Genomic DNA, 47341 nt, shown 5'->3' on the forward strand with positions numbered 1-47341 from the left:
AGACGGAATCGGAGGTCAAAAAATGCTCGCTGACGGCGATAGGGAAAGTGTCGACGCCGGCATCACGGATTCAGGTCCATGTTTAAGCCAGCTGCACGTTCAGCAACGAGTGCCGTTGTCGCTTGTGCCAGTGAACAGGCGCGAACTCGATACCCCACCTCCTGGATAATGCCATCTTCGATCACTGCATCAATGGTGACGCTATCCTTGCTTTCTGACTGGATTGTGAGAGTGATCGTACGGACATTGCCACCCTGGAGGCGTCGGTCACGACGTGCCCGAGAAGAATATTTTCTCAGTTGAAGGATAAAGTCAGGGTTCTCGATGCCATCATTCATGCTATTCAATTTAACCCTCATTAAACATTGAGCACGGCTTTTAATAAGCGCTGGAAAATAAGCCCTACTGCCTCAGCACAGTGAGTACCGGGTGGGGTCTGGGGTTCTCGCAGATGGTCCCGGTCTCGGTCATCGCGTACCGAGAATCCGGGGGCTGGTTTTGTCTGTGGCATCGATGTTTGAACGTTACTGGCACTCGGGTTTTTTCGAGACGGTTGTTGATGCTTTGCAGCCGTCGCAGGTTCTTATCTGACATGGCCTAATGCCTGCCGCTGTCATCAGGCTTCGATACATCACCTGAATATTCTTGACTGAGGGCGCGATTGCCGGGACTGCTGATTAGACAGAGCATCGCGATGAAGTTGTCCTCTCCCTATATTCTAGGTATGTCTGGCTGACCTGATGGTCGATGAGAGCTTTGCACTCCTGGCCCGTAGGTGGTGCGGATCCTTTCAAGCATGCTGCCAGAGGGCGTGCCGTTACTTTTTCATGGAGGTCTAGCGTTAAGCTGGTGTAGTCAGGCTCACTGTCTCCGCTTCGTGTCGCTTGCGCTTTTTCCGGGCATCGATCAACACATCCCGCAGCAATTCTTCGGCACTGGGGTGGTAGATGGGCATCGCCAGTACCTGTTCCGCCGTCATGCCATGCGTGATGGCCAGGGCCAGCAGATGTGCCAGGTGCTCGGCCTGGTATCCCAGCAACTCGGCACCCAGGATGACGTCGGTTCGTGCGTCCAGGTAGACCTGAATACGCCCTTGCACCTTGTTCCAGACCACATGGCGGGCGCTGGTGAACGGCAGTTCACCGATGACGATCTCCCGGCCTTGAAGCTGCTGGAAGCTCTGGCCGATGATGGCGATCTGGGGATCGGTGAAGAAGACCATCAATGGCGGTCGACGTCCTGCCGGGGCGGGGGCCGGGGAGTTCAGTGCATTGTCGGCGGCGATTCGTCCCTCGTCATAGGCTTCGTGCCAGACTGGCAGGTGATCGGTGGCATCCCCGGCAATGAAGAGGGGCAGGTTGCCGCAGCGCATCGTGTGCGGATCGAAACTCACCGTGCCCCGGTCCGTGATCTCCACACCCGCTTGCTCCAGCCCCAGCCGGTCCAGGTTGGACACCCGCCCCATGGCGACCAGGATCCTGTCGAATACCTTGGTGATGCGTTGGCCGTCCGGCTGCTCATACTCGATCCAGGCGCCTTCCGCGTCTTCCCAGGTGCTCAGTACCTGGCCACATGGCTGGATGTCCAGTTCGGCGGAAAGCACCTCGAGCGCCTGGCGCTGCATGATCGGGTGGGTGAGGGCGTTGATCCTGCCGGAGCGCCCGTAAAGGGTCGTGTCGACGCCCAGTCGATGGAGCGCCTGGCCCAGTTCCAGGGCGATGACGCCCATGCCGATCACGGCAATCGAACGGGGCAGGTCTTCCAGCTCGAATATCGTGTCGCTGGTGAGGACGCGGGACATCACGGGATTGAAGACCTCGCTGATCGCGGGACGCGAGCCGCAGGCGAGGATGAACTTTTCCGCCCTGACCTCGACCGACTCACCCACCATCAGGCGCCCCGGCCCGATAAACCGGGCGCGCCCCTCGAGCTTGTGATGGTTCGGAATCTTGTCGATGTAGCGGAGGTTGCGGGCGACGAACCGATGATCGCGCTCTCGCCGCAACCGCTCCAGTACCTTGCGTCCTTCCACGCGGCCCGAGGAGGGCACCCCGAAGAAATCGCCAGTGTGCAAATGGTGGGCATGGTCGGCGGCAGTGATCAACAGTTTGCTGGGCATGCAGCCAACCCGCGCACAGGTGGTACCGTAGGGGCCGTCCTGGATCATCACCAGGCTGTCGGTCTGGCGACTGATCCTTGAATAGGCACCCAGTCCACTGGTGCCGGCACCGATGATCGCGTATTCAACCTCAATGGTCTTCATGCTCAATCGCCCTGTCCCGCGTGATCTCATGACGCATGCAGGCTAGCCGGACCCATGCAAGGGGGTAAAGTGACCCTTTCTAAGTATTTGGCTTACTTTTTGTCATTCATCTATTTTCGCTCCATTGCCTGGTCCTCGTTATCTCCCGCCATGATAACGCCGCGTGGCCGGCGGCGATCTTTCCGGTGAGCTTTGCATTAGATAAGCTAATCTTACGGGTTAGCAATCGTCGTTTTACGGCTACCCTCGGATGGCATAGCCTGCGGGCATGCTCAGGAGGTATTTCTATGTCAGTCCATCAGTCCGTCATCCGTTGGCAGCGTGCTCCCCACGAAAGCGATGCAAGTACCTATTCGCGTAATCACCGGGTTACATTGAACGGTGGCCAGCAGATCGATGTTTCCGCGTCGACCGAATTCAAGGGCGATCCAGGCTGTGCCGACCCGGAGCAAATGCTGATCAGTGCGGTGTCCAGCTGCCATATGCTGTTTTTTCTGGCTATCGCCGAGTTTCAGGGTTATCAGGTCGAAGTCTATGAAGATGATCCGGTAGGCTATCTGGAGAGCAATGATAAAAAGGGGCGGGAAGTGACGCGTATCGAGCTGTCACCGCGCATCACTTTCAGTGGTGATACCATGCCGGACCAGAAGGCAATATCCCGGATGCATGCCGGGGCTCACCGGAACTGTTTTATCCGAAACTCGATCACCGCCGAGGTGACGATAAATCACCTTTAAAAATCTACTTTTGTCGCGAGGCATGTATGAGTCTCAGTCACACCATGGACGATATTCTTCTCAGGGAAGAGAGCGATGGAGCCGTCTATCTCACGCTGAATCGTCCGGACAAGTTCAACACCCTTTCCCAAGCGATGCTGATCGCGTTGCAGCGGGAGCTGGATACGCTAGCGGGCGATCCTGCTGTCCGCTGTGTGGTTATCGCCGGCAAGGGTCGTGGTTTTTGTGCCGGACACGACCTGCGGGAGATGCGTGCCAATCCCGACAAGGCCTATTACCAGGAATTGTTTCGCAGCTGCAGCCGGGTGATGCAGAGTATCGTGGCCCTGCCGGTCCCGGTCATCGCCAGGGTCCAGGGCATGGCCACGGCGGCGGGGTGCCAGTTGGTGGCCAGCTGTGACCTGGCCATCGCGGGCCGTTCTGCCAGCTTCGCGGTATCGGGCATCAATGTAGGACTGTTCTGCTCGACTCCGGCCGTCGCGCTGTCACGCAGCATCTCTCCCAAACGGGCGTTCGACATGCTGGTGTCGGGCAATTTCATCGATGCGGACACGGCTTTTGACTGGGGCCTGTTGAGCGCTGTTACCGATGACGACAACCTGGATGCTGCCGTGGCTGACAAGGTCGATCAAATACTCGGCAAGAGTCCGGCGGCGGTTCGTTTCGGAAAGTCCATGTTCCATTCCCAGCGTCAGATGGCACTGGCCGATGCCTACGATTATGCCGGCGATGTGATGGCGGAAAACATGATGAGCCCCGACGCCGCCGAGGGGATCCATGCCTTTCTCGGCAAGCGTCGACCCATCTGGGAGCAGCCTGGCCAGTAGCCAATACCTGAAACGTGCCTGCAATCGTTGATTCTTTTTGGCCACTGGCGAGCAGCACGTCATGCATTTGAAAATCGAAGTAAATCCTGAAACGGCCTTGCCGTCGACATGTGTGGTGACGGCTGAAAGGCTATTGGCCCGTACCGTGGTTATGGCGGTTGAAAGCCCGGGTTATGAACCCTTCCCTAAAATAACAGGGGTTGATCCATGAACGATATTTGCCATTTCAATGAGGCTCTCGAGAAAACGGCGGCGAATCATGTGGCGCTGTCTCCCTTGAGCTTCATCAAGCGGGCTGCCGCCGTTTATCCGGACAGGACGGCGCTGATCTACAACGACACACGGTACACCTGGCGGCAGACCTATGGCCGCTGCTGCCGACTGGCCTCCCTGTTGAGACGCTTCGGCATTGGCCGCGGCGATACGGTCGCGGTCATGCTGCCGAATGTCCCGGCCATGTACGAGACACACTTCGGGGTGCCGATGGCGGGGGCGGTATTGAATGCAATCAACATTCGCCTGGATGCGGAAGCGGTAGCCTTCATCCTGGATCACAGCCGCTCACGGTTGTTGTTGGTCGATCCCGAGTATGCGGACGTGGTCGACAAGGCCCTGGACCGGCTGAAAAGTCCGGCGCCCCGAGTGATCAACGTCTCCGATCCAAGCCAGGGCGCGGAGCGTTTCGTGGGCGACCTGGAGTACGAGGCGCTTTTGGCCGAGCAGCCGGAGCAGGACGACTGGCAGCTGCCGGTCGATGAGTGGGATGCGATTGCGCTTGGGTACACCTCCGGCACCACCGGCAATCCGAAAGGGGTGGTCACCCACCATCGAGGCGCTTACCTGAATGCGGTCAGCAACGTGCTGTCCTGGACGCTGCCCGCCGAGGTGGTCTATCTCTGGACGCTACCGATGTTTCACTGCAACGGCTGGTGTTTCCCGTGGACACTGGCGGCGCTCGGCGGAACCAGCGTCTGTCTGCGTCGAGTCGATCCGGAGGTAATCCTGGACTTGATCCGGCGGCATGGGGTCACTCACTACTGTGGTGCGCCCGTCGTCCACTCGATGATCGCCGATGCCGCCGTGGCGGCGCAGCGACCGATCGACCACCCCGTGTCCGGCCTGATCGCCGGGGCGGCGCCCCCGGCGTCGGTGCTGGAGCGGATGGAGACCATCGGCATCGAGCTCACCCATGTCTATGGACTGACCGAGACTTACGGCCCGGCATCTGTGTGCGCCAAACAGGATAGCTGGGATCAATACCCCCTGGAGGAGCGGGTCCGGCTCAACGGACGTCAGGGAGTGGCCTACCCCTTGCAGGAAAGCATGGCGGTGCTGGACCCTGTCACGCTGGAACCCGTCCCCGCCGATGGCGAGACGGTGGGCGAGATCATGTTTCGTGGCAACATCGTCATGAAGGGATACCTGCGGAACGAGGCCGCGACCCGGGAAGCCTTTGCCGGTGGCTGGTTTCACTCCGGTGATCTTGCCGTGGTGGAAGCGGATGGTTACGTCAAGATCCGCGATCGGCTCAAGGACGTGATCATCTCGGGTGGGGAGAACATCTCCTCCCTGGAAGTCGAGGAAGTCATCCAGCGGCACGATGACGTCGAACTGGCAGCGGTGGTGGCGATGGCGGACGAGAAATGGGGCGAGGTGCCCGCCGCCTTCGTCCAGCTGCGCCCCGGCAGCGAGTTGAACGAGGCGGCGTTGATTCATTTCTGCAGAGAGAACATCAGTCGCTTCAAGGTCCCCAAGAAGGTGATATTCACCCGGCTCCCGACCACCTCGACCGGCAAGATCCAGAAGTTCCAGTTGCGTCGGCAACTCGAGAGCCGTCTGCCGGCCTGAGAAGTCGCGACAGGAGGTGAGGGCCTTGAAGTGGACGGTATGGTGTGTAGCCCGGCAACAATTATAGTGGCCCTTCACCGGGTCGCTCGATCGGGCCGGTGGCCCCCGTCACTCAAGTGAGCACTGGTCATGTCACGACTTCCTCCCCTGATTGCGCTCTCCTACTTCGAGGTCGCCGCGCGAACCAGGAGCTTCGCCGCGGCGGCCAAGGAGCTCAATGTCACGCCGGCGGCGATCAGCCATCAAATCAAGGCGCTCGAGGAGTATCTCGGTGTTGATCTATTTGTCCGCCACCATCGGCGGGTCAGCCTGACGCCGGCCGCGCGTGGTGCCTTGCCGGAGTTGCATGAGGGATTCCAGACCCTGGGGCGTGCAGTCGAGAAGATCCGCTCCTACGGCGAGGAACGTCTGATCGTCACCGTGTGCGCCGAACCGCTGTTCGCCACCAAGTGGATTGTGCCGCGCCTGCACCGGTTCTATGCCCGTTGCCCCGACGCCGAAGTGAGACTGCAGGCAAGCCTGCATACGGTGGACCGGGACCGAGGAAGCGTCCTGGGCGTAGCCGATCTCAAGCGTGCCGGCATCGATGTCTCCGTGCGTCTTGGCTATGGCAACTATCCCGGCCTGGCGCCCCGGCGGTTGCTGAGCCTGGACCTGGTACCGATCTGCGCGCCGGAACTGGCCTCCACCAGGGCGGGTATCGAGTCACTGAAGGGGTTGCCGTTGCTGTGTGACGGCACCCTGTCCCGCTTGAAGGAGCCCTATGGCTGGAAGGAATGGTTCCAGCAGCAGGGGGACGATACTGGCGCCTTACGCGAACTGCGGTTCGGCAACGGGTTGCTGGCGCTGGAGGCGGCCATCGCCGGCCAGGGCGTCCTGCTCGGCAGCCGGGACCTCCACCAGGCGGAGCTGTCCGCCGGAAAGCTGGTCGTGCTGGCCGATCGCCCGCTGAACTGTGACCAGGCCTACTACGTGGTGAGCGCGGGCGAGAGCCTGGAGCGCCCCATCGCCTGTCAGTTCCGAGACTGGTTGCTGGAAGAGGCCGGCATGCTGGCCGAAAATGAAGAGAGCCGCTGACCGGCTGACCTGAGCCGACTATCCAGTGGTAGGCCCCGAGGCCCTCCTCCGGCTGACCGGGGCCGGTATCGGTGACATGGCCGCATCATCCCCTGGCGGCCAGCGCCACACCCACCTTCGATCGATTGGGTCGCCCGATGGTCCGGGTGATCCAGGTGCCGGTGTCGGCCAGGGTCTCCAGGTCGATGCCGGTTTCGATGCCGAGCCCGTGGAGCAGGTAGACCACGTCCTCGCTCGCGACGTTGCCGGAGGCGCCCCTGGCGTAGGGGCAGCCGCCGAGGCCGGCGACGGAGCTGTCGATGACGGCGATGCCTTCCTCGAGCACGGCGTAGAGGTTGGCGAGTGCCTGGCCGTAGGTGTCATGGAAGTGAGCGGCGAGCCTGTCCATCGGCATGTCGCGGGCTACGGACTCCAGCATGCGTCTGGCCTTGAGCGGGGTGCCGGTGCCGATGGTGTCGCCGAGCGAGACCTCGTAGCAGCCCATCTCATGCAGCGCCTTCGAGACTTCCGCCACCTTGCTTGGCGCGATCTCGCCTTCATAGGGGCAGCCGAGCACGCAGGAGACGTAGCCGCGCACGCGCACATCGGCCTGTCTGGCGCGTTCCAGCACCGGCTCGAAACGTGCCAGCGATTCGGCAATCGAGCAGTTGATGTTCTTCTGCGAAAAGCTCTCGCTGGCGGCGGCGAACACGGCGACCTCTTCGACGCCGCCTTCCAGTGCGGCTTCCAGCCCCTTGAGGTTGGGGGTGAGGGCGGAGTACACCACCCCCGGGCGACGGGCTAGGCCGGTCATCACCTCGCGATGATCGGCCATCTGCGGCACCCATTTGGGCGAAACGAAGCTCGCTGCTTCGATGTGCCGCAGGCCCGCCACGCCCAGCCGGTCGATCAGTTCCAGCTTGGTGGCGGTGCTGATCGGTTCGGGTTCGTTCTGCAGGCCGTCGCGGGGTCCGACCTCGACCAGCCTGACGGATTGGGGAAAGGGCATTGGGACCTCCTGGTGGCAAGATGCGGGTGATGACTCCACGCAACGCGTTGCAACGCGACTGAAGTCGCTCCCGCAGTTCGGCCCGGCACCCCAGGCTTATCGTGGGAGGGCATTCACCCCCGACGGCAAGGGCCCAAAGGCCGGTTCATCGCGACTGAAGTCGCTCCCACAATTTGCTCCTGCGAACCCGGGGATTCCTCGGGCTACTCTTCGGCGGTGAAATTCAGCAGCACATCGCCCTGACCGACAGTATCGCCGCCCTGGAAGTGGAAACTCTCGACGTGGCCGTCGGCGGGGGCGCTCAGGGTGTGCTCCATCTTCATCGCTTCCATCACCATCAGCGGGGTGCCCTTGTCGACGCGCTGGCCCGGCTCGACCAGCAGCGCCACCACGGTGCCGTGCATGGGCGCGGCGAGGGTGGCGTCGGCCTCGTGGTGGCCGTGGTCGACGGCATCGAGCCGCCGCCAGGCGAGGCGCACTTCGCCGTGGGCATCGCCGAGGATCAGACGGTCGCCGTCGGCGGCGCGCTCGTGGCGCGCCAGGTAGCGGCGACGGTGGCCGTCGAGGGTGATCGCCACGGCGTCGCCTTCGAGCCGCTGCAATTGGCCCTGAAAATGCTCGCCGTTGACGTTCAGGTGCCAGTCGCCGTCGGCGTTCGGTCGTTCGGCGCGCACGGTGACGACGGCGGCGCTGTCGCCGGCGTCCGCGGCGTGGGCCGGGTCGGTCAGGGCGATGCGCACCTGCCGGGGCGCGTTGAGCCGCCAGCCATCGCGACGCGCCCAGGGAGCGTCGCTGGCTTTACCCTGCAGGTGATCGAGCGCCTGCAACGCGACCTGTGCGTAGGTGGCGGCGTCGGGCGAGCGAACTGCAAAGAGATCGTCGTGGTGATGCTCGATGAAGCGGGTGTCGAGCTCGGCGCGCTGGAAGGCGGGGTGGCCGGCCAGGCGCTGCAGGAAGGCGCGGTTGGTGGTCACGCCGACCACGTCGAGCGCCGCCAGGGCGCGGTTGAGAGTCGCCAGCGCCTGATCGCGGTCGTCGCCGTGGACGATCAGCTTGGCGAGCATCGGGTCGTAGTGCATCGAGACCGCATCACCGGCATCGACGCCACTGTCCAGCCGCACCCGGTCGGCATCCAGCGCGGCGCCGGTCAGGTCGAGGCCGAAGCGTTCCAGCGTGCCGGTCGCCGGCAGGAAGTCCTGCGCCGGGTCCTCGGCGTAGAGGCGGGCCTCGAACGCATGGCCGCTGATGGCGAGTTCATCCTGCGCCCTGGGCAGCGGCAGGCCGGCGGCGACGGCGAGCTGCCATTCGACCAGGTCCTCGCCGGTGATCATCTCGGTGACCGGGTGCTCGACCTGCAGGCGGGTGTTCATCTCCATGAAGTAGAAACGGCCGTCGGCATCCAGCAGGAACTCGACGGTGCCGGCGCCGACGTAGCCGATCTCGCGGGCGGCGCGCACGGCGGCCTCGCCCATCTCGCGGCGCAGTGCCTCGGTCATGCCCGGGGCGGGGGCTTCCTCCAGTACCTTCTGGTGGCGGCGCTGTACCGAGCAGTCGCGCTCGAACAGGTAGACGCCGTCGCCCTGGCTGTCGCAGAACACCTGAACCTCGACGTGGCGCGGCTGGGTCAGGTATTTCTCGATCAGCATGCGGTCGTCGCCGAACGCGGCCTTCGACTCGCGGCGGCAGCCGTCCAGCGCGGTCTGGAAGGCGTCGCTGGACTCGACCACGCGCATGCCCTTGCCGCCGCCGCCGGCGCTGGCCTTGAGCAGCACCGGGTAGCCGATGCGTTCGGCCTCGGCCCTGAGGTGGTCGTCGTCCTGGTCGTCGCCGTGATAGCCGGGCACCAGCGGCACGCCGGCGGTCTCCATGCGCGCCTTGGCGGCGGACTTGTCGCCCATGGCGGCGATCGCCGAGGCCGGGGGGCCGACGAAGGCGATGCCGGCGTGTTCGCAGGCGGCGACGAACTCGGCGTTCTCGGAGAGGAAGCCGTAGCCCGGGTGGATGGCGTCGGCGCCGGTGCGCCGGGCGGCGTCGATCACGGCGTCGATGTCGAGGTAACTCTCACGGGCCGGCGCGGGGCCCAGCCGTACCGCTTCATCGGCCTCGCGGACATGGCGGGCGTTGGCGTCGGCATCGGAATAGACGGCGATGCTTCTCAGCCCCAGGCGGCGGGCGGTGCGGATCACCCGGCAGGCGATCTCGCCGCGATTGGCGATGAGGACCGAGCCCAGCGGGCGGGGTGCATTGGCGAGACTCATGAGCGGGATTCCTTGTCGTCGTCGCCGGCCGGTCGCCAGGCGGGGGTGCGTTTGTCGAAGAAGGCGGCCAGACCCTCCTGCCCTTCATCGCCGACGCGCAGTTCGCTGATCACCCGACAGGTGGTCTCGCGGGTGGCGTCGCTGTCGGGCGCGCGGGCCACCTCGGCGAGCAGGGCCTTGGTGGCGCGCTGTGCCCGGGGCGAAGCCTCGAGGAGGCGGGCGACGCAGTGCTCGACACGCTCGTCGAGTTCGTGGCTGCCGGCGACCTCGTGGACCAGGCCCAGCGTATGCGCGGTGGTGGCGTCCATGACCTCGGCGGTCAGCGCGAAGCGGCGCATCTGGCGGCTGCCGATGGCGCGCTGCACATAGGGACTGATCACCGCCGGCGAGAGGCCGATCCTGACCTCGGAGAGACAGAAGCGTGCGGCCTCCGAGGCGACGACGATGTCGCAGCAGGCCGCCAGTCCCACCGCGCCGCCATAGGCGGCACCCTGCACGCGGCACAGCGTGGGGCAGGGCAGGCTGTCGATGCGTTGCATCAGGCGCGCCAGCTCCCGGGAATCGGCCAGGTTGTCGTCGACACTGTAGTCGACCATGCGCTTCATCCAGTTCAGATCGGCGCCGGCGGAGAAGTGCTTGCCCTCGGAACCGAGTACCATCACCCGCACCTCGCCATGCTCGGCGGCGTCATGCAGGCGGTCGAGATGAGCGTTGAGCTCGCCGATCAGGGCATCGTCGAAGGCGTTGTGGACGTCGGGCCTGGCGAGCCTCAGCCAGGCGACGCCGCGGATATCGATGTCGAGACGGGAATAGCGGATTGCGTCTGTCATGGCGTCCTCACATGCGGAACACGCCGAAGCGTGTCTCTTCGACTTCGGCATTCATCGCCGCCGCCAGCGCCAGGCCGATCACGTCGCGGGTCTGCAGCGGATCGATCACGCCGTCGTCCCACAGCCGCGCACTGGCATAGAACGGGTGGCCCTGGCGTTCGTACTGGTCGCGGATCGGCGCCTTGAAGGTGCTCTCGTCGTCCTCGCTCCAGGTCTCGCCGCTGCGATCGAACTGATCGCGCTTGACCTGGGCCAGCACGTTGGCCGCCTGCTCGCCGCCCATCACCGAGATACGCGCGTTGGGCCACATGAACAGCAGGTTGGGGTCGTAGGCGCGTCCGCACATGCCGTAGTTGCCGGCGCCGAAGCTGCCGCCGATCAGCACCGTGAACTTGGGCACCTTGGCGCAGGCCACGGCGGTGACCAGCTTGGCGCCGTGCTTGGCGATGCCTTCCTGCTCATACTTGGAGCCGACCATGAAGCCGGTGATGTTCTGCAGGAAGATCAGCGGAATCTTGCGCTGGGCGCAGAGTTCGATGAAGTGCGCGCCCTTGACGGCGGATTCCGAGAACAGCACGCCGTTGTTGGCGATGATGCCCACCGGATGGCCGCACCAGTGGGCGAAGCCGGTGACCAGGGTGTCGCCGTAGTAGCGCTTGAACTCGTCGAAGTCGGAGTCGTCGACCAGCCGCGCGATGACTTCACGCACGTCATAGGGCTTCTTGAGGTCGGTGCCGACGATGCCGTAGAGCTCGTCCGGGTCGAGCCGCGGCGGGCGCGATTCGCGCATCGCCAGCGCGCCGCGCTTCTGCCAGTTCAGCCGCGATACCGCGCGGCGGGCGAGCCGCAGGGCGTGGGCGTCGTTGTCGGCGTAATGGTCGGCCACGCCGCTGACCTTGGCGTGGACGTCGGCGCCGCCCAGGTCCTCGGCGCTGATCGTCTCGCCGGTGGCGGCCTTCACCAGCGGCGGACCGCCGAGGAAGATCGTGCCCTGGTTGCGCACGATGATCGACTCGTCGGCCATTGCCGGCACGTAGGCGCCGCCGGCGGTGCACGAGCCCATCACCACGGCGATCTGCGGGATGCCTTCGGCGGAGAGCGTGGCCTGGTTGTAGAAGATGCGCCCGAAGTGGTCGCGGTCGGGGAACACCTCGTCCTGATGAGGCAGGTGGGCGCCGCCGGAGTCGACCAGGTAGAGGCACGGCAGGCGGTGCTTGCGGGCGATCTCCTGGGCGCGCAGGTGCTTCTTCACGGTCAGCGGGAAATAGGTGCCGCCCTTGACCGTGGCGTCGTTGGCGACGATCACGCACTCGACCCCCGACACCCGGCCGATGCCGGCCACCACGCCGGCGGCGGGCACTTCGGTGCCGTAGACCTCATGGGCGGCCAGCGCGCCGATCTCGAGAAACGGCGCGCCCTCGTCGAGCAGGTGGTCGATGCGGTCGCGCACGAACAGCTTGCCGCGCGACTCGTGGCGCTCGCGGGCCTTGTCGCCGCCGCCCCGGACGATCGATGCGGTCAGCTCGTGCAGCTTGCCGACCTCGGCGCGCATTGCCGCGTCGTTGGCCTGGAAAGCCTCGGTGCGCGGGTTGATCTGGGTCGTCAGGATAGCCATGTCTCGTCGCCCTTATGCTGACTCGTTGAAGAGTTCACGACCGATCAGCATGCGGCGAATCTCGCTGGTGCCGGCACCGATCTCGTAGAGCTTGGCATCGCGCAGCAGGCGCCCGGTGGGGTATTCGTTGATGTAACCGTTGCCACCGAGCAGCTGGATGGCATCCAGTGCGACCTGGGTGGCCTTCTCGGCGCAGTAGAGGATCACGCCGGCGGCGTCCTTGCGCGAGCTGCGACCACGGTCGCAGGCGCCGGCCACGGCGTAGAGATAGGCGCGGCAGGCATTCAGCGTGGTGAGCATGTCGGCCACCTTGCCCTGGACCAGCTGGAACTCGCCGATCGACTGGCCGAACTGCTTGCGCTCGTGAAGGTAGGGCACCACCACGTCCATGGCCGCCTGCATGATGCCGATGGGCCCGGCGGCGAGCACGGTGCGCTCGTAGTCCAGGCCGCTCATCAGCACCCTGGCGCCACGATTCTCCTCGCCGAGTACGTTCTCCGCGGGGACCTCGCAGTCCTCGAACACCAGTTCACAGGTGTTGGAGCCGCGCATGCCCAGCTTGTCGAGCTTCTGGGCGGTGGAGAAACCGGCAAAGTCCTTTTCGATGATGAACGCCGTGATGCCCCTGGAGCCGGCCTCGGGGTTGGTCTTGGCATAGACCACCAGCACGTGGGCGTCCGGTCCGTTGGTGATCCACATCTTGTTGCCGTTGAGCACGTAGGTGTCGCCGCGCTTCTCGGCGCGAAGCTTCATCGATACCACGTCGGAGCCGGCGCCGGGCTCGGACATCGCCAGTGCGCCGACATGCTCGCCGCTGATCAGCCCGGGCAGGTACTTTGCCTTCTGGGCGGCATTGCCGTTGAGCTTGATCTGGTTGACGCACAGGTTGGAGTGCGCGCCATAGGAAAGCCCCACCGAGGCGCTGGCCCGCGAGATCTCCTCCATGGCGATGCAGTGGGCGAGATAGCCCATGCCGCTGCCGCCGTCTTCCTCCGGTACGGTGATGCCGAGCAGGCCCATGTCGCCGAACTTCTGCCACAGGTCACTGGGGAAGACGTTGTCGTGGTCGATCTGCGCGGCCTGCGGGGCAATCTCGTCACGGGCGAAGGCGTTGACATGATCGCGCAGCATGTTCAGTTCGTCGGGAAGGCCGAAGTCGAGCGGAGTGTAGGGGGCGTGCATGGCGATGTGTCTCCTGAACCGGGTGGCTTCGCGGGTCGGCGTGGCGCGAGCTGGCCACGGGCTGTCCGTCATGCAGGGCAGCATAGAAAGGGTTTACGTTAACGTAAAGTAGAGCTTTGGTCGCAGACGGGCGTTACACACAGAAACCCCGGCACGAGCGTGCCGGGGCGCAGGGGGAGAGGGGAAGGCGAGGGAGGGATCGTCAGACGTTCTGGCGCATCGGTCGCTCGCCGTGGGGCAGGACCAGGTTGAGCACGATGGCCACCAGGGCTCCGGGAATCAGCCCGGAATCGATGATCGCCGCCAGGTTGTCCGACAGCCCCGAATACAGGCCTTCCTGGGCGGGCAGGCCCAGCGCGGTGGCCAGGGCCATGGCCATGATCAGCATGTTGCGCCTGTTGAACTCGATGCCGCTGAGCATCTTGATGCCGGCACTGGCGATCATGCCGAACATGATCACCACGGCGCCGCCGAGGACCGAGTTGGGAATGCCCGAGATGATCGCGCCCAGCTTGGGCAGCAGCCCGGCGATGACCAGGAAGAGCCCGCCGATGGCGACCACAAAGCGGCTGATCACCCCGGTCAGGGCGACGATGCCGACGTTCTGGCTGAAGCTGATCTGCGGGTAGGCGTTGAAGATCGCCGCGAAGACGCTCGACAGGCCGTCGGCCATGACGCCGCCGGAGAGTTCCTTGTGAGTGGGCTCGCGGTTGGCACCGCCGACCGTGGTGCCGACGATATCGCCGATCGATTCGGCGCAGGTGACCACCGCCAGCAGCACCACCGGCAGGATGGCGGACAGGTGGAACTCCACGCCGATGGCGAAGGGCACCGGCAGCGAGAACCAGGCGGCGGATTGCAGGCCGGAAAAGTCCACGTAGCCGAAAGCCAGCGCCGCCACGAAACCGGTGACCAGGCCCAGCAGTGGCGACATTTCCGACCAGATGCCGCGGCCGAACTGGTGAAAGCCGATGGTCACGACCAGCACCAGGGCGGCCAGCAGCCAGTGGTGCAGGGCCCCGAAGTCCGCGGCGCCGAAGCCGCCACCGATATAGGCGAAGCCGACCGGCATCAGTAGGGTGCCGATCATGATCACGAAGGTGCCGGTGACCACCGGCGGAAACAAGAAGCGCACATAGGGTAGAAACAGCCCCACCAGTGCCATGGCCACGCCCCCGCAAAGGGCGGCTCCCAGGGCCGTGGGCACGCCCATGCCCACGGCGATGGGGATGAGCACCGGCACGAAGCCGAAACTGGTGCCCATGACGATCGGCAGCCGGGCCCCGATGGGGCCGAGCCCCAGCGACTGGACGAGGGTGGCGACCCCGGCGACGAACATCGCCGCCTGGATCATCAGCGTGGTCTGGGCCTCGGACAGGTCGGCGGCCCCGGCGATGATGATCGGCACGGTGACGTTGCTGACGAACATCGCCAGCACGTGCTGAATGCCCAGCGGTATGGCTCGCCCCAGCGGCGGCATGGCGTTGACGTCATGGGTGCTGCGCACGCTCGGCGGAGCCTCCTGCATGGATTGCTCGGAAGCGGTGGTCATGGTGTGTCTCTCCTTGCCTTGCTTGTTGTTGTTGAGGGGGATGAGCGATGCCACACCGCGGCATCGGGGTTACAGGGCGTGCCGCAGGCGCCTGGCGGCAGCGTCGTGCCGGGCCATGAGCGCCTCCAGATCGACGCCGCGGGGCATGCCGTCGGCGACCCGCCAGTGGCCGGCGACCATCACCCGGTCGGCCCGGTGCGCACCGCACAGCAGCAGCGCGGCCAGCGGATTCTCGGCGCCCGAGAAGCGCGCTTCATCGAGCCGGAACAGGGCCAGGTCGGCCTGCTGGCCCGGCGCCAGCCCGCCGATGTCGGTGCGCCCCAGGCAGCGGGCCGAGCCCTGGGTGGCCCAGCGGATCACCGTCTGATGGGACAACGTCTCGGGCGAGTAGCGCAGCCGGCCCAGCAGCAGGGCCTGACGCATTTCCTCGGCGAGATTGGAGTGGTCGTTGGAGGCGGAGCCGTCCACGGCCAGGCCCACCGGGGCGCCGGCTGCCTCCAGCTCCAGCGTGCGGCACAGCCCGGAGCCGAGCACCATGTTCGAGGACGGGCAGTGGGCGATGCCGGTGCCGGCGCGGCCCAGTCGCGCGATCTCGTCGTCGTCGAAGTGGATGCCGTGGGCGAGCCAGGTGCGATCGCTCAGCCAGCCGCAGGCGTCCAGATAGTCGAGCGGGCGCATGCCGAACTGACGCCGGCAGAAATCGGTTTCGTCTTCGGTCTCGGCGAGGTGGGTATGCAGGCGCACGCCGTTGGTCTCGGCCAGACGGGCAGTGGCTTCCATCAGCTCGCGGTTTACCGAAAAGGGCGAGCAGGGCGCCAGGGCGAGATGGATCATCGCGCCGTCCCCGGGCTCGTGATAGCGGTCGATGAGACGCTGGCTGTCGTCGAGGATGGTGGTTTCGTCCTGCACCACGGACTGGGGCGGCAGGCCGCCGTCATCCCGGCCCAGGCTCATGGAGCCGCGGGTGAGCGTGGCGCGCACGCCCAGCCTCCGGGCGGTCTCGACCTGGATGTCGATGGCGTGGGTCAACGCGCCCGAGAAGACATAGTGATGGTCGGCCACCGTGGTGCAACCGGACATCAGAAGCTCGACCATCGCCAGCTCGCTGGCCAGTGCCAGTTGCGCCTCGTCGAGATTCGCCCAGACGTCGTAGAGGGTGGTCAGCCAGGGAAACAGCGGCTTGTCGAGTGCCGGTGAGTAGGCGCGGGTCAGGGTCTGGTAGAAATGGTGGTGGGTATTGACCAGCCCGGGCAGCAGCACATGGGCCGAGGCGTCGAAGACCTCGTCGACGTGGGCGTCGGGCCGGTGCCCGGCAGGCACCGCTTCGATGATTCGCTGCCCCTGGACAACCACGCCACCGGCAGCGGCGTCGTCGCTGCAGGCCAGTGGATGACGAATCCAGAGAGTGCGCTGTGTCTCGGTCATATCGGTCTCCTCGGCCAATGACGCCACACCCCCTTGACCGATCAAGGGTTACCCACGCGAGGGTGGTTCAGGTGCCTGTCCGATGCCGGAGATGTTTTGTGTACTATTGTTGTATACCAAAATTGTCCACACGGCATGGCCTTGTCAACCCTTTCCTGTGTCCTTTGTGCTGTCGCCGTCACGCGACTTATGGTGAGGGACGATTTTCGCTAAGCTTCAGGCATGAAACGACCCCTGAGAACGAAGGAGAAACCCATGATGATCCGTGCCCTCGGGCTGCTGCTGGTGGGGCTGGCGCTGGCGGGGTGCAGTTACACGCCGGCCCGTATCGACCCGGAACCGATCGTCGAGATCGGCGATGGCCATCACGATCATGACCGTGGCGGCGATTTCTGCCCGCCCGGCCAGGCGAAGAAGGGCAACTGCTGAACTGGCGATGACGGCTGCCAGTGAACCGTCGGCGCCGGCCTGACGGCAAGCACGAGGCGATGGACGGGAGGTATCATGCATGTGGTGGTGATTGGCGGGGGTGTCGTCGGCGTGACCACCGCCCAGGCGCTCGTCGCGCGCGGGCATCGTGTCACCGTCATCGAGCGCTGCGCCGACGTGGGGCTGGAGACCAGCCGCGCCAACGCCGGGCAGCGTTCCTACGGCTATGTCTCGCCCTGGGCCTCGCCGACGATGGTCCGCAAGGCGCTGCCCTGGCTGCTCCAGGCCGACGGGCCCTTCAAGCTGCACCTGCCGCCCTCGCTGCGTACCCTGCGCTTTCTGTTCGCGACCTGGCGCTTCGCCCAGGGGAGCGATCGGTACGAACGCAACAAGCGGGCCATGCTGCGCCTCGGCGCCTACAGCCGCCAGTGCTTTCAGGCCCTCGAGGTGCGACACGACCTGGCCTTCGACGGCGCTCAGGGCGGCCTGATCGATCTCGCCAGCGACACGGCGGCAGCCGACGGCCTCAAGGCAACGGCCGGTCTGCTCAGCGAACTGGATATCGACCATCAGTGGCTGACGCCGGCGCAGTTGCGCGAGCATGAGCCGGGGCTGTGCGGCGAGGCGCCGCTGGTCGGGGCGTTGCGCCTGCCCGATGACGGCACCGGCGACTGTCACCGTTTCACCCGAGCCCTGGCCGACTGCTGTCGTGACGCGGGCGTGACCTTTCGTTGCCGGACGGAGGTGACGGATCTGGTGCGCCGTGACGGGCTGATCCAGGCACTGGTGCTGGCGCCGGTCGGGGACGGGGAAAAGGGTGGCGCCGGCGGGGCGACGGAAATCCTCGAGGCCGATGCCGTGGTGATGTGCGCCGGCTGCCTGTCCCGCCCGCTGGCCGCGACGCTGGGTATCGAGGTGCCGATCTATCCGGTGAAGGGCTATTCCCTGACCGTCGATGTGGCCGATCCGTCACGCGCCCCGCGTTCCACTGTCATCGATGACCGCTACAAGGTCGTGGCCACGCGGCTCGGCGAACGGCTGCGCGTCACCGGCTTCGTCGAGCTGGCCGACTTCGACCGCCGCATCCCCGCCGCGAGGCTGGCGACGCTGCGCCGGGCCGTGGAATCGCGCTTTCCCGGCGCCGCCGATCTGGCGCAGGCCGAACCCTGGACCGGGTTTCGGCCCATGACCCCGGACGGGCCGCCTGTCATCGGTCAGCTGCGGCGCGACAACCTCTACTTCAACACCGGCCATGGTACCTTCGGCTGGACCCTGTCGGCAGGCAGCGCCGAGCTGATCGCGCAGGTGATCGATGACGAGAGTCCTGCCCTCGCGCTCGATGCCTTCGCACCGGGGCGTTTCATGCATTGACGCGGTAGAAAGAGGCCACGGCAGCTACCGTGGCGCGAAGATGTGCCTCCCTGCGCGGCCGGTCCCTGCCGCATGGCTCCTCGGGCGCCTCCTGCGCCGATGCATCCCTGGCTGGCGTCGGGCAGTGTCCCTTGCCGTCGCGAGATGGTCTGCGCCATCCCGAGCCCGATGATCGCGGCCGGCGATGTCAGGTGCGTGACGGTTGGCGGACAACGCCGTGACAGATGCCGGCCTCATGGCAACGTGGCGTCTCGTGCCTCCAGAAACCAAGCCTTCATCGTGGTGGTGATCGCACGCAGTTCGTCGTCGCGGGTGATATAGGCGGGCATGGTATAGAGCCAGCGGCCGAAGGGGCGCAGCCAGATGCCGCGTTGCCGGGCAAAGGCCTGCACACCGTCGAGGTCGGCGGCATCGCTGACCTCGATGACCGCCGTGGCGCCCAGTACGCGCACATCGGCGACGCGCGGGTCCCGGTGCAGGGCGTCGTCCTCCATGAGTTCCTCCCGCAGGAGCGCATTGATTGCGGCGATCCTGCCCAGGTAGTCCTCCTCCTCGAACACGGCGAGACTTTCCAGGGCGACACGGCAGGCCAGCGGATTGCCCATGAAGGTCGGCCCGTGCATGAAGGCGTGATCGGGATCGTCGCTCAGGAAGGCGGCGAAGACCTCCCCGGTGGCCAGGGTGGCGGCGTGACCCAGATAGCCGCCGGTCAGCCCCTTGGAGAGGACCATGATGTCGGGCGTCACCCCGGCGTGCTCGGCGGCGAACAGCTTGCCGGTGCGGCCGAAGCCGGTGGCGACCTCGTCGAAGATCAGCAGCACGCCGAATTCATCGCACAGCGCGCGTGCCGCCCTGACGTACTCGGGGGACGTCATGTTCAGCCCGCCCGCCGCCTGCAGCAGTGGTTCCATCAGCAGGGCGGCGATCTCCTGGTGATGCTGCTCGAGCACGCCCCGCAATGCCGCGATATCCCCGGCGACAGCCTCGGGCGGGGCGTCGAACGGCGCCGTTGGTGCCGGTGCGAAGTGATGGGTGGGCAGGAAGCCGGCAAACAGCGAGTGCATGCCTTCCTCGGGATCGCAGACGGCCATGCAGCCGCTGGTATCGCCGTGGTAGGCGCGCATCAGCGACAGCATGCGGTGCCTGCCGGGGCGGCCGCGCTGAACCTGGTATTGCACGGCCATCTTCATGGCGACCTCCATGCCCACCGAGCCGCTGTCGGAAAAGAAGACATGCTCGAGCCCCGGCGGCGTGATGCGTACCAGGGCATCCGCCAGCGCCTGTGCCGGCTCGTGCGTCAATCCGCCGAGCATGACGTGGCACAGTTGATCGGCCTGTTCCTTGAGCGCGCGGGTCAGGCGCGGGTGGCCGTAGCCATGAATCATGCACCACCAGGAGCAGGTGGCATCGATGAGTGACTCGCCGCCGGCCAGATGAAAGCGCGCTCCGTCGCCACCGACCACCTGCGGGGCCGGAGGCTGGGTCTGCATCTGGGCATACGGGTGCCAGAGCGAAGAGGAAGATAGCGTCGGCTGCATTCTGTTAACCTTGAAAAATAAAAAGGTTTACCATGATAGGGTGGCGAGGGCCGGCTTGTCCAAGCCGGTGGCGGGCAGGGGGAGGGTGAGCCGAAATAACGGGTCGCCGTCTTTTCGCTTGCTGTTGAAATCGGTCGTAGCGATTAATTGGTTAATCTTTTCTTAAATTGCATTAGCGCGCACCGGTGTTTGCAGAGTTGTTCCGTATATGGACTTGGCATAATGAATAAAACAACGGATAATGCGCAGCGCATTCCCTATCCCGAAATCCCGAGGTGCAAGATAATGTCCCTGTTAAGCGAATACATGAAAAAGGAACAGCAGCTCAAGCAGATCTCCGAGGAGTTGAAGCAGCTGGAAGGCGATGACCGTCTCAAGAGCGAGTTGCAGTTCAAGGAACGCCTCGAGGCCCTGATGGCGGAGTTCGACAAGTCTCCGCGCGACGTGATCGACATGCTGGATCCGAAGCCGCAGGCGTCTGCGACGGTTGCACAGCCCAAGAGCAGTGGCGGTCGCCGCAAGCGCAAGCTGAAGATCTACAAGAACCCGCATACCGGTGAAGTCGTCGAGACTCGCGGCGGCAACCAGAAGACACTGAAAGCCTGGAAGGACGAGCATGGTACCAGGACCGTGGAGTCCTGGCTGGTGCGTACCGAGGACTGATACTCCGGATTCTCGTGGCGTTGGCCCGTTGCCTTCGGTGAGGGCCGGCGCTGCCGTGATGCGTGGTGATGTCACAGTGCCGTGTTTTCATTCTGTCTGACTTGGGCTACCATGCCTTTCCCTCCTTGTCATGCATGAACGCCCGTGGATCACGTAACGGGTGAGTTTCTTTATCGTCGTGGCATGTCGCGACAAGGAGCATCGAAGACCGGCCTGTTCCGATGGCCCTGCAACAGTCAACCTATGAAAAACTACGGTTCGAAAAAGCCCGCCCAGCTCAGCGAGCGCGAGAAGTTGCGCAAGTTCAGTGAACTTGATGATGCCTTTGCCAGGGCATTGCGCGAACTGGATGCCCCCGACTCCCGTCAGGGGGAAAGTCCGTCGGAGGATTTCGAGCAGCGTCTGCGTACCCTCATGGCTGACTTTCACCAGTCCGAGGACAGCGTGCGAAACATGTTGTCGCTCATGCTGAACAACGAAGCCGGCTGATCCTGTCGCATGTTTGGGGCCATCGCTTCGCCCCGTGGCGATTGTGGCTCATCGCCGTCTCGCGTCGGCAGCAACAAGCCTTGAAGAGTGGCGCCCGGGCGTCGCTTTTCAAGGCTTTGCCATACGGGGGCGACGTTAGGATGGCAGCTTCACCGAATCCATCGACAGTCGATCCCCCATGAACGCCTCCACTTTCATCGGCATTATCGCCAGCGTCCTGCTTCTGGCCTGCGTGGTTCTGCTGAGTGCCGATTCAGCCATGAGCTTCGTCAACCTGCCGGGGCTGATCATCGTGCTGGCCGGTACCCTGGCCGCCACCTTCATCAGCTATCCCCTTCGCGAGGTCGTGCGTGTCGTGCGGCTGGTGCTGGTGGTCTTTCGTCGCGAGGATGATTACGCCGAGGAGGACATTCAGGAACTGGTCGCCATGGCGCGATTGTGGTTCAAGGGGGACATCCGCGCGGTGGAGAACGCGCTGGAGGAGACTCGCAACCCGTTCCTGCGCACCGGTGTGCAGCTGGTCATCGACAATACCCGCGAGGAGGAGGTCATCGATCTGCTGCACTGGCGTATCGCGCGTCTCAAGGCGCGCGAGCTGGCCGAGGCGCAGATCTTCCGGACCATGGCGGCCTATGCGCCGGCCTTCGGCATGATCGGCACCCTGGTGGGACTGGTCGACATGCTCGACGTGATGCAGGTCGGCGATATCGCCACCATCGGCTCGCGCATGGCGGTGGCGCTGCTGTCCACCCTCTACGGGATCCTGCTGGCCAACCTGGTGTGCAAGCCGATCGCCGTCAAGCTGGAGCGTCGTACCGAGCAGCGGCTGATCGCCATGAACATGGTCATGGAAGGCGTATCGCTGATCGCCCGGCGTCGCGTCCCGTCCTTCATCGAGGAAACCCTCAAGTCGTTCGTGGCCGCGCCGCCGGACGAGATTCGCGAGACCCTGCCGAGATCCGCTCGCGAGAAGCGGGGTGCCGCCGTCAATGCTTGACGTGCCGAGGCACCGCAGTCGTCGGGAGCGCCTGCTGTCGGTGCGCCACGAGGGGCGCGACGGCGAGGGATGGATGATCAGCTACATCGACATCATGACCCTGCTGGTCACGCTGTTCGTGCTGCTGCTGACGCTCAGTGGCAAGTTCGGTGTGCTGTCCGCCGTGGCCCGCGATGTGGTGAGCGATGGAGTGTCCGTGCCGGCTGTGCAGGTGAGCGAAGCGGCGGCGCGGGCGGCGGCGGCCGTGCAGGCCGCGCCGGCGGTCACCTCGCCACGCTTTCCGCTCGAGACGAACCGGATGACCGGGGTTCGGGTATCGGCCCTGCTGGCGCCGCCACGCCTGACGCCGGTGGCGCTGGCCAGTGCCCGGCTGGTTGCCGGTCCCATGCTGTCGCCTGTCGGTACATCGCCGCCCAGGCTGTCAGATGCCGCCATCGCCGCCGCCGAACGGCTGTCGGTGGCATCGCCTGTCCGGCTCGATCCGGCGGCCAGAGACGCCGCGCTGCGTGTCGCCGAGGCGGCATCGCGTCCGCTGCCCGTCATCAATGGGGTCGAGGTGTCGCGGGTCAAGGGGGGCATCAACCTGCGCATCCAGGATCATCTGCTGTTCGGATCCGGCGATGCCGCGCTCACCGGGGGCGGGCGCGAGATGATCAGTCAGCTGGTGGCGATTCTCCAGCGCTACGACGGCGAGATTTCGGTCGAGGGCCATACCGACAGCGTGCCCATCGACACGCCGCGGTTTCCCTCGAACTGGGAGCTGTCGAGCGCCCGGGCCACGGCCATTCTGCGTTACCTGGTCCAGGCCGGTGTCGACCCCGACCGCCTGCGCGCCGTCGGCTACGCTGACACTCGGCCGCTGCAGAGCAACCGTTCCGCCGCAGGACGAGCGGCCAACCGCCGGGTCGAGGTCATCATTCATGCCCCGGAAGCGCATTGAATGCGGTATCATGAATAAAACCAGTGAATCATCGTCCCGTTATCGGGCAATCCACGAGATTGTGGCAGGTCATGTCGAACAAGCGCGTTAATACCTGGAAGGCACGTCAGCACCAGTCCGGCAGCATCTATACGGACAAGCAGATCGAGCAGTACCTGTTCCTGCTGATCTATTCGGGGCGTCACAGCGATGCGGAAAGCCTGTTCGCCGAACTCCGAAAGATGCTGCCGGGCGTGGATCCCACGCAGATGAACCGGGTCGCCCATCAGTTCGCTTCCGAACTGAAGAACGCCGGCCTGTATTAATCGAGGTACGTCCGAGAAAGCGGCGGGCCATCGGACGGACCCGCCTGACGTCAGCAAGGGATCGCGCTACCCTGTATGGCTTTGCCGTGGACGAGAGCCGAACATGCCCGCGTTGATCTTCTTCACTTCGTTGCTGGCACTGAGCGGTATCCTGGCCGTTTCCCTGGTGCGTCTCGCGAGGCGCCGTATCGCGGCTCGCAATACCCCGCCCGCCGGCGCCCGCAAGCGGCGCCGGTCCGGCAGCTCGCCCAAGGCCTCCGGCGCCCGTCGCCAGCGTTCCTCGACTGGCAGTGGTAACCGTTCCACCGGCCGCGCCGGTGGCAAGTCCGCCTCCTCCTCTGGCTCCCGGCGTGGCTGGTGCCTGCCCGCCATGCCGACCCTGCGAGTGCCCTTTCCGCGTGGCATGGCGGCCTGCCTGCCGCTGGGGCTGCTGCTGGGGCTGATCGCCGGGGCCGGTCAGCTGTCTCTCTACGGCCTGCGTCAGGCGCAGGGCGCGCTGAACGACCCGCGGCTGAGTTCGCTGGACAACGCGCTCGCCGCGATCTCGCTGGGTGCGCTGGCGCTGATCGTTCTGGGCGTGCTGGGACGGCTCTCGGCACGGCGGGCGACCTGATGCTCGGCATGGCCTCCATTCACCCGTTTTCGCCCTGCGGGACACACGCGGTCGTGTGCCCGACATTGCCTGGTGCATTGCGTTCATGAACATTCTGATCACCGGCATGGCCGGCTTCATCGGTCATGCGGTTGCCAGACGGCTGGCTCGTGAAGGACACGCCATCGTCGGCATCGACAACCTCAACGACTATTACGACATCACGCTCAAGCAGGCCCGTCTCGCGGACCTGGACGCCTTCGACAACGTGCGTTTCGAGCGTATCGACCTGGCCGACGGCGAGGCCATGCAGCGGTTGTTCGCCGCCGAGCGCTTCGATCGCGTCGTGCACCTGGCCGCCCAGGCCGGGGTGCGCTATTCCCTCGACAATCCGCATGCCTACGTCCAGTCCAATCTGGTGGGGCATCTCAACGTGCTCGAGGGGTGCCGCCATCAGCAGGTCGGCCACCTGGTCTATGCCTCGTCGAGTTCGGTCTACGGCATGAACCCCAAGGTGCCGTTCGATACCCGGGACCCGGTCGATCACCCCATCAGCCTGTATGCCGCGACCAAGAAGTCGAACGAGCTGATGGGGCACACCTATGCCCATCTGTACGGCATTCCCATGACCGGGCTGCGCTTCTTCACCGTCTACGGCCCCTGGGGGCGCCCCGACATGGCGCTGTTCAAGTTCACCCGGGCGATCCTCGAGGGGCAGCCGTTGCCGGTCTACAACCACGGCGAGCTGTCGCGGGACTTCACCTATATCGACGATATTGTCGAGGGCGTGGTGCGGATCCTCGACGTGGTGCCCACCGGACACCCCGAGTGGCCGCAGGAGGCCACCACGCCGGACACCGCCCGGGCGCCGTTCACGCTCTACAACATCGGCAACGGCAGCCCGGTGGCGTTGATGGACTTCATCCGTGCCATCGAGCGCGCCACCGGCAAGACCGCGCTGTGCGACTTCCAGCCCATGCAGGCCGGCGACGTGGTACAGACCTGGGCCGACACCGAGGCGCTGTTCGAGGTGACCGGTTACCGGCCGCAGATGAGCGTCGACGAGGGCGTGTCCCGCTTCGTCGACTGGTATCGCGACTTCTATCAGTGTTGATTTCCGACTCAAGGAACGCCTCATGCAGATCACCATCTTCGGCACGGGCTATGTAGGTCTGGTCACCGGCGCCTGTCTGGCGGATGTCGGCCACGAGGTCCTGTGCATGGACGTCGATGCCGACAAGATCGCCCGTCTCGAGGCCGGCGAGATTCCCATCTACGAACCGGGGCTCGAGGCCCTGGTCAGCCACAACGTCGCCGAGGAGCGTCTGCGCTTCACCACTGATCCGGCCGCCGCCGTGGCCTTCGGCACCCTGCAGTTCATCGCCGTGGGCACGCCGCCCGACGAGGACGGCAGCGCCGACCTGCAGTACGTGCTGGCGGTGGCGCGTACCATCGGCGAGCACATGGACGGGTACCGGGTCATCGTCGACAAGTCCACCGTACCGGTGGGCACCGCTGGCCGGGTGCGTGAGGCGGTGCGCGGGGCACTGGCGACACGCGGCAGCGAGCTCGATTTCGATGTCTGTTCCAATCCCGAATTCCTCAAGGAAGGCGCAGCGATCGAGGACTTCACCCACGGGGCACGGATCATCGTCGGTACCGATTCGCCGCGCGTCGAGGCGCTGATGCGCGAGTGCTATGCCCCCTACAATCGCCACCATGAAAAGCTGATGTTCATGGACGTGAAAAGCGCCGAGCTGACCAAGTACGCGGCCAATGCCATGCTCGCCACCAAGATCAGCTTCATGAACGAGATCGCCAACCTCGCCGAGCGGCTGGGGGCGGACGTGGAGGAGGTGCGCCGGGGCATCGGCTCCGACCCGCGTATCGGCTACCATTTCATCTACCCGGGCTGCGGCTACGGCGGTTCCTGCTTTCCCAAGGACGTCCAGGCGCTGGCGCGCACGGCAGGCGAGGTGGCGTACCGGGCCGAGCTGCTCGAGGCGGTGGAGTCGGTCAACCATCGTCAGAAGGCGACACTGTTCGCCAAGCTGTCCCAGGCCTTCGACGGCGATCTGAGCGGCAAGACGGTGGCACTGTGGGGGCTGGCCTTCAAGCCCAACACCGACGACATGCGCGAGGCGCCCAGCCGGGTGCTGATGGAGGCGCTCTGGGCCGCCGGCGCCCGGGTGCAGGCCTACGATCCCGAGGCGATGGCCGAGTGTCGCCGGCTGTACGGCGAGCGCGACGATCTGGCGCTGGTCGAGGGCCGCGAGGCCGCCGTGACCGGTGCCGATGCCCTGGTGATCTGCACCGAGTGGAAGGCCTTCCGCAGTGTCGACTTTGCCTGGCTGCGGCGGACCCTGACGACCCCCGTGGTGGTCGACGGGCGCAATCTCTATGACCCGCAGGCGGCGCGCCAGGCCGGGCTGCTCTACTATGCCGTGGGGCGTGGCGCCTCGCTGGTCGACTGACACGCGCGTCGTGACCCACGACGAAGACGAAGGGGCCCCGACTCAACGAGTCGGGGCCCCTTCGTCTCTTTGCGTCTGTGTCGCCGGGGCGACGGCGGGTCAGCCCATCAGCAGCGGGGTGACCAGCATGCCGCCGCCGATCAGCATGGCGAACAGGCACAGCGCCAGCAGGAATGGCTTGATGCCCAGCGCCTTGAGCCTTTCCAGGCGTGTCTCGAAGCCCAGGGCCGCCATCGCCATGGCCAGGGCGATCTGGCCGATCACCACCAGCCCCTCGTGAAGCGGTGCGGGCAGGGCGATGAAGCTGTTGAAGATCACCACCGCCAGGAAGCCGAAGGCGAACCACGGAATCACCAGTCCGCCGCGGACCACCTCGGTCGTGTCGTCGGCGGCCCGGCTGCGGATCCACCACTGGCCGACCACCAGCAGGAAGGGGACCAGCAGCATGACCCGCACCAGCTTGACGATGACGGCATTGGCCAGTGCCTGCGGGCCGACCGCGTCGCCGGCGGCGACCACTTGCGCCACTTCATGCACGGTGGCGCCGATGTAGATGCCGAACAGCCCCTCATCCATGCCGGTGAGCGGGTAGAGCAGCGGATAGACCAGCATCGCCAGCGAGCCGAACAGCACCACGGTGGCCACCGCCATCGAGGTGGCCGCCGGCTTCGAGCGAATCGTGGTCTCGGTCGCCAGCACGGCGGCGGCGCCGCAGATGGCGCTGCCGGCACTGGTCAGCAGGGCGGTCTCGCGATCGAGCCCCAGCAGGCGCGTGCCCACCCAGTAGCCGACCAGGAGCACCGTGGTGATGACCAGGGTGTCGAGCAGGATGACCTTGGGGCCCAGGCCCAGTACCTGCTGCAGGGTCAGCGACAGGCCGAACAGCACGATGCCGCTGCGCAGCAGCCAGCGGGTGGCGAACTGCAGCCCCGGACGGGCCTGGGGCAGGCGACCGATGAAGGGCAGGTTGCCGATCACCAGGCCGAGCAGCAGCGAGAAGACCAGCGGGCTGATCCCGCTGTCGGCGATGCCGGGCGCATGAGCCAGCAGGAACCCGCCGAAGGTCAGGCCGGCGCAGAGTAATAGACCTTGCCACATGGTAACGCTCTCCCGTGTCTGACGATGTCGTCGTTGTATTGCTCAATAGGCTAATCGGGAATAGCGTTATGTGTTATTGGATAATAACGAAATGACTATTAAGTAGAACCGTATGCTACCCCATGTCACCTTTCGACAATTGCAGGTTTTCGTCGCCGTGGTGCGATTCGGCACCGTCAGCGCCGCGGCGCGCCATCTCAGTCTGTCACCCTCGGCGACCAGTCAGGCCCTGGCCGACCTGGAGCGCCAGCTTGGCGTGGTGCTCTTCGAGCGGCTTGGACGACGCCTCGAGCTCAACGACGCAGCGCGGCGCCTGCTCCCCCACGCCGAAAAGGTGCTCAACGGGCTCGATGACCTGGTGGTCGCCGCCCGCGAGCCCGAGGGAGCGCTGCAGGGCACTCTCCACGTCGCGGCCAGCGCGACGATCGGGACCTATTTGCTGCCGACCCTCGCGGGACGCTTCATCGAGCAGCATCCCGATGTGGATCTCCAGCTGCGCCTGCGCAACACCGAGGACGTGATGCGCGACATCCTGCGTTTCGATGCCGACCTGGGGCTGATCGAAGGGCAGTGCACCGAGTCTCGGCTGGTCAGCGAGGTATGGCGTCAGGATGAGATGGTGGTGGTTGCCGGCCCCCAGCACCCGTTTGCGCAGCGCGACAGCCTGGATGCCGAGGCGCTGCAGGCGGCGCAGTGGATCCTGCGGGAATCCGGGTCGGGGACGCGCTCGATCTTCGAGGCGGCGATTCATGCCCACGTCGAGCGCATCCGTGTGCGCATGGAGCTCGATCAGCACGAGGCGATCAAGCAGGCCGTGCGCGCCGGCTTCGGCCTGGGCTGCCTGTCCCGGCTGAGCGTGGCCGGCGAGCTCGAACGCGGCGAGCTGGTGGCCCTGCCGTCGCCCCTGCACCTGACCCGGGCCTTCTCGCTGGTCTGGCACCCCGAACGCTATCGCAGTCCCCTCTGGCAGGCCTTCAAGGTCTTCCTGCTCGAGTCCCGCTGATCACCGGCGCCGGCGTCCGTTCCGGCCCTCTCGCTTCGTTCCCTCCGTTGTTTCGTGTTCCACACTGCGGCGCCTTTCAGGGCCGTGGCAGGCGTGTGTGCGTCCGTCGGCCGCATTGATAATCTTGTCGAGATTGCTTGACTGTCCTATATACTATGTCATATACATGAGTTGAGGCGACGCCGAGGCGTCGCTCGGGCAACAACAAGGAGAGGAGCATGAGCATCGATTTCGTGGTCCACGATGCCGACGACGCGGTCGGCGTGGTGGTGGTGGAAGGGGTCCAGGCGGGTCAGACGCTGACCGGCTGGGTAATGGATCAGGACAAGACCCTGCAGTTCGAGGTCAAGGACGCGATCCCGATCGGCCACAAGCTGGCGATCCGCGATCTCGCCGAGGGCGAGACGGTGATCAAGTACAGCGTCGACATCGGGCGGGTGGTGAAGCCGATTCGCCAGGGCGAGCACGTTCACGTTCACAACGTCAAGACCAAGAGGTGGTAAGCATGGAACTCAAGGGACGTACCTTCCTGGGCTATCGTCGGGACAACGGCCGGGTCGGCATCCGCAACCACGTGATCGTGCTGCCGGTGGACGACATCTCGAATGCCGCGGCGGAAGCGGTGGCCAACAACATCAAGGGCACGCTGGCGCTGCCGCACCCCTATGGCCGGCTGCAGTTCGGCGCCGACCTGGATCTGCACTTCCGCACCCTGATCGGCACCGGCTCCAACCCCAATGTTGCCGCGGTGATCGTGATCGGCATCGAGCCCGGCTGGACCGGCAAGGTGGTCGACGGCATCCGTGCCACCGGCAAGCCGGTGGAAGGCTTCTGGATCGAGCAGAACGGCGACCACAACACCATCGCCGCGGCCTCGCGCAAGGCCCGCGAATTCGTGCAGTACGCCACCGAGCTGCAGCGCGAACCGTGCGACATCGGTGAGCTGTGGGTTTCCACCAAGTGCGGCGAATCCGACACCACCTCCGGGTGCGGTGCCAACCCCACCGTCGGCGATGCCTTCGACAAGCTCTACGCCGAGGGCTGTACCCTGGTGTTCGGCGAGACCTCCGAGCTCACCGGCGGCGAGCATCTGGTGGCCGCGCGCTGCGCCAACGACAAGGTGCGCGAGGAATTCCAGGCGATGTTCGACCGCTACAGCGCGATGATCGATCGCCACAAGACCAGCGACCTGTCCGAGTCGCAGCCCACCAAGGGCAACATCGAGGGCGGGTTGACCACCATCGAGGAAAAGGCGCTGGGCAACATCCAGAAGATCGGCAAGGAATGCCGGGTCGACGGCGTGCTCGACAAGGCCGAGACACCCACCGGGCCGGGGCTGTGGTTCATGGATTCCTCGTCGGCGGCGGCAGAGATGGTGACGCTGTGCGCGGCATCCGGCTACGTGGCGCACTTCTTCCCGACCGGCCAGGGCAACGTGATCGGCAACCCGATCCTGCCGGTGATCAAGATCTGCGCCAATCCGCGCACGGTGCGCACGATGGGCGAGCACATCGACGTCGATGTCTCGGGCCTGCTGCGCCGCGAGATCAACATGCCGGAGGCAGGGGATCAGCTGCTGGAAATGCTGCTGCGCACGGCCAACGGCCGGAATACCAGCGCCGAGGCACTGGGGCACCGGGAGTTCGTGTTCACGCGCCTCTACGAGAGTGCGTAAGGCGATGGGTTGCCAGAGGCACGGGCGGCGGATGGGGCAGCGACGAGCTGCCTCACGCCGGCTCCATCTCGTGCAGCGGCGGGGCCGTGGTGCCCCGCAGCACCACTCGCGCCTCGAGCACCTGACGATGAGGCGTCTGGTCACCGCGAATGCGCGCGACCAGGGTGTCGGCCACCAGCCGGCCCACCTCGGCGGAAGGCGCGGCCACGGTGGTCAGTGCCGGGTGCATGAAGCGCGACTGCGGCAGGTCGTCGAATCCGGTGATCGACAGGTCGTCGGGAATCGCGATACCTGCCTGTGCCGCGGCGAACATGGCCCCGAACGCCAGCACGTCGTTGCCGCAGAGTATCGCCGTGGGGCGGGGCATGAGCCGCATCAGTTCGGCGAATGCCGCCGCCCCTTCCTCGATCCCGTACTCGACGGTGACGACATGGTCGTCGGCCAGGTCGAGCCCGGCGGTCTCGAGTGCCTGACGAAAGCCCGCCAGGCGAGCGCGGGCGCGGTCGTTGCCGTCGACGGGCGCCGAGATGACGCCGAATCGGCGGTGCCCGAGGTCGATCAGGTGCTCGGCCAGATGCCGGGCCGGGGCGGCGTTGTCGAAACCGATGCTCGGCCAGTCCGGGTCTTCCTCGCTGTGCCAGCAGGTCAGGTAGGGCACCTCGTGACGCCGGAACAGTTCCAGCGTGGCGGGGAGGTGATCATGGCCGATCAGCACCGCACCATCGATACCCTGCTGGATCAGGGTGCGCAGCGATTCGACTTCCTCATCGAGACTGTAGCGATAGGTGGCGATCAGCAGCCGGCAGTCGTACTGCTTGAGGCGCTGCTCGAGGCTATCGATCATCGCGCTGAAGACCGGGTTGTCGAGCGTCGGCACCAGCGCGCCGATGGCGCCGATACGCCGCGAGGCCAGCGCCCTGGCGGTGCCGTCGGGGACATAGCCGAGGCTGTCGATCGCCGCTTCCACCCGGTTGCGCAGCCGCTCGCTGACATGCGGTGCCCGGTTGAGCACCCGCGACACCGATGCCGTGGAGACGCCGGCTTCCCGGGCGACGTCCTGGAGCAACGTGCGTTTGGCATCCCTGTTCATGATGAGCCTCTTGAGCGTTTGCTTGAGCGTACCACCCGCGTCCGGCAGGCCCCAGTCATGTTGACGAACGTCTAACTGGACAGCATGTGGACCCTTGACTAGCTTTGAGAGTAGCTTAATTGTAAGCGCTTACAATAATGGCTTGTAAGCGACCGCACAACAACAACAGGAGAGGCATGATGCAGACGACGAAAACCACGTCCCATCGCCGCCATGGTCGCATCCTGCTGGCCATCGCGGGCCTGCTGATGGCGGTCTTTCTCGCGCGAGTGGCCCTGGAAAGCGCCGGAATCCCGCTTTTCTCGCTGTCACCGGCGGAGGAGGCGGTGCTGCTCGTTGCGGCCGTCGCCTGCTTCATCACGGCCTGCATCCGACTCGAGTAGCGGGCCAGGTGGGCGGTCGAAATCCCACCATGCAGCACCACGATAACAACACAGGAGCTTCAGCATGCTACGCCAATCCAGACTCTTCACACGCACGTCCGGCGACAACGCCGAGCCACAGCGCCCCGAGCGCCGTCACTTTCTGAACATGGTCGGCCGCTACGGCTTCACGACCGCGCTGATCGGGGCGCTCGGCGGCAGCCTGTTCTCGGAATCGGCCATGGCCGCCATCTCCCAGGAGGAGGCCGAGCGTGAAAAGGCCGCGGACACGGTGCTGGTCATGGCCACCGGCTATCGGCTCGGGGCCTCGCGCGCCTATCCGATCATGCAGCTCAACTTCAAGGAGAACCTGCAGAACTTCAGCCGCGGCAAGCTCTACGTGCGTCTGCAGCCGGGTGGCCAGCTGGGCGCCGGCGGCGCCCTGATCACCAAGGTGCAGAACGGCACCATCGCCATGGCTCAACACTCGATGTCGAACCTCTCGGCGTTCGCACCGGAGGTCGACCTGATCAACATTCCCTACTGGTGCGGCGAGAACCAGCACCTGATCAACCTGGTCACCTCCGACACCTGGAAAGACGTGGTGCACGGCAAGGTCGAGGATCGCGGCTTCAAGGTACTGTCCTACGTCTGCATCGACCCGCGGACGGTGGCCGTGCGCAAGGGGCTGCTCGACCATCCGGTGCGCACTCCCGACGACATTCGCGGCATCAAGTTCCGCGTGCCGTCCTCGCAGATCCTGCAGAAGGTCTACAAGCTGGCCGGCGCCAACCCGACGCCCGTGGCCTGGGACGAGACCTCCTCGGCGATGAAGCAGGGCGTGGCGGATGCGCTGGATCCCAGCGTTCAGGCGCTCTTCGTCTACGGCTTCACCGATGTTCTGGCTTCGATCTCGACCATCCAGTCGGTGCCCGATGCTCAGGTCTACACCTGCAACAAGCAGTGGTTCGACGCTCGGCCCAAGGACGTTCAGGACGCCATCATGCGTGCTTCCGACGTGACCTTCCGCGAGAACCTGGCCAAGGTGCCGGCGGCGCGGGCCTACGCCTACTACGAGATGCGTCACGCCGGCATCGACATCTATTCGCCGACCGAGGACGAGGTCGCCCAGTGGAAGGCCAAGTGCGGTCATCAGCTGGAGACCTGGAATGACCTCAAGGTCCAGCTGGCCGGATCGATGGACAACTTCAACGCGTTGCTGGAGGCGACGGGGGTGTCAAATGGCTATCACGTCGACAGCAATGTCTGAGAAAAAGCCGCAACGCCGCTCATGGGGCGACCGGTTCGCGGTCCTCGATCGTCGGGTCGAGCGCTGGATCCTGCTGACGTTCTACGCCCTGATCATCACCACCGTGTCGGTCGAGGTGCTGCGTCGCTTCCTGCTCGACTATTCGTCCGTCTGGGGCGAGGAGCTGTCGCGCTATGCCTTTATCTACCTGGCATGGATCGCCGCGGCCGCCGCGGTCAGGGACCGTGCGCACATTCGCATCGACGTGCTGGTCAACCTCGGCGGACCTCGGGTCCGCCGGCTGGCCTGGTGGCTGTCGGACATCGCCACGCTGGTGCTGGCCGTGTGGGCGCTGTGGCTGTCGCTGTCGCCGGTGTTGACCTCGCTGCAGTTCGGCTCGGTGACCCCGGGGCTGCGGGTCTCGCAGGCGATCTTCCTGGCCGCGATCCCGCTGGGCTTTCTGGTCGTGGCGGGGCGGGTCGTGCAGTCGATGGTGATGGACATCCAGCGCATGCGCCGGGGCCAGCCACCGTTCGACGGCAACAAGCTTTTCGATTGAGGAGGTGACGCATGGAATTTCTCGCTGCACAGCAGGCCGTGTCGTCGCTGGACTGGACCTTCTATCTGCCGCTTGGATTGCTGGTGGCGATGATCGCGCTCGGTGTGCCGGTCTGGGTCTCGATCGGCCTGGGCGCCCTGGGCATGCTGACGCTGACCGATACGCTGCCGCTGTCGGTGTTCGGCGAGGCGCTCTTCGACGGCATCAATGCCTTCGCGCTCATCGCGGTCCCGCTGTTCATCCTGACCGGTGACGCCCTGGTGCGATCGGGGTTGTCCGACAAGCTGCTCGACGTGGCCGAGGCCACGGTCGGCGGGTTGCGGACCGGGCTGGGCAACTCGACCACCCTCGGCTGCGGCTTCTTCGCCTGCATCTCGGGCTCGGATGCCGCGGGGGCGGCGGCGGTGGGGCGCATGACCATCCATCGCCTGGTCGATCGCGGCTATCCGCTGCCGGCGGCCTGTGCGCTGGTGGCGTCGGGGGCCTGTACCGGCATCCTGATCCCGCCCTCCATCGCCTACATCGTGATGGGGCTGGTGCTGGGCATGTCCGCCTCCACGCTGTTCCTGGCGGCGGCGATCCCCGGGGTACTGGTGATGATGTCGGTGATGCTCACCAACATGCTGATCAACCGGCGCTATGGCTACGAGGCCGAAAAGTCGCCCTTTTCCTGGCGGCGCTGGCTGAGCACGGTCTGGGATGCCCGCTGGGCGCTGTTCGTGCCGGTGGTGATCCTCGGCGGCATCTACTCGGGCATCTTCACGCCCACCGAGGCCGCAGCGGTGGCCGTGGTGGTGGTGGTGATCATCGGTCTGCTGCAGAAGCGACTGGTGCTGGGCGACATCCCGCGGATGCTCGAGTCCTCGGCGCGGGTCTGCGGGGTGATCGTGCCGATCATCGCCGTCTCGCTGCCCCTGGCGCAGACGCTCTCCAGCCTCAACATTCCGCAGACCCTGGTCGGCGGGGTGAGCGCAATGACCGACTCGCCGACCCTGATCATCCTGATGATGATCGGCATCCTGGTGCTGGCCGGCTGCGTGATGGAGACCACGCCCAACATCGTCATCCTCTCGCCGTTGCTGCTGCCGCTGGCGCAGCAGGCGGGCATGAACGAGTTCCACTTCGCCATCCTGATGGTGACGACGCTGGGGCTGGGCTTCATCACGCCACCGCTGGGACTCAACCTGTTCGTGGTGTCCGGACTGACACGCTGTTCGGTGCTGGCGGTGGCGCGGCACGCCGTGCCGTTCGTCATCGGCATGCTGATCGTGGTGCTGCTGGTGGCCTTCGTGCCCTGGCTGTCGACGTGGGCGCTGTGATGAGGAGGCGGACGACCGATCGCGCAAGAGATCGGTCATCGTCAAAATTGTAAGCGCTTACAAAAATGGCCCGAAAACAACGCTCAGGCGCAAGTGGGCCGCATTGATCGAAAGGCCGCCGAAGGGCGGCGGCAACAACCCAAGGAGAGTGACGTCATGGCTATCGACTACTACAAGAAAGCCGAGAAGAATGCCTCGACCGGCTACGGTCAGACCCAGGAAACCGTCTCGCGCATGCTCGCCGAGATCGAGGCCGAGGGCGAGGCCAAGGCCAAGGAATACTGCCGGACGCTGGACGGCTGGGAAGGCGATGTCGTGGTCAGCCGCGAGCAGATCGAGGCGGCCAAGGCCCGGGTGCCAGAGCAGCTCAAGGCCGACATCCACTTCGCCTACGAGCGGGTCAGCCGCTTCGCCGCGGCCCAGCGCGACAGCATCCAGCCGTTCGAGACCGAGCTGTCGCCGGGGCTGTTCGCCGGCCAGAAGCTGATCCCCATGGAGACCGCCGGCTGCTATGTGCCGGGCGGGCGCTATGCACACATCGCCTCGGCGATCATGAGCGTGGCGACGGCCAGGACCGCCGGCGTCAAGAATGTCGTCGCCTGTTCGGTGCCGCGTGACGAAAACGGCATCCATCCGGCGATTCTCTATGCCATGGATCTTGCCGGCGCCGACACCATCCTGCAGATGGGCGGGGTGCAGGGCATCGCCTCGATGGCCTTCGGCCTGTTCACCGGCAAGCCCGCCGACATCCTGGTCGGGCCGGGCAACCGCTTCGTGGCCGAGGCCAAGCGCCAGCTGTTCGGCCGCTGCGGCATCGACATGTTCGCCGGCCCGACCGAGATCGGCATCATCGCCGACGAGGCCGCGGATCCCGATATCGTCGCCGCCGACTTGGTCGGTCAGGCCGAGCATGGCCCGGATTCCCCGGCCTGGCTGTTCACCACCTCGCGCAAGCTTGCCGACGCCGTCACCGAGCGTATTCCGGCGCTGGTCAAGGCGCTGCCGGAAACCCAGTCGAAGGCGGCCGATGCGGCCTGGCGCGACTATGGCGAGATCGTGATCTGCGATACCCGTGAGGAAGTCGTCGAGGTCAGCGACCGTTACGCCTCCGAGCACCTCGAGCTGCAGGTCGATGACCTCGACTGGTGGACACAGCGGCTGACCAGCTACGGCTCGCTGTTCGTCGGCGAGGAAGCCACCGTGGCCTTCGGCGACAAGTGCTCGGGTACCAACCACATCCTGCCCACCAAGGGGGCGGCCCGCTACACCGGCGGCCTGTGTGCCCAGAAGTTCCTCAAGATCGTCACCTACCAGCGCCAGTCCCGCGAGGCGACCCGCGACGTGGCGGCGACGACCGCGCGGCTGTCGCGCTGCGAGGGCATGGAAGGGCATGCGCGGACCGGCGACGTGCGTCTGGCCAAGTACTATCCCGGCGAGCACTTCGATCTGGTGATCGACGAGGAGGTGTGACATGCGCCCGGCCTTCGATCTCACGGGGCAGGTGGCGCTGGTCACCGGCGGCAGCAGTGGACTGGGTCGGGGCATGGCCCAGGCGCTGGCCGCGGCCGGGGCGGCGGTGGTGGTCGCGGCGCGGCGGCGAGCCGCGCTCGACGACACGGTGGCGGCCATCGAGCAGGAGGGCGGTCGTGCGGCCGCCCTGGTCGCCGATCTCGCCGATGCGGCCGCACTCGAGAGCGTGGCACAGCGCGCCGCCGAGCCGTTCGGCTCGGTCACGGTGCTGGTCAACGCGGCGGGGGTCAACCTGCGCCAGCCCATCGACGAGGTGGACCTGGCCAGCTGGAACCTGACCCTGCAGCTGCATCTGGGCACGCCGTTCTTTCTCGCCCGGGCCCTGGTGCCCGGCATGCGCGAGCGTGGCTACGGGCGCATCATCAACCTGGCGTCGCTGCAGTCACAGCGCGCCTTCCCGGACAGTGCGCCCTACGGCGCCGGCAAGGGCGGCATCGTCCAGCTGACCCGGGCGATGGCCGAGGCCTGGTCGCGGGACGGCATCAACGCCAACGCCATCGCTCCCGGCTTCTTTCCCACCGAGCTGACCGCCTCGCTGTTCGACGACCCGGAACGCGCCCGCGAGCTGGCGGCGCGCACCGCGATCGGCCGCAACGGTACCCTGGAGGATATCGCCGGGCCCACGGTCTTCTTCGCCTCGCCGGCCTCGGCCTACGTCACCGGGCAGACGCTGTTCGTCGACGGCGGCTTTACCGCGCGCTAGCGACTCACTGGAGGAACACATGATGCAAGCGCTTTTCTATACGGGCCCCGATCGGCTCGAGATCCGCGAGACCGAGGTGCCGCCGCTGGCTGCCGGCGAGTCGCGGGTGCGCATCCTGGCGACCGGGATCTGCGGCTCCGACCTGCATGCCTACCACGGCCACGACCCGCGTCGGGTGCCGCCGATGATCCTCGGTCACGAAGCGGCCGGCGAGGTCATCGAGGGGGCGCTGGCCGGCAAGCGGGTGACCATGAACCCGCTGGTGGTCTGCGGCCACTGCGACTACTGCCTCGAGGGCCGCCAGAACCTGTGCAGCAACCGCACCATGCTGGGCATGAACCGGCCCGGCACCTTTGCCGAGAGCGTGGTGGTGCCGGATCACTGCCTGATCGAGCTGCCCGAGGACCTGGAGCCGGTGGCCGCGGCGCTCACCGAGCCGGCGGCGACGGCGCTGCACGCCATCAACCGCCTGGAGCGCAGCCTCACCCGGCCGCTGGCCGAGGCCAATGCGCTGGTGATCGGTGCCGGGGCGGTGGGGCTGCTGGTCGGCCTGATGCTGCGCCAGCGTGGCGTGCGTCGGCTGACCCTGGCCGACACCAACCCGCTGCGCCGCGAGACCGCCGAGAAGGCGGGGCTGACGGTGATCGACCCGCGCGACACCGCCGTCGACGCCGACAGCGTGGAGGCGGTGTTCGACTGCGTGGGGGCGTCGGCGACGCGCGCGATGGCGATACAGGCGGTGCGCCCGGGCGGGGCCGTGATGCACCTGGGCCTGCAGGACAACGACGGGCCGCTGGATGTGCGCAGCCTCACCCTCAAGGAAGTCACCTTTCTCGGCGCCTACACCTACACGCAGAACGACCTGCGGGCGACGGTCGACCTGCTGGCGTCCAGGGCCCTCGGCAACCTGGAGTGGGTCGAGATCCGCCAGCTCGCCGACGGCGCCGATGCCTTCGCCGACCTGGCCGCGGGGCGTACCGCTGCCGCGAAGATCGTGCTTACCCCCTGAACTCGCCCCGCGCCTTCCTTTCACTCACGACACGCGGCCGCCGGCAACGCCCGGCGGCCGTATCATTGGATTCATTCTCGATGCTACAGCCGGCTGGCATAGCAGTACTCATTTGTCGCCAGCCGCGAGATGCGTAGCTCCAGCGGCTGGTCCTGATAGTCCTGGGCGACACGGCGGATCTCGATCAGCGGCTCGCCGGGTTCCACGCCCAGGTGGGCCACGTCCTGAACGTCGGCACGCACCGCCACGAGCTGCTCGTCGGCGTGGGCGACGGTGGCGCCGAACTGCTGTTGATAGAGCTGATAGAGGGTATTGGGCAGCACCTCGGGCTGATGCTCGAGCGTGGCGAAGGTGCCGGCATCCAGCACGATGGTCTCGAGCAGGGTCGGCTTGCCTTCCAGCTCGCGAATGCGCCGGATATGGATCACCTCGGCGTCCGCGGGGAGCTGCAGCGCCGTGGCTTCCTCGTCCGTCGCCCGGCGGCGCGAGCGGCCCAGCACCCGGGAGACCGGCAGGCTGCGCTCACCGTCCCGACGTACCACGTTGAAGAAGCGGAACAGGGCCCGGTCGGCATCGTGGGTGGCCACGGCGGTGCCCTTGCCCTGGCGACGGACCACGACGTTGTCGGCCACCAGTTCGTCGAGCGCCTTGCGCAGGGTACCGACGCTGACGTTGTAGCTGGCGGCCAGCGAGGCCTCGCTGGGGATGAAGGTCCCCGGCGGCCATTCGCCGGCGGTGATCCGCTCGAGCAGCAGGTCCTTGATCTGCCGGTAGAGGGGCTGAAACGTGGGGCTTTTCGGAGCACTCATGTTGGAGGGGGCCTGGGTCGTCCTTGGCGATGAGGATGTGTCGTGGGCCGAAGTATACCGGGGAAAGGGCATGCCGACATCTCCTTGACTGTTTTATATACTATGTCATATATATGAGTTGCAGGCGAGGTAAACCGCTTCTCCCTCACGGCACCACGACGGCCTCGCCTGACGAGAACAGCGTGGCCTTGAGCAAAAAGGCCGAGGGCGTCTAGACCAAAGAACGGTATCGACAGACAGCGCGGCGAGGCCGGAATGGGCAATACTGGGGCCGGCCCGCCGCCAACCGAGAACGACAAGAGCAACACCGCGCATCGCGACATGGCGATGGGCGATGTGTCGCCGGGCCCGCGGGCTCGCTCCATACCGAAGCACAACAACAGCAACAAACCGAATCGGAGACCGAAACATGCGCCAGACACGCTTCAAGACCTGGAAACTGGGTGCCCTCATGGGCGGGCTGCTCAGCGCCGCCGCCATCGCCGGCCCTGCCATGGCCGCCGATGCGGGCTCCTTTCCCGATCACAACATCCAGTACATCATCCCCTTCGGCCCGGGCGGCGAGTCGGACATCAGCGCCCGCCTGCAGCAGAAGTACTTCCAGGACATCACCGGCCAGCAGCTGATCATCCAGTACATGGCCGGTGGCGGGGGCGCGGTCGGCTGGTCGCAGCTCAACGAGATGGATGGCGACGGCTATACCATCATGGGCACCAACCTGCCGCACATCATCCTCAAGCCGATGGGCAAGGATCCGGGCTTCAAGACCGAGGACCTGAAGAACTTCTTCTACTTCCACTATTCGCCGGACGCGCTGATCGTCAAGAAGGACAGTCCCTACAAGACCCTGGATGACCTGATCGCCGCCGCCAAGAAGGCGCCGGGCAGCGTCACCGTCTCGGGCAGCGGGACCCAGTCGGCCAACGACATCGCCAATCGGCGCTTCGAGTCCATGGCCGACGTCAAGACCACCTACATCCCCTTCAAGGGCACCGGGGCGGCGGTCACGGCGCTGCTTGGCGGCCAGGTGCAGGCCGAATGGGGCTACACCACCACCGCGGCCAACCACAAGGACAAGGTGCGCATGCTGGCGGTGGCCGCCGACGAGCGTCATCCGCTGTTTCCGGACGTGCCGACCTTCAAGGAGCTCGGCTATGACATGACCGGCGGCGCCTACCGCGGCATGGCGGTGCCCAAGAGCACGCCGGACGACGTGACGAAGAAGCTCTCCGAGATCTTCGGCAAGATCAACCAGAATCCCGAGTTCCGCCAGAAGATGGAAGACCTGGGCTTCGTGCTGATCGACGTGCCGTACGACCAGATGGATGACTTCATGGCCAAGCGTCGCGCCGAGTACGAGAAGGTCGCGCGCGAGATGGGCATCATCAAGTGAGCTGATCGGCATCCCTCGGGCCCCGCTTGGCGGGGCCCGTTCGGTATGGAGGTAGTGCATGGATACCCTGAGTTTCATGGCCGCCGCCCTGTCCCCGGTCAACCTGATGCTGGCCATCGTGGGGGTCGCCGCCGGCATCCTCATCGGGGCCCTGCCCGGGCTGTCGGCGACCATGGCAGTGGCGGTACTGGTGCCGGTGACCTTCGGCATGCCGCCCGAGGCGGCACTGATCATGCTGGGGGCGATCTACACCGGGGCCATCTACGGCGGCTCCTACGCGGCGATCCTGGTCAACACGCCGGGGACCCCGTCGGCGATCGCCACCACCTTCGACGGCTTTCCCATGGCCAAGCGCGGCGACGGCGATCTGGCGGTCACGTTGTCCACCCTGTCGTCGATGATCGGCGGGCTGGTGGGGGCGGTGGCGCTGCTGACCCTGGCGCCGCTGCTGGCCCAGATCGCCCTGAAGTTCGGGCCGGTGGAATACTTCTGGCTGGCCATCTTCGGCCTGACCCTGATCTCGGCGCTATCCGAGGGCTCGACCCTCAAGGGCTTCATCGGCGCCGGGCTGGGACTGCTGCTGTCCACGGTGGGGGTGTCGGTGATCGGTGCCGACATCCGCTATGCTTTCGGTTCGCAGTTCCTGCTGGGCGGCGTGGAGACCATCTCGGCGCTGATCGGTCTGTACTGCATCCCGGTACTGATCGACCTGGTGGCCACACCCAGCGCTCACCTGGAGCCGCCCGAGGAGGGGCGCGGCATCCGCTTCGGCGAGGGGCTCTCGCTGATGTGGCGGGGCAAGTTCAATGCCCTGCGCAGCGCGATCATCGGCACCGCCGTGGCGATCCTGCCGGGGGCCGGCGGCTCGATTGCCAGCCTGGTGTCCTATTCCGAGGCCCGGCGCACCTCGCCGCGCAGTGACCAGTTCGGCAAGGGCGAGCCGGACGGCGTGATCGCCACCGAGACCGCCAACAATGCCACCGTCGGCGGCGGTTTCATCCCTACCTTCGTGCTGGGCATTCCGGGCACACCGCCCGACGCGGTGATCCTGGGTGCGCTGCTGGTCCAGGGATTCCGCACCGGGCCGGAGATGTTCACCACCAATGTCGGCGTCACCTACACCTTCATCGGCGGGCTGTTCATCGCCACGTTGCTGATGCTGCCCATCGGGCTGCTGATCGGCCGTTATGCCTTCAAGTCGATCGTCAGCATCCCCAAGGCACTGCTGGTGCCGAGCATCGCCTTCATGACCATCATCGGCACCTACGCCATCCGCAACAATCCCTTCGACGTGGTGGTGATGGTGGTGCTGGGCGTGGTCGGCTGGGTGCTGTCGCGCTACGGCGTGAAGCCGTCGCCGATCGTGCTGGGGCTGATCCTGGGACCGATCGCCGAGCAGGGCTTCGTCCAGGGCTACCTGATGGGCAATGCCTCCGGCTCGGTGATGGGCGCCTTCTTCGGTCGGCCGCTGTCGTTGGCGATCATCGCGCTGGTGCTGCTCTCGGTGCTCTTCCCGCTGTGGCGCGCCTGGCGCACCCGTTCACCCAAGGAGACCGCCAATGGCCACTGACCACGAAACGTCGACGCTCGACGCCCGTCCGTCGGATCGCGTGCTGGCCGTGGTGATGATCGTCATCGCTACCGGGGCGATCGTCTTCAGCCGGGACATGTCGATCATGGCCAGCGTCTTCCCGCGCACCATCGCCACGCTGCTGCTGGTCTTCAGCGCGGCGTTGCTGATCAAGAGCTTCGTGGTCCATCCGCGGCGTGCGCGGCCCGAGCCGGGCAGCGTCGGCCGGCGCCTGGGGCTGATCGCGGTGATGCTGGTCTGGAGCTTCGCGCTCAAGTGGCTGGGCTTTCTGGCGGCGAGCCTGATCAGCGCCGCGGCGCTGGCCGTGCTGGCGCATTACCACGCCTGGACGCCGCGACGCGTCGGGGGCTACGCCATCGCCCTGGCGGCCATTATCGGCGCTTTCTACACCCTGTTCGCCGTGGTGCTGAACGTGCCGCTGCCGGTGGGCCTGCTGTGGCGTCAATTGTGATTAACGAGGAAAACGGCATGACGGATGTGTTGATCAGTGAGTTCATGGACGAGGCGGCCGTCGCGGCCCTGGCGAAGGATTGCGAGGTCACCTTCGACCCGACGCTGGTGGAGGAACGCGAGCGTCTGCTGGGGCTGGGGCAGGGTGTGAAGGCGCTGATCGTGCGCAATCGCACTCGTGTCGATCGTGAACTGCTCGATCGGTTCCCCGACCTGACAGCCGTGGGGCGGCTGGGGGTCGGGCTGGACAACATCGATCTCGATAGCTGTCGCGAGCGGGGCATCGAGGTACTGCCGGCGACCGGCGGCAATACCGTGTCGGTCGCCGAGTACGTGCTGACCGGTATCTTCATGCTGCGTCGCGGGGCCTATCTGTCGACACCGCGGGTTCTCGACGGTGAATGGCCGCGTCAGGCGCTGATGGGACATGAAACCCAGGGTGCCGTGCTGGGGCTGGTGGGCTTCGGTGGCATTGCCCGGGATCTGGCGCGGCGTGCCCAGTATCTGGGGCTGCAGGTGATGGCCTTCGACCCCTTCGTGGCCGAGGACGATGCCGCCTGGGCGACGGTCGGGCGCGTCGAGCAACTCGAGACGCTGCTGGAGAAGGCGGATGCCGTCAGCCTGCATGTACCGCTGACCGAAGGCACGCGACACCTGATCGACGCCGCGGCGCTGGCGAGGATGAAAGCCGGCAGCGTACTGATCAACACGGCCCGTGGCGGCATCGTCGATGAGGCGGCCCTGGCGGCCAGCCTGAGCGAAGGCCACCTGGGCGGGGCGATGCTCGACGTCTTCGAGAACGAGCCGCTTGCTGCAGGCTCGGTGCTGGCCGGGGTCGAGGGGCTGATCGCCACGCCGCACATCGCCGGGGTCACCCACGAGTCCAACACCCGCATCAGCTGGATCACCATCGACAACGTGCGCCGCGCGCTGGGAGTCCCCGCATGAAGACGCAACTGACGCTGGACGAGGCGCAGGCTCTGGCACACGATGCGCTGCTGGCCGTCGGTGTTCCCGAGTGGGAGGCCGGTGTCTGCGCGCGCGCCCTGCTGGACGCCGAACGCGACGGCCTGCCGTCTCACGGGCTGTCGCGCCTGCCGTTCTACCTGGCCCAGGCGCGCAGCGGCAAGGTGGTCGCCGATGCCCGCGCCCGGGTCGACGTCAAGGGCTCGGTGATTCGGGTCGATGCCCGGCACGGCCTGGCGTTCCCGGCGATCGCCCGCGGCGTCGAACGGGCGATCCCGCTGGCCCGCGAGCTGGGCATGGTCGCGGTGGCCATCGCCCAGTCCCATCACTTCGGTGTTGCCGGAGCGCCGGTCGAGCAACTGGCGCGGGAAGGGCTGGTGGCGCTGGCCTTCAGCAATGCGCCCTCGGCGATGGCCCCCTGGGGCGGCAAGCGGCCGCTGTATGGCACCAACCCGATCGCCTTCGCCACGCCGCGGGCGGAGGCCGACCCGCTGGTGATCGATCTCTCGCTGTCGAAGGTCGCCCGGGGCAAGGTGATGTTGGCGAAGAAGGCGGGGGAGTCGATTCCCGAGGGCTGGGCGCTCGATACCGAGGGCCGGCCCACCACCGACCCCGATGCCGCCATCGCCGGCAGCATGGTGCCCGCGGGGGATGCCAAGGGCGCAGCGCTGGCACTGATGGTGGAGCTGCTGACCGCCGGGCTCACCGGCAGCCACTTCGGCTTCCAGGCGTCTTCCTTCTTCGAAGCCGAAGGGGAGCCGCCCGGGGTCGGCCACCTGATCCTGGCCTTCGATCCGGCGCATTTCGGCGAAGGTTACACGGCCCATGTCGAGACCCTGCTGACGGCGATGCTCGAGCAGGATGGCGTGCGCCTGCCGGGCGCTCGTCGCTATGCCACGCGTGCGCGTCATGCCGAGCGCATCGAACTCCCCGCGGCACTCGTCGAGGAGCTCAGGGCCTATTGTGGAACGCCGGCCGATTGAGTTCGGCGGCAGGGCGGCGTCATCGGCCCTCTGCCTGAACGCCTGAAGCATCGGCTGTTCGCTCTCGCCATTCCGAACGTCTTGTGTATGCTTGCATGACAGGTTGTGTGACGTGACGGTCATTGACGCCGTCACGTCGGGAAATCCGGGATGGGGAGAGATGAACGATGCAAATGGGCGAAAATGACTTCAAGCGCCGGCTTAGCGCCGGCGACGTGCTTCACGGGATCTGGCTGGGGCTGGCGAGCCCTTATGTGGCGGACATGGCGGCCACGGCCGGCTTCGACTGGCTGCTGCTCGATGGCGAGCACGCGCCGAACGATCTGCAGAGCCTGCTGGGGCAGTTGCAGGTCATGGCCGCGCATGCGAGTCACCCGGTCGTGCGCCCGCCGACCGGTGACCCGGTCCTGCTCAAGCAGTATCTGGACATCGGGGTGCAGAACTTCCTGATCCCCATGGTCGAGGATGCCGAGCAGGCCGCGCGGCTGGTCGCCGCGACGCGCTATCCGCCCGCGGGCATTCGCGGGGTCGGCAGCGTGCTGGCGCGGGCCTCGCGCTGGGGCGAGATCGAGGACTATGTTGCCCGGGCCGATGACGAGGTCTGCCTGATCCTGCAGGTCGAGAGCCCGGCGGCACTGGACAATATCGAGGCCATCGCCGCCGTGGAGGGCGTGGATGGCCTGTTCATCGGCCCGGCGGATCTCTCCGCCGCCATGGGCTACCCGGGGCAGCCGGACCACCCGGCCGTCACGCGGGCCATCGACGACGCCATCCGGCGCATTCGCGACGCCGGCAAGGCCGCCGGCATCATCACGCTGGATGACGCCCAGGCCCGGGCCTGGCGGGACGCCGGCTGCACCTTCGTCGGCGTGGGCGTCGATGCCCTGCTGCTGGCCGGGGCGATGCGCGAACTGGCCCGGCGTTACCGCTGAGGAGGCGCTTGCCGGTCGTCCATGACGTGCGGGCTCGCGGCTGACCGGCGGCCATGGACGAGCGAGGTTTCGCTACGGCTCCATGATCGTCCTGGCGTCTTCCCAGTAGCTGCCCATGTCGCGCTCCTGCGTCAGGCCGTAGAGGGAGTAGCGCCGGGCGAGACGCGCGCCACCGTCCCGGGTCAGTGGCTGCCAGGCAATGGTCGAGTAACCGCGGCTGGATTCGACGAAGAACGCATCGAGCGGGATGCTGATGTAGACACCCTTGTCGAAATCTCCTTCGCCATAGGCGTTGCCGGCATCGGTCAGGGTCACCCAGGCGCCCACGTTCACGCCGTTGGCGAACCGGCGCGACAGGTCGAGCGTGGTCCCGAGATCTCCGGCGAGATAGCGACCCACGCTGAGCTTGGCGAGCACGTCCCCGACGCCGGTCTGCAGGTAGGCGGTGGCGTGGCCGGTCCAGGTGCTGTAATCGCGCAGGTCGAAGCGCTGGTCGAAATCACGCTGCCGGACCCAGTTGAGGTCGGCGCCCAGGGCCAGCGGGCTGTTGAACGGGCGATAGAGCACCTCGCCGCCGGCACCGGCATACATCATCTCCAGCAGGCCGCCATAGCCCATCGCGTACCAGTTGCGGGCGAAATGCGTGGTGCGGGTGTACTGGAGAGTGTGGATGCCGACACGGCTGCCGGCCAGGTAGTCACCGATGTGCGTGCGCACGCGGGGCAGCTCGGAGTCGGCGATGTAGGTGTAATTGTCGAGGTTGTCGGCCAGGTTGACGCCGATTTCGCCGGATAACCAGCCGTTGGTGTCGGTGCGGTATTCGGCATCCAGGCGCGCATAGAGCTGATACAGATAGCCGTCCGGCCCACCGAGGTTCTGGTTGAGCCCCGGCGACAGGGCCCAGGAAAAGTCGCGCAACGAGGATTCGTGGAGCACTTCGCCGCGAGGCGGCGTGGCGTCGGGCCGGGTCAGGGCGGTGGCGTAAAGGCTGTGGCGATAGATCGCATCGTGGGCCGCCGACCGGCTGGCGGCGAGAAAGGCACGACGTGGCTGGATATCCTCCCGCAGCCCCAGGCCGCGGGACTGCCAGCGGTAGCGGAAGGTATCGACGTCCGCCGATAGTTTCCAATCGTGCAGCCCTGACAGGCATCCTATTCGTCCTGCGCTCGGGTATCCCTTGGGAGATGTTGCCTCAAGAGATGGGATGCGGTTCCGGCGTGACCTGTTGGCGGCGCCTGCGTGACTGGCAGGAAGCGGGCGTCTGGGAACGCTTGCATCAGACGCTGCTGGAACACTTGCAGCATGCGGATCAACTGGATTGGGAGCGAGCCTGTATGGACAGTGCCTCCTTACCGGCAAAAAAGGGGGCTCATCGATCGGCCCCAACCCGACAGACCGAGGAAGACCGGGCACCAAGCGGCACCTCCTGACCGATCGTCAGGGAGTCCCGTTGGCTGTCCTGCTTTCGGGAGCCAACATGAACGATAGTGTGCCATTAACGGCTCTGTTCGATAGCGTTCCACCGATTTCGTCGGGGCGACCGGGACGGCCTCGCCGTCGTCCCGACAAACTCCATGCGGACAAGGCGTGCGATCATCGCCGTTGCCGCCGAGCCTGTCGGCGACGTGGCATTCAGCCCCGTATTGCTCGTCGAGGTGTCGAGGATAGTCAGCGACTCGGCTGCCATCGCTGGGTTGTCGAACGAACCTTTGCCTGGCTGGGCCGGATGAGGCGACTCACCACGCGCTATGAGCGACGAGTCGATATCCATTATGCCTTTACGCTGCTGGGCTGTTCCTTGGTCTATCTGAACAAGCTTCAAGGCAGGTTTTGAAAGGCGCTCTTAATAGGTTGGGTAACTGAAACATTGTTACCGAAATGATCTGTATATATAAAATCTAATATTTTCTCGCCTTTTCCGTAAAACGCCCAGCTCGCTGGGCGTTTTACATGGCTGCCCGGTTTTGATCACGAGCGCATAAATGTAGGGGCCCGGATGATCAAATGAGTTATAGGAGTTATTCTCTGCTGGCAGCCAGAGAGCTTCTACAGCAATTCATTCGGGAGCAGGTTCATGGACATCAAGCTGCATAAGCAGGCCACCACGACACCGAAGGTCCGTGCTGAAATCCAGGCGGCACCGTCCAGCATCACGGATAGCGAGCTGGCTCGCCAGTATGGCGTCTCCCCCGCGACGATCCGGCGCTGGCGGTACCGTGA

45 protein-coding genes and 1 pseudogene are annotated in these 47341 nt (G+C 65.8%); 32 read left to right on the plus strand and 14 right to left on the minus strand.

Annotation, left to right across the window (positions count from 1 at the left end; genetic code table 11):
* Nucleotides 1-62: 62 nt before the first annotated feature.
* Complete coding sequence (locus G7A98_RS15220; protein WP_163650534.1) at nt 63-338, minus strand: iron-sulfur cluster assembly scaffold protein; 276 nt, start codon at nt 336-338, stop codon at nt 63-65.
* A 503-nt stretch (nt 339-841) separates the two neighbouring features.
* A complete protein-coding gene (locus tag G7A98_RS15225) occupies nt 842-2263 on the minus strand; it encodes a dihydrolipoyl dehydrogenase (RefSeq protein WP_163650535.1) in 1422 nt (473 codons plus the stop codon).
* 287 nt (nt 2264-2550) lie between these two features.
* Between G7A98_RS15225 and G7A98_RS15230 the strand changes: the two genes are divergently transcribed.
* From G7A98_RS15230 to G7A98_RS15245, 4 genes are all read left to right on the plus strand, one after another.
* A complete protein-coding gene (locus G7A98_RS15230; protein WP_163650536.1) occupies nt 2551-3000 on the plus strand; it encodes an OsmC family protein in 450 nt (149 codons plus the stop codon).
* A 26-nt stretch (nt 3001-3026) separates the two neighbouring features.
* Nucleotides 3027-3827: an enoyl-CoA hydratase gene (locus G7A98_RS15235; protein WP_205596289.1), complete on the plus strand. Its 801-nt coding sequence runs from the start codon at nt 3027-3029 to the stop codon at nt 3825-3827.
* A 207-nt stretch (nt 3828-4034) separates the two neighbouring features.
* Nucleotides 4035-5675: an acyl-CoA synthetase gene (locus G7A98_RS15240; RefSeq protein WP_163650537.1), complete on the plus strand. Its 1641-nt coding sequence runs from the start codon at nt 4035-4037 to the stop codon at nt 5673-5675.
* Nucleotides 5676-5804: 129 nt separating this feature from the next.
* Nucleotides 5805-6752 carry a LysR family transcriptional regulator gene (locus G7A98_RS15245; RefSeq protein WP_163650538.1) on the plus strand — a complete coding sequence of 316 codons (948 nt, stop codon included), beginning with the start codon at nt 5805-5807 and terminating at the stop codon, nt 6750-6752.
* An 85-nt stretch (nt 6753-6837) separates the two neighbouring features.
* On the opposite strand, the gene G7A98_RS15250 is transcribed toward G7A98_RS15245, so the two are convergent.
* The 7 genes from G7A98_RS15250 to G7A98_RS15280 form a co-directional block, all read right to left on the minus strand.
* The gene (locus tag G7A98_RS15250) at nt 6838-7740 is read right to left on the minus strand and encodes a hydroxymethylglutaryl-CoA lyase (RefSeq protein ID WP_163650539.1); all 903 of its coding nucleotides are present in this window, start codon (nt 7738-7740) and stop codon (nt 6838-6840) included.
* 203 nt (nt 7741-7943) lie between these two features.
* Entirely contained in the window at nt 7944-9998 is a 2055-nt protein-coding gene (locus G7A98_RS15255; RefSeq protein WP_163650540.1) for an acetyl/propionyl/methylcrotonyl-CoA carboxylase subunit alpha, read from the minus strand.
* Nucleotides 9995-10816, minus strand: coding sequence for an enoyl-CoA hydratase-related protein (locus G7A98_RS15260; protein ID WP_163650574.1), 822 nt, complete (start codon nt 10814-10816; stop codon nt 9995-9997). The genes G7A98_RS15255 and G7A98_RS15260 overlap by 4 nt, the downstream gene beginning before the upstream one ends.
* 19 nt (nt 10817-10835) lie before the next feature.
* Nucleotides 10836-12443, minus strand: coding sequence for a carboxyl transferase domain-containing protein (locus G7A98_RS15265; RefSeq protein ID WP_163650541.1), 1608 nt, complete (start codon nt 12441-12443; stop codon nt 10836-10838).
* A 12-nt stretch (nt 12444-12455) separates the two neighbouring features.
* On the minus strand, nt 12456-13625 hold the full coding sequence (locus G7A98_RS15270; RefSeq protein ID WP_163650542.1) for an isovaleryl-CoA dehydrogenase: 1170 nt from the start codon (nt 13623-13625) through the stop codon (nt 12456-12458).
* A gap of 202 nt (nt 13626-13827) precedes the next feature.
* A complete protein-coding gene (locus G7A98_RS15275) occupies nt 13828-15177 on the minus strand; it encodes a nucleobase:cation symporter-2 family protein (protein ID WP_163650543.1) in 1350 nt (449 codons plus the stop codon).
* A 69-nt stretch (nt 15178-15246) separates the two neighbouring features.
* A complete protein-coding gene (locus G7A98_RS15280; protein ID WP_163650544.1) occupies nt 15247-16602 on the minus strand; it encodes an 8-oxoguanine deaminase in 1356 nt (451 codons plus the stop codon).
* Nucleotides 16603-16857: 255 nt separating this feature from the next.
* On the opposite strand from G7A98_RS15280, the gene G7A98_RS15285 reads away from it, so the two are divergent.
* Both G7A98_RS15285 and G7A98_RS15290 read left to right on the plus strand, forming a co-directional pair.
* Nucleotides 16858-17031: a hypothetical protein gene (locus tag G7A98_RS15285; protein WP_163650545.1), complete on the plus strand. Its 174-nt coding sequence runs from the start codon at nt 16858-16860 to the stop codon at nt 17029-17031.
* A gap of 75 nt (nt 17032-17106) precedes the next feature.
* A complete protein-coding gene (locus G7A98_RS15290; RefSeq protein ID WP_163650546.1) occupies nt 17107-18402 on the plus strand; it encodes a D-amino acid dehydrogenase in 1296 nt (431 codons plus the stop codon).
* A 233-nt stretch (nt 18403-18635) separates the two neighbouring features.
* Here the strand turns inward: G7A98_RS15290 and bioA are convergent, their stop codons facing one another.
* Entirely contained in the window at nt 18636-19940 is a 1305-nt protein-coding gene (gene bioA / locus G7A98_RS15295; RefSeq protein ID WP_163650547.1) for an adenosylmethionine--8-amino-7-oxononanoate transaminase, read from the minus strand.
* Between the two features lie 285 nt (nt 19941-20225).
* Between bioA and G7A98_RS15300 the strand changes: the two genes are divergently transcribed.
* From G7A98_RS15300 to G7A98_RS15335, 8 genes are all read left to right on the plus strand, one after another.
* Nucleotides 20226-20603: a histone-like nucleoid-structuring protein, MvaT/MvaU family gene (locus tag G7A98_RS15300; RefSeq protein WP_163650548.1), complete on the plus strand. Its 378-nt coding sequence runs from the start codon at nt 20226-20228 to the stop codon at nt 20601-20603.
* Nucleotides 20604-20747: 144 nt separating this feature from the next.
* Entirely contained in the window at nt 20748-21092 is a 345-nt protein-coding gene (locus tag G7A98_RS15305; RefSeq protein ID WP_224421150.1) for a hypothetical protein, read from the plus strand.
* Between the two features lie 178 nt (nt 21093-21270).
* On the plus strand, nt 21271-22089 hold the full coding sequence (locus tag G7A98_RS15310; protein WP_163650549.1) for a MotA/TolQ/ExbB proton channel family protein: 819 nt from the start codon (nt 21271-21273) through the stop codon (nt 22087-22089).
* Complete coding sequence (locus tag G7A98_RS15315; protein WP_163650550.1) at nt 22082-23029, plus strand: OmpA family protein; 948 nt, start codon at nt 22082-22084, stop codon at nt 23027-23029. Before G7A98_RS15310 ends, G7A98_RS15315 begins: the two co-directional genes overlap by 8 nt.
* A 71-nt stretch (nt 23030-23100) precedes the next feature.
* Nucleotides 23101-23334 (plus strand): hypothetical protein, encoded by a 234-nt coding sequence (locus tag G7A98_RS15320; protein ID WP_163650551.1) that lies wholly within the window; start codon nt 23101-23103, stop codon nt 23332-23334.
* Between the two features lie 103 nt (nt 23335-23437).
* Nucleotides 23438-23947, plus strand: a complete 510-nt coding sequence (locus G7A98_RS15325; protein WP_163650552.1) for a hypothetical protein — start codon at nt 23438-23440, stop codon at nt 23945-23947.
* 85 nt (nt 23948-24032) lie between these two features.
* On the plus strand, nt 24033-25040 hold the full coding sequence (locus tag G7A98_RS15330) for an NAD-dependent epimerase (protein WP_163650553.1): 1008 nt from the start codon (nt 24033-24035) through the stop codon (nt 25038-25040).
* A 22-nt stretch (nt 25041-25062) separates the two neighbouring features.
* Nucleotides 25063-26400 (plus strand): UDP-glucose/GDP-mannose dehydrogenase family protein, encoded by a 1338-nt coding sequence (locus G7A98_RS15335; protein ID WP_163650554.1) that lies wholly within the window; start codon nt 25063-25065, stop codon nt 26398-26400.
* A gap of 99 nt (nt 26401-26499) precedes the next feature.
* Here the strand turns inward: G7A98_RS15335 and G7A98_RS15340 are convergent, their stop codons facing one another.
* Nucleotides 26500-27498, minus strand: a complete 999-nt coding sequence (locus G7A98_RS15340) for a YeiH family protein (RefSeq protein ID WP_163650555.1) — start codon at nt 27496-27498, stop codon at nt 26500-26502.
* A gap of 112 nt (nt 27499-27610) precedes the next feature.
* Between G7A98_RS15340 and G7A98_RS15345 the strand changes: the two genes are divergently transcribed.
* From G7A98_RS15345 to suyB, 3 genes are all read left to right on the plus strand, one after another.
* Nucleotides 27611-28501 carry a LysR substrate-binding domain-containing protein gene (locus tag G7A98_RS15345; protein WP_163650556.1) on the plus strand — a complete coding sequence of 297 codons (891 nt, stop codon included), beginning with the start codon at nt 27611-27613 and terminating at the stop codon, nt 28499-28501.
* Nucleotides 28502-28719: 218 nt separating this feature from the next.
* Nucleotides 28720-29004, plus strand: coding sequence for a UxaA family hydrolase (locus G7A98_RS15350; RefSeq protein WP_163650557.1), 285 nt, complete (start codon nt 28720-28722; stop codon nt 29002-29004).
* A 2-nt stretch (nt 29005-29006) separates the two neighbouring features.
* Entirely contained in the window at nt 29007-30176 is a 1170-nt protein-coding gene (gene suyB / locus G7A98_RS15355; RefSeq protein WP_163650558.1) for a (2R)-sulfolactate sulfo-lyase subunit beta, read from the plus strand.
* 52 nt (nt 30177-30228) lie between these two features.
* On the opposite strand, the gene G7A98_RS15360 is transcribed toward suyB, so the two are convergent.
* A complete protein-coding gene (locus tag G7A98_RS15360) occupies nt 30229-31266 on the minus strand; it encodes a LacI family DNA-binding transcriptional regulator (protein ID WP_163650559.1) in 1038 nt (345 codons plus the stop codon).
* Nucleotides 31267-31442: 176 nt separating this feature from the next.
* Here G7A98_RS15360 and G7A98_RS15365 point away from each other — a divergent pair, with 176 nt between their 5' ends.
* The 7 genes from G7A98_RS15365 (at nt 31443) to G7A98_RS15395 (ending at nt 37997) form a co-directional block, all read left to right on the plus strand.
* Complete coding sequence (locus G7A98_RS15365; protein ID WP_163650560.1) at nt 31443-31649, plus strand: hypothetical protein; 207 nt, start codon at nt 31443-31445, stop codon at nt 31647-31649.
* Between the two features lie 64 nt (nt 31650-31713).
* Nucleotides 31714-32898 carry a TRAP transporter substrate-binding protein gene (locus G7A98_RS15370; RefSeq protein WP_163650561.1) on the plus strand — a complete coding sequence of 395 codons (1185 nt, stop codon included), beginning with the start codon at nt 31714-31716 and terminating at the stop codon, nt 32896-32898.
* Complete coding sequence (locus G7A98_RS15375; RefSeq protein WP_163650562.1) at nt 32891-33436, plus strand: TRAP transporter small permease; 546 nt, start codon at nt 32891-32893, stop codon at nt 33434-33436. Before G7A98_RS15370 ends, G7A98_RS15375 begins: the two co-directional genes overlap by 8 nt.
* An 11-nt stretch (nt 33437-33447) precedes the next feature.
* Complete coding sequence (locus G7A98_RS15380; protein WP_163650563.1) at nt 33448-34755, plus strand: TRAP transporter large permease; 1308 nt, start codon at nt 33448-33450, stop codon at nt 34753-34755.
* Nucleotides 34756-34911: 156 nt separating this feature from the next.
* The gene (gene hisD, locus G7A98_RS15385) at nt 34912-36225 is read left to right on the plus strand and encodes a histidinol dehydrogenase (RefSeq protein ID WP_163650564.1); all 1314 of its coding nucleotides are present in this window, start codon (nt 34912-34914) and stop codon (nt 36223-36225) included.
* Nucleotide 36226: 1 nt separating this feature from the next.
* Nucleotides 36227-36988, plus strand: coding sequence for an SDR family oxidoreductase (locus tag G7A98_RS15390; RefSeq protein ID WP_163650565.1), 762 nt, complete (start codon nt 36227-36229; stop codon nt 36986-36988).
* Between the two features lie 19 nt (nt 36989-37007).
* Entirely contained in the window at nt 37008-37997 is a 990-nt protein-coding gene (locus G7A98_RS15395) for an alcohol dehydrogenase catalytic domain-containing protein (protein ID WP_205596290.1), read from the plus strand.
* A gap of 83 nt (nt 37998-38080) precedes the next feature.
* Here G7A98_RS15395 and G7A98_RS15400 read toward each other — a convergent pair whose 3' ends face one another.
* Nucleotides 38081-38806: a GntR family transcriptional regulator gene (locus tag G7A98_RS15400; RefSeq protein ID WP_224421141.1), complete on the minus strand. Its 726-nt coding sequence runs from the start codon at nt 38804-38806 to the stop codon at nt 38081-38083.
* A gap of 409 nt (nt 38807-39215) precedes the next feature.
* On the opposite strand from G7A98_RS15400, the gene G7A98_RS15405 reads away from it, so the two are divergent.
* The 6 genes from G7A98_RS15405 to G7A98_RS15430 all read left to right on the plus strand — a co-directional run bounded on the left by G7A98_RS15405 (nt 39216) and on the right by G7A98_RS15430 (nt 45121).
* Nucleotides 39216-40199, plus strand: coding sequence for a tripartite tricarboxylate transporter substrate binding protein (locus tag G7A98_RS15405; RefSeq protein WP_163650567.1), 984 nt, complete (start codon nt 39216-39218; stop codon nt 40197-40199).
* Nucleotides 40200-40257: 58 nt separating this feature from the next.
* Nucleotides 40258-41769, plus strand: a complete 1512-nt coding sequence (locus G7A98_RS15410) for a tripartite tricarboxylate transporter permease (protein WP_163650568.1) — start codon at nt 40258-40260, stop codon at nt 41767-41769.
* Nucleotides 41759-42241 (plus strand): tripartite tricarboxylate transporter TctB family protein, encoded by a 483-nt coding sequence (locus G7A98_RS15415; protein ID WP_163650569.1) that lies wholly within the window; start codon nt 41759-41761, stop codon nt 42239-42241. The genes G7A98_RS15410 and G7A98_RS15415 overlap by 11 nt, the downstream gene beginning before the upstream one ends.
* 17 nt (nt 42242-42258) lie before the next feature.
* Nucleotides 42259-43188: a hydroxyacid dehydrogenase gene (locus G7A98_RS15420; protein WP_163650570.1), complete on the plus strand. Its 930-nt coding sequence runs from the start codon at nt 42259-42261 to the stop codon at nt 43186-43188.
* The gene (locus G7A98_RS15425; protein WP_163650571.1) at nt 43185-44189 is read left to right on the plus strand and encodes an Ldh family oxidoreductase; all 1005 of its coding nucleotides are present in this window, start codon (nt 43185-43187) and stop codon (nt 44187-44189) included. Before G7A98_RS15420 ends, G7A98_RS15425 begins: the two co-directional genes overlap by 4 nt.
* Nucleotides 44190-44356: 167 nt before the next feature.
* Nucleotides 44357-45121, plus strand: a complete 765-nt coding sequence (locus tag G7A98_RS15430) for an HpcH/HpaI aldolase/citrate lyase family protein (RefSeq protein ID WP_163650572.1) — start codon at nt 44357-44359, stop codon at nt 45119-45121.
* A 72-nt stretch (nt 45122-45193) separates the two neighbouring features.
* On the opposite strand, the gene G7A98_RS15435 is transcribed toward G7A98_RS15430, so the two are convergent.
* Nucleotides 45194-46327: a YjbH domain-containing protein gene (locus G7A98_RS15435; RefSeq protein ID WP_163650578.1), complete on the minus strand. Its 1134-nt coding sequence runs from the start codon at nt 46325-46327 to the stop codon at nt 45194-45196.
* Between G7A98_RS15435 and G7A98_RS15440 the strand changes: the two are divergent.
* Nucleotides 46246-46955: pseudogene (locus G7A98_RS15440) on the plus strand (IS5 family transposase); the annotation flags it as partial. The gene G7A98_RS15435 and the pseudogene G7A98_RS15440 overlap by 82 nt on opposite strands.
* A 240-nt stretch (nt 46956-47195) precedes the next feature.
* A partial coding sequence (locus tag G7A98_RS16760) for a helix-turn-helix domain-containing protein (protein ID WP_240464764.1) occupies nt 47196-47341 on the plus strand: 146 nt, incomplete at its 3' end.

The organism is Modicisalibacter sp. 'Wilcox', from assembly GCF_010993675.1.
Lineage (GTDB): Bacteria > Pseudomonadota > Gammaproteobacteria > Pseudomonadales > Halomonadaceae > Modicisalibacter > Modicisalibacter tunisiensis.

Bases quoted from the DNA above. Each gene is read 5' to 3' on its own strand.
- G7A98_RS15220 (WP_163650534.1), bottom strand. From the start codon at position 338: ATGAATGATGGCATCGAGAACCCTGACTTTATCCTTCAACTGAGAAAA.
- G7A98_RS15225 (WP_163650535.1), bottom strand. From the start codon at position 2,263: ATGAAGACCATTGAGGTTGAATACGCGATCATCGGTGCCGGCACCAGT.
- G7A98_RS15230 (WP_163650536.1), top strand. From the start codon at position 2,551: ATGTCAGTCCATCAGTCCGTCATCCGTTGGCAGCGTGCTCCCCACGAA.
- G7A98_RS15235 (WP_205596289.1), top strand. From the start codon at position 3,027: ATGAGTCTCAGTCACACCATGGACGATATTCTTCTCAGGGAAGAGAGC.
- G7A98_RS15240 (WP_163650537.1), top strand. From the start codon at position 4,035: ATGAACGATATTTGCCATTTCAATGAGGCTCTCGAGAAAACGGCGGCG.
- G7A98_RS15245 (WP_163650538.1), top strand. From the start codon at position 5,805: ATGTCACGACTTCCTCCCCTGATTGCGCTCTCCTACTTCGAGGTCGCC.
- G7A98_RS15250 (WP_163650539.1), bottom strand. From the start codon at position 7,740: ATGCCCTTTCCCCAATCCGTCAGGCTGGTCGAGGTCGGACCCCGCGAC.
- G7A98_RS15255 (WP_163650540.1), bottom strand. From the start codon at position 9,998: ATGAGTCTCGCCAATGCACCCCGCCCGCTGGGCTCGGTCCTCATCGCC.
- G7A98_RS15265 (WP_163650541.1), bottom strand. From the start codon at position 12,443: ATGGCTATCCTGACGACCCAGATCAACCCGCGCACCGAGGCTTTCCAG.
- G7A98_RS15270 (WP_163650542.1), bottom strand. From the start codon at position 13,625: ATGCACGCCCCCTACACTCCGCTCGACTTCGGCCTTCCCGACGAACTG.
- G7A98_RS15275 (WP_163650543.1), bottom strand. From the start codon at position 15,177: ATGACCACCGCTTCCGAGCAATCCATGCAGGAGGCTCCGCCGAGCGTG.
- G7A98_RS15280 (WP_163650544.1), bottom strand. From the start codon at position 16,602: ATGACCGAGACACAGCGCACTCTCTGGATTCGTCATCCACTGGCCTGC.
- G7A98_RS15285 (WP_163650545.1), top strand. From the start codon at position 16,858: ATGATGATCCGTGCCCTCGGGCTGCTGCTGGTGGGGCTGGCGCTGGCG.
- G7A98_RS15290 (WP_163650546.1), top strand. From the start codon at position 17,107: ATGCATGTGGTGGTGATTGGCGGGGGTGTCGTCGGCGTGACCACCGCC.
- bioA (WP_163650547.1), bottom strand. From the start codon at position 19,940: ATGCAGCCGACGCTATCTTCCTCTTCGCTCTGGCACCCGTATGCCCAG.
- G7A98_RS15300 (WP_163650548.1), top strand. From the start codon at position 20,226: ATGTCCCTGTTAAGCGAATACATGAAAAAGGAACAGCAGCTCAAGCAG.
- G7A98_RS15310 (WP_163650549.1), top strand. From the start codon at position 21,271: ATGAACGCCTCCACTTTCATCGGCATTATCGCCAGCGTCCTGCTTCTG.
- G7A98_RS15315 (WP_163650550.1), top strand. From the start codon at position 22,082: ATGCTTGACGTGCCGAGGCACCGCAGTCGTCGGGAGCGCCTGCTGTCG.
- G7A98_RS15320 (WP_163650551.1), top strand. From the start codon at position 23,101: ATGTCGAACAAGCGCGTTAATACCTGGAAGGCACGTCAGCACCAGTCC.
- G7A98_RS15325 (WP_163650552.1), top strand. From the start codon at position 23,438: ATGCCCGCGTTGATCTTCTTCACTTCGTTGCTGGCACTGAGCGGTATC.
- G7A98_RS15330 (WP_163650553.1), top strand. From the start codon at position 24,033: ATGAACATTCTGATCACCGGCATGGCCGGCTTCATCGGTCATGCGGTT.
- G7A98_RS15335 (WP_163650554.1), top strand. From the start codon at position 25,063: ATGCAGATCACCATCTTCGGCACGGGCTATGTAGGTCTGGTCACCGGC.
- G7A98_RS15340 (WP_163650555.1), bottom strand. From the start codon at position 27,498: ATGTGGCAAGGTCTATTACTCTGCGCCGGCCTGACCTTCGGCGGGTTC.
- G7A98_RS15345 (WP_163650556.1), top strand. From the start codon at position 27,611: ATGCTACCCCATGTCACCTTTCGACAATTGCAGGTTTTCGTCGCCGTG.
- G7A98_RS15350 (WP_163650557.1), top strand. From the start codon at position 28,720: ATGAGCATCGATTTCGTGGTCCACGATGCCGACGACGCGGTCGGCGTG.
- suyB (WP_163650558.1), top strand. From the start codon at position 29,007: ATGGAACTCAAGGGACGTACCTTCCTGGGCTATCGTCGGGACAACGGC.
- G7A98_RS15360 (WP_163650559.1), bottom strand. From the start codon at position 31,266: ATGAACAGGGATGCCAAACGCACGTTGCTCCAGGACGTCGCCCGGGAA.
- G7A98_RS15365 (WP_163650560.1), top strand. From the start codon at position 31,443: ATGATGCAGACGACGAAAACCACGTCCCATCGCCGCCATGGTCGCATC.
- G7A98_RS15370 (WP_163650561.1), top strand. From the start codon at position 31,714: ATGCTACGCCAATCCAGACTCTTCACACGCACGTCCGGCGACAACGCC.
- G7A98_RS15375 (WP_163650562.1), top strand. From the start codon at position 32,891: ATGTCTGAGAAAAAGCCGCAACGCCGCTCATGGGGCGACCGGTTCGCG.
- G7A98_RS15380 (WP_163650563.1), top strand. From the start codon at position 33,448: ATGGAATTTCTCGCTGCACAGCAGGCCGTGTCGTCGCTGGACTGGACC.
- hisD (WP_163650564.1), top strand. From the start codon at position 34,912: ATGGCTATCGACTACTACAAGAAAGCCGAGAAGAATGCCTCGACCGGC.
- G7A98_RS15390 (WP_163650565.1), top strand. From the start codon at position 36,227: ATGCGCCCGGCCTTCGATCTCACGGGGCAGGTGGCGCTGGTCACCGGC.
- G7A98_RS15395 (WP_205596290.1), top strand. From the start codon at position 37,008: ATGATGCAAGCGCTTTTCTATACGGGCCCCGATCGGCTCGAGATCCGC.
- G7A98_RS15400 (WP_224421141.1), bottom strand. From the start codon at position 38,806: ATGAGTGCTCCGAAAAGCCCCACGTTTCAGCCCCTCTACCGGCAGATC.
- G7A98_RS15405 (WP_163650567.1), top strand. From the start codon at position 39,216: ATGCGCCAGACACGCTTCAAGACCTGGAAACTGGGTGCCCTCATGGGC.
- G7A98_RS15410 (WP_163650568.1), top strand. From the start codon at position 40,258: ATGGATACCCTGAGTTTCATGGCCGCCGCCCTGTCCCCGGTCAACCTG.
- G7A98_RS15415 (WP_163650569.1), top strand. From the start codon at position 41,759: ATGGCCACTGACCACGAAACGTCGACGCTCGACGCCCGTCCGTCGGAT.
- G7A98_RS15420 (WP_163650570.1), top strand. From the start codon at position 42,259: ATGACGGATGTGTTGATCAGTGAGTTCATGGACGAGGCGGCCGTCGCG.
- G7A98_RS15425 (WP_163650571.1), top strand. From the start codon at position 43,185: ATGAAGACGCAACTGACGCTGGACGAGGCGCAGGCTCTGGCACACGAT.
- G7A98_RS15430 (WP_163650572.1), top strand. From the start codon at position 44,357: ATGCAAATGGGCGAAAATGACTTCAAGCGCCGGCTTAGCGCCGGCGAC.